The 57,671-nt window shown below is 72.7% G+C and carries 50 protein-coding genes (2 of these 50 cut by a window edge); 23 read left to right on the forward strand and 27 right to left on the reverse strand.

Annotation, left to right across the window (positions count from 1 at the left end; translation table 11 throughout):
* The 7 genes in view from H5V45_RS04000 to H5V45_RS04030 are tightly spaced (at most 6 nt apart) and all read left to right on the forward strand, a layout consistent with a single transcriptional unit that may run on beyond the window.
* Positions 1 to 68, forward strand: the final stretch of a protein-coding gene (locus H5V45_RS04000; RefSeq protein WP_185251750.1) for a hypothetical protein. It extends 769 nt beyond the left edge of the window; the window shows 68 of its 837 coding nt (coding positions 770–837); the start codon falls outside the window, past its left edge; the stop codon is at positions 66 to 68.
* Positions 52 to 1,368 carry a hypothetical protein gene (locus tag H5V45_RS04005; protein WP_221633899.1) on the forward strand — a complete coding sequence of 439 codons (1,317 nt, stop codon included), beginning with the start codon at positions 52 to 54 and terminating at the stop codon, positions 1,366 to 1,368. Before H5V45_RS04000 ends, H5V45_RS04005 begins: the two co-directional genes overlap by 17 nt.
* Before the next feature lie 5 nt (positions 1,369 to 1,373).
* The gene (locus tag H5V45_RS04010) at positions 1,374 to 1,937 is read left to right on the forward strand and encodes a hypothetical protein (RefSeq protein ID WP_185251751.1); all 564 of its coding nucleotides are present in this window, start codon (positions 1,374 to 1,376) and stop codon (positions 1,935 to 1,937) included.
* Complete coding sequence (locus H5V45_RS04015) at positions 1,934 to 4,051, forward strand: hypothetical protein (protein WP_185251752.1); 2,118 nt, start codon at positions 1,934 to 1,936, stop codon at positions 4,049 to 4,051. The genes H5V45_RS04010 and H5V45_RS04015 overlap by 4 nt, the downstream gene beginning before the upstream one ends.
* A gap of 1 nt (position 4,052) precedes the next feature.
* Positions 4,053 to 5,297 carry a hypothetical protein gene (locus H5V45_RS04020; RefSeq protein WP_185251753.1) on the forward strand — a complete coding sequence of 415 codons (1,245 nt, stop codon included), beginning with the start codon at positions 4,053 to 4,055 and terminating at the stop codon, positions 5,295 to 5,297.
* 6 nt (positions 5,298 to 5,303) lie between these two features.
* Positions 5,304 to 6,773: a M20/M25/M40 family metallo-hydrolase gene (locus H5V45_RS04025; RefSeq protein ID WP_185251754.1), complete on the forward strand. Its 1,470-nt coding sequence runs from the start codon at positions 5,304 to 5,306 to the stop codon at positions 6,771 to 6,773.
* A complete protein-coding gene (locus H5V45_RS04030; RefSeq protein ID WP_221633900.1) occupies positions 6,770 to 7,237 on the forward strand; it encodes a helix-turn-helix domain-containing protein in 468 nt (155 codons plus the stop codon). The genes H5V45_RS04025 and H5V45_RS04030 overlap by 4 nt, the downstream gene beginning before the upstream one ends.
* A 13-nt stretch (positions 7,238 to 7,250) precedes the next feature.
* Here the strand turns inward: H5V45_RS04030 and ptsP are convergent, their stop codons facing one another.
* Entirely contained in the window at positions 7,251 to 8,960 is a 1,710-nt protein-coding gene (gene ptsP, locus H5V45_RS04035; RefSeq protein ID WP_185251755.1) for a phosphoenolpyruvate--protein phosphotransferase, read from the reverse strand.
* A gap of 96 nt (positions 8,961 to 9,056) precedes the next feature.
* Between ptsP and H5V45_RS04040 the strand changes: the two genes are divergently transcribed.
* Genes H5V45_RS04040 through H5V45_RS04055 form a run of 4 tightly spaced genes read left to right on the forward strand, consistent with a single transcriptional unit; the run spans position 9,057 to position 13,108 of the window.
* A complete protein-coding gene (locus H5V45_RS04040; RefSeq protein WP_246415853.1) occupies positions 9,057 to 9,830 on the forward strand; it encodes a DeoR/GlpR family DNA-binding transcription regulator in 774 nt (257 codons plus the stop codon).
* Entirely contained in the window at positions 9,827 to 10,786 is a 960-nt protein-coding gene (locus H5V45_RS04045) for a 1-phosphofructokinase family hexose kinase (RefSeq protein ID WP_185251756.1), read from the forward strand. Before H5V45_RS04040 ends, H5V45_RS04045 begins: the two co-directional genes overlap by 4 nt.
* Before the next feature lie 2 nt (positions 10,787 to 10,788).
* Positions 10,789 to 12,816 (forward strand): PTS fructose transporter subunit IIABC, encoded by a 2,028-nt coding sequence (locus H5V45_RS04050; protein WP_185251757.1) that lies wholly within the window; start codon positions 10,789 to 10,791, stop codon positions 12,814 to 12,816.
* A gap of 34 nt (positions 12,817 to 12,850) precedes the next feature.
* Positions 12,851 to 13,108: an HPr family phosphocarrier protein gene (locus tag H5V45_RS04055; RefSeq protein WP_185251758.1), complete on the forward strand. Its 258-nt coding sequence runs from the start codon at positions 12,851 to 12,853 to the stop codon at positions 13,106 to 13,108.
* Positions 13,109 to 13,314: 206 nt separating this feature from the next.
* On the opposite strand, the gene H5V45_RS04060 is transcribed toward H5V45_RS04055, so the two are convergent.
* From H5V45_RS04060 to rimP, 8 genes are all read right to left on the reverse strand, one after another.
* Complete coding sequence (locus H5V45_RS04060) at positions 13,315 to 14,301, reverse strand: hypothetical protein (RefSeq protein WP_185251759.1); 987 nt, start codon at positions 14,299 to 14,301, stop codon at positions 13,315 to 13,317.
* A complete protein-coding gene (locus H5V45_RS04065; protein WP_185251760.1) occupies positions 14,298 to 15,242 on the reverse strand; it encodes a bifunctional riboflavin kinase/FAD synthetase in 945 nt (314 codons plus the stop codon). The genes H5V45_RS04060 and H5V45_RS04065 overlap by 4 nt, the downstream gene beginning before the upstream one ends.
* A gap of 56 nt (positions 15,243 to 15,298) precedes the next feature.
* Positions 15,299 to 16,174 (reverse strand): tRNA pseudouridine(55) synthase TruB, encoded by an 876-nt coding sequence (truB, locus tag H5V45_RS04070; protein WP_185251761.1) that lies wholly within the window; start codon positions 16,172 to 16,174, stop codon positions 15,299 to 15,301.
* Entirely contained in the window at positions 16,171 to 16,662 is a 492-nt protein-coding gene (gene rbfA, locus H5V45_RS04075; RefSeq protein WP_185251762.1) for a 30S ribosome-binding factor RbfA, read from the reverse strand. Before rbfA ends, truB begins: the two co-directional genes overlap by 4 nt.
* A gap of 150 nt (positions 16,663 to 16,812) precedes the next feature.
* Positions 16,813 to 19,677 (reverse strand): translation initiation factor IF-2, encoded by a 2,865-nt coding sequence (infB, locus tag H5V45_RS22235; protein ID WP_185251763.1) that lies wholly within the window; start codon positions 19,675 to 19,677, stop codon positions 16,813 to 16,815.
* 93 nt (positions 19,678 to 19,770) lie between these two features.
* Entirely contained in the window at positions 19,771 to 20,136 is a 366-nt protein-coding gene (locus H5V45_RS04085; protein ID WP_185251764.1) for a DUF448 domain-containing protein, read from the reverse strand.
* 81 nt (positions 20,137 to 20,217) lie between these two features.
* On the reverse strand, positions 20,218 to 21,195 hold the full coding sequence (nusA, locus tag H5V45_RS04090) for a transcription termination factor NusA (RefSeq protein WP_185251765.1): 978 nt from the start codon (positions 21,193 to 21,195) through the stop codon (positions 20,218 to 20,220).
* On the reverse strand, positions 21,195 to 21,755 hold the full coding sequence (gene rimP / locus H5V45_RS04095) for a ribosome maturation factor RimP (RefSeq protein ID WP_343061413.1): 561 nt from the start codon (positions 21,753 to 21,755) through the stop codon (positions 21,195 to 21,197). Before rimP ends, nusA begins: the two co-directional genes overlap by 1 nt.
* A gap of 100 nt (positions 21,756 to 21,855) precedes the next feature.
* Here rimP and H5V45_RS04100 point away from each other — a divergent pair, with 100 nt between their 5' ends.
* Positions 21,856 to 22,368 carry a hypothetical protein gene (locus tag H5V45_RS04100; RefSeq protein WP_185251767.1) on the forward strand — a complete coding sequence of 171 codons (513 nt, stop codon included), beginning with the start codon at positions 21,856 to 21,858 and terminating at the stop codon, positions 22,366 to 22,368.
* On the forward strand, positions 22,365 to 22,781 hold the full coding sequence (locus H5V45_RS04105) for a DUF4439 domain-containing protein (protein WP_185251768.1): 417 nt from the start codon (positions 22,365 to 22,367) through the stop codon (positions 22,779 to 22,781). The genes H5V45_RS04100 and H5V45_RS04105 overlap by 4 nt, the downstream gene beginning before the upstream one ends.
* Positions 22,782 to 23,031: 250 nt before the next feature.
* On the opposite strand, the gene H5V45_RS04110 is transcribed toward H5V45_RS04105, so the two are convergent.
* Positions 23,032 to 23,745, reverse strand: a complete 714-nt coding sequence (locus H5V45_RS04110) for an HAD family hydrolase (RefSeq protein WP_185251769.1) — start codon at positions 23,743 to 23,745, stop codon at positions 23,032 to 23,034.
* Between the two features lie 98 nt (positions 23,746 to 23,843).
* On the opposite strand from H5V45_RS04110, the gene H5V45_RS04115 reads away from it, so the two are divergent.
* Complete coding sequence (locus H5V45_RS04115) at positions 23,844 to 24,527, forward strand: DUF8091 domain-containing protein (RefSeq protein WP_185251770.1); 684 nt, start codon at positions 23,844 to 23,846, stop codon at positions 24,525 to 24,527.
* A gap of 390 nt (positions 24,528 to 24,917) precedes the next feature.
* Here the strand turns inward: H5V45_RS04115 and H5V45_RS04120 are convergent, their stop codons facing one another.
* Positions 24,918 to 26,699, reverse strand: a complete 1,782-nt coding sequence (locus H5V45_RS04120; RefSeq protein WP_185251771.1) for a proline--tRNA ligase — start codon at positions 26,697 to 26,699, stop codon at positions 24,918 to 24,920.
* 127 nt (positions 26,700 to 26,826) lie between these two features.
* On the opposite strand from H5V45_RS04120, the gene H5V45_RS04125 reads away from it, so the two are divergent.
* Positions 26,827 to 27,855 carry a hypothetical protein gene (locus tag H5V45_RS04125; protein ID WP_185251772.1) on the forward strand — a complete coding sequence of 343 codons (1,029 nt, stop codon included), beginning with the start codon at positions 26,827 to 26,829 and terminating at the stop codon, positions 27,853 to 27,855.
* Here H5V45_RS04125 and H5V45_RS04130 read toward each other — a convergent pair.
* The 8 genes from H5V45_RS04130 to dxr all read right to left on the reverse strand — a co-directional run bounded on the left by H5V45_RS04130 (position 27,821) and on the right by dxr (position 36,986).
* Positions 27,821 to 28,186 carry a DoxX family protein gene (locus H5V45_RS04130; protein WP_185251773.1) on the reverse strand — a complete coding sequence of 122 codons (366 nt, stop codon included), beginning with the start codon at positions 28,184 to 28,186 and terminating at the stop codon, positions 27,821 to 27,823. The two genes, H5V45_RS04125 and H5V45_RS04130, sit on opposite strands and share 35 nt — an antisense overlap.
* Before the next feature lie 58 nt (positions 28,187 to 28,244).
* Positions 28,245 to 29,090, reverse strand: a complete 846-nt coding sequence (locus tag H5V45_RS04135) for a GNAT family N-acetyltransferase (protein ID WP_185251774.1) — start codon at positions 29,088 to 29,090, stop codon at positions 28,245 to 28,247.
* A gap of 9 nt (positions 29,091 to 29,099) precedes the next feature.
* A complete protein-coding gene (locus H5V45_RS04140; protein WP_185251775.1) occupies positions 29,100 to 30,359 on the reverse strand; it encodes an MFS transporter in 1,260 nt (419 codons plus the stop codon).
* A gap of 371 nt (positions 30,360 to 30,730) precedes the next feature.
* Positions 30,731 to 31,894 (reverse strand): alkaline phosphatase family protein, encoded by a 1,164-nt coding sequence (locus H5V45_RS04145; RefSeq protein WP_185251776.1) that lies wholly within the window; start codon positions 31,892 to 31,894, stop codon positions 30,731 to 30,733.
* Positions 31,894 to 33,180, reverse strand: coding sequence for an alkaline phosphatase family protein (locus H5V45_RS04150; RefSeq protein WP_343061414.1), 1,287 nt, complete (start codon positions 33,178 to 33,180; stop codon positions 31,894 to 31,896). Before H5V45_RS04150 ends, H5V45_RS04145 begins: the two co-directional genes overlap by 1 nt.
* A 91-nt stretch (positions 33,181 to 33,271) precedes the next feature.
* On the reverse strand, positions 33,272 to 34,423 hold the full coding sequence (gene ispG, locus H5V45_RS04155) for a flavodoxin-dependent (E)-4-hydroxy-3-methylbut-2-enyl-diphosphate synthase (protein ID WP_185251778.1): 1,152 nt from the start codon (positions 34,421 to 34,423) through the stop codon (positions 33,272 to 33,274).
* A 104-nt stretch (positions 34,424 to 34,527) separates the two neighbouring features.
* A complete protein-coding gene (locus H5V45_RS04160; protein WP_185251779.1) occupies positions 34,528 to 35,877 on the reverse strand; it encodes a M50 family metallopeptidase in 1,350 nt (449 codons plus the stop codon).
* Positions 35,874 to 36,986, reverse strand: coding sequence for a 1-deoxy-D-xylulose-5-phosphate reductoisomerase (dxr, locus tag H5V45_RS04165; protein WP_185251780.1), 1,113 nt, complete (start codon positions 36,984 to 36,986; stop codon positions 35,874 to 35,876). The genes H5V45_RS04160 and dxr overlap by 4 nt, the downstream gene beginning before the upstream one ends.
* Before the next feature lie 157 nt (positions 36,987 to 37,143).
* Here dxr and gabT point away from each other — a divergent pair, with 157 nt between their 5' ends.
* A complete protein-coding gene (gabT, locus tag H5V45_RS04170; protein ID WP_185251781.1) occupies positions 37,144 to 38,490 on the forward strand; it encodes a 4-aminobutyrate--2-oxoglutarate transaminase in 1,347 nt (448 codons plus the stop codon).
* Between the two features lie 161 nt (positions 38,491 to 38,651).
* A complete protein-coding gene (locus tag H5V45_RS04175; RefSeq protein WP_185251782.1) occupies positions 38,652 to 40,301 on the forward strand; it encodes a calcium-binding protein in 1,650 nt (549 codons plus the stop codon).
* Between the two features lie 89 nt (positions 40,302 to 40,390).
* Here the strand turns inward: H5V45_RS04175 and H5V45_RS04180 are convergent, their stop codons facing one another.
* Entirely contained in the window at positions 40,391 to 41,623 is a 1,233-nt protein-coding gene (locus H5V45_RS04180) for a saccharopine dehydrogenase family protein (protein WP_185251783.1), read from the reverse strand.
* Between the two features lie 4 nt (positions 41,624 to 41,627).
* Positions 41,628 to 43,061: an aminobutyraldehyde dehydrogenase gene (locus H5V45_RS04185; protein ID WP_185251784.1), complete on the reverse strand. Its 1,434-nt coding sequence runs from the start codon at positions 43,059 to 43,061 to the stop codon at positions 41,628 to 41,630.
* Positions 43,062 to 43,255: 194 nt separating this feature from the next.
* Between H5V45_RS04185 and H5V45_RS04190 the strand changes: the two genes are divergently transcribed.
* Positions 43,256 to 44,779, forward strand: coding sequence for a hypothetical protein (locus H5V45_RS04190; protein ID WP_185251785.1), 1,524 nt, complete (start codon positions 43,256 to 43,258; stop codon positions 44,777 to 44,779).
* Between the two features lie 22 nt (positions 44,780 to 44,801).
* On the opposite strand, the gene H5V45_RS04195 is transcribed toward H5V45_RS04190, so the two are convergent.
* On the reverse strand, positions 44,802 to 46,466 hold the full coding sequence (locus H5V45_RS04195; RefSeq protein WP_185251786.1) for an amidohydrolase: 1,665 nt from the start codon (positions 46,464 to 46,466) through the stop codon (positions 44,802 to 44,804).
* A gap of 133 nt (positions 46,467 to 46,599) precedes the next feature.
* On the opposite strand from H5V45_RS04195, the gene H5V45_RS04200 reads away from it, so the two are divergent.
* Entirely contained in the window at positions 46,600 to 47,988 is a 1,389-nt protein-coding gene (locus tag H5V45_RS04200) for an aspartate aminotransferase family protein (protein ID WP_185251787.1), read from the forward strand.
* 125 nt (positions 47,989 to 48,113) lie between these two features.
* Here the strand turns inward: H5V45_RS04200 and H5V45_RS04205 are convergent, their stop codons facing one another.
* From H5V45_RS04205 to H5V45_RS04220, 4 genes are read right to left on the reverse strand one after another with little or no spacing between them, the layout of a single operon-like run.
* On the reverse strand, positions 48,114 to 48,917 hold the full coding sequence (locus H5V45_RS04205) for an ABC transporter permease (protein WP_185251788.1): 804 nt from the start codon (positions 48,915 to 48,917) through the stop codon (positions 48,114 to 48,116).
* Complete coding sequence (locus H5V45_RS04210) at positions 48,917 to 49,777, reverse strand: ABC transporter permease subunit (RefSeq protein ID WP_185251789.1); 861 nt, start codon at positions 49,775 to 49,777, stop codon at positions 48,917 to 48,919. The genes H5V45_RS04205 and H5V45_RS04210 overlap by 1 nt, the downstream gene beginning before the upstream one ends.
* Positions 49,774 to 50,952: an ABC transporter ATP-binding protein gene (locus H5V45_RS04215; protein ID WP_185251790.1), complete on the reverse strand. Its 1,179-nt coding sequence runs from the start codon at positions 50,950 to 50,952 to the stop codon at positions 49,774 to 49,776. Before H5V45_RS04215 ends, H5V45_RS04210 begins: the two co-directional genes overlap by 4 nt.
* Positions 50,936 to 52,129 (reverse strand): polyamine ABC transporter substrate-binding protein, encoded by a 1,194-nt coding sequence (locus H5V45_RS04220; RefSeq protein WP_185251791.1) that lies wholly within the window; start codon positions 52,127 to 52,129, stop codon positions 50,936 to 50,938. Before H5V45_RS04220 ends, H5V45_RS04215 begins: the two co-directional genes overlap by 17 nt.
* A 164-nt stretch (positions 52,130 to 52,293) precedes the next feature.
* Here H5V45_RS04220 and H5V45_RS04225 point away from each other — a divergent pair, with 164 nt between their 5' ends.
* Genes H5V45_RS04225 through ddaH form a run of 3 tightly spaced genes read left to right on the forward strand, consistent with a single transcriptional unit; the run spans position 52,294 to position 54,948 of the window.
* Positions 52,294 to 52,767 carry an Lrp/AsnC family transcriptional regulator gene (locus H5V45_RS04225; RefSeq protein WP_185251792.1) on the forward strand — a complete coding sequence of 158 codons (474 nt, stop codon included), beginning with the start codon at positions 52,294 to 52,296 and terminating at the stop codon, positions 52,765 to 52,767.
* Between the two features lie 29 nt (positions 52,768 to 52,796).
* Positions 52,797 to 54,146 (forward strand): NAD(P)/FAD-dependent oxidoreductase, encoded by a 1,350-nt coding sequence (locus tag H5V45_RS04230; protein WP_246416061.1) that lies wholly within the window; start codon positions 52,797 to 52,799, stop codon positions 54,144 to 54,146.
* 37 nt (positions 54,147 to 54,183) lie between these two features.
* On the forward strand, positions 54,184 to 54,948 hold the full coding sequence (ddaH, locus tag H5V45_RS04235; protein WP_425491421.1) for a dimethylargininase: 765 nt from the start codon (positions 54,184 to 54,186) through the stop codon (positions 54,946 to 54,948).
* A gap of 339 nt (positions 54,949 to 55,287) precedes the next feature.
* Here ddaH and H5V45_RS04240 read toward each other — a convergent pair whose 3' ends face one another.
* Complete coding sequence (locus H5V45_RS04240; protein WP_185251794.1) at positions 55,288 to 56,742, reverse strand: M1 family aminopeptidase; 1,455 nt, start codon at positions 56,740 to 56,742, stop codon at positions 55,288 to 55,290.
* Positions 56,743 to 56,833: 91 nt separating this feature from the next.
* Here H5V45_RS04240 and H5V45_RS22570 point away from each other — a divergent pair, with 91 nt between their 5' ends.
* On the forward strand, positions 56,834 to 57,671 hold the 5' portion of the coding sequence (locus tag H5V45_RS22570) for a rhodanese-like domain-containing protein (protein ID WP_221633902.1). It continues 521 nt past the right edge of the window; the window shows 838 of its 1,359 coding nt (coding positions 1–838); its start codon is at positions 56,834 to 56,836; its stop codon lies off the right edge, out of view.

A 57,671-nucleotide genomic window follows, 5' to 3' on the forward strand; every position in this document is an offset into this window, starting at 1 on the left:
CGGCGTACCGCCGCCCCGTCGGGCGGCCCGTCAACCGGCGGGTGGCCCGCCGTGTCCGCCGTCGCTGAGCGGGTCGGCCCCGACCCCGCCGTCGTCGACGCGCGGGTGCGGAGGGCCGGCTCCGCACCCAGCTCGGTCCCGGCGTTCGCCGTGGGCCAGGGCGTGAACGTACGCCGTCACCTCGACGCCCTCCGCGACTTCCACCGCAGCGAGTTCGGGACCGGCGTGGCCCGCCCGTCCGAGGGGCACGTCCAGGCGGTCAACGACCTGCTCGAGCGGCTGCGCCGCCCCCTGGAGGCCGCGGTCGTCCAGGTCGAGTCCGCCGGCCGCGCGACCCGGGGCGACGACCTCGGCGAGCTGCTCCGGCTCAAGAGCCGGGCCCACGACTGGGTCCGCGCGACCGAGCGGGTCTGGGACTTCTACTTCGAGCTGTTCGGGCAGCGCCAGGGCGCCTTCGGCGACTGGCTGCACGCCTGCGACAAGATCGCCCTCGACTGCTACCAGCACGTGCACATGCACCTCGGCACCGCGCGGTCGATCCCCAGCCCCGGCCCGTTCGCCTACATGCGGACCGGCTTCTCCCCCGCGACCTACCGCCGCAACATCCCGCTGCGGAAGCTGGGCCGGCAGCTCAACCCCTTCCCGCTGGTGCAGCTGCCGTACCACCGCATGGTGAATCCCTGGACGATGGGCGCGGTGCTGCACGAGGTCTGCCACAACCTCCAGAACGAGCTCGGTCTCGAGGACGAGGTCCCGCGCGCGATCCACCGCGCGTGCCTGGCCGCGGGCCTCCCCCCGTCGGTCGCCCGCACCTGGGCGCGCTGGGACCGCGAGACCTTCGCGGACCTCGTCGGCTGCATGCTCGGCGGGGAGGCGTTCGTCGCCTCGCTCATGGACGTGATCGGCCGGGCGCCCGAGCAGGTGCTGGCGTTCTCGCCGCACGGCGTGCACCCGACGCCGTACCTGCGCACCTTCCTGTCCACGCACCTGCTGCGCCGCATGGGCTTCGGCGACATCGCCCGCGACTACGAGCGGCTCTGGCGCCGGCTCTACCCCTCGACGGCCGGCACCACGATCCCCCAGCCGATGCTGCGGACCCTGCCCGAGGCCGTCCAGGTGGTCGTGGACGCCGTGTGCTGGACGAAGTTCCCCTCGCTCGGCGACCGGTCGCTGCGCCAGGTGATCACCTTCGCCCCGCGCCAGCAGTCGATGATCGAGGAGGCCGCGGGACGGCTCGCCCGGGGCGTGGACCCCGGCGTCGTGCCGGAGCGGTTCCTCATCGGCGCCGTCCGGATCGCCGTCGACCGCAAGCTCGCGGCACCGGACGTGCTGATGCGCAACTTCTACTCCGCGCTGTCGGGGACGTGAGCGCCGTGACGATCTCGCTCGCGCTGCGCGACCTGCGCAGCTCCACCGCCCGCCTGTCGGAGGCCGTCACCGAGCTCGTGATGATCGCGCACGAGGACCGGCCCGACGGCAGCGAGGTCGCCGCCGTCGACCACTTCGCCGAGCAGGTGTCCGAGCTGCAGTCGTCGGTCGTCGCGGCCGGCCAGGAGCTCGTCGCCATCGACGGCCCCGCCCTGCTCTCCCAGCGGATGCCCCTGGTCGACGACGCCCTCGCGGCCGCCACCGTCTGCTACTGGCGGGACCTGCGGTCGTACGCCGCGACCGGCGCGATGCGCCAGGTGGCGCGTCGCGGGGGCGGCGGCTGGCGGGCCTGGCAGGTCAGCATCGAGCAGTCCCAGCAACGCTGCGAGGAGCCGCTCCTCGACACCGTGGCCAGCGCCCGACGGGTGTGGCTGGAGCTGGCCGAGGTCGTGGCGCTCTGGCTGCGGCACCCCCCGCCCGCCGATCCCGGCGGCGCACCCGAGAACACCGATCCCGGAGGCAGGGCAGTCACTGCCCCTCCCTCGCCGAGCACCTGGAGGACATCGTGACCGCCAAGCAAGCCCACCCCCGCCCCCTGCCGGTCGTCGACGTCGACCAGGCCTTCCCCGCGATGACGGCCGGCGCGCCCGCCGCCCCGGTCGGGGTGACCGCGCTCGACCAGGGACCGGCGGTGCGGACCGCCCTGCGCAACGTGCTCGGCGTCCGCAGCCGCGAGGAGGACCCCAAGGCCTTCGTCGACGCGCTGACGGCGGCCTTCCGCCTGGTGCGCGTCGAGGGCCACGTCGAGTCGCAGTTCGTGCCGCGCGGCTACGCGGTGCAGGCCGACCTCGGCGCGGTCAGCGGCGGTCAGGCCTCGCTGTACCGCCGCGCCACGATCGCGCGGGGCGAGATCCTCCGGATCCTCGACGGGCTGACCGCCCTGCGCAGCGACGCGGACGCCGACGACATGGAGTCCTACCGGGTCATCGTCCGCAACGGCGTGCAGTCGCTCGTCGACGAGCTCGGCTCCCCGGGCGGCCCGCGGGTCGCCATGGTCGACAGCTACTTCACCGGCCTGGTCGGGACGGGGCCCGTCGTCGCCGACACGGTCGGCGGCCAGCTCGGCGCGCTGCGCGAGCGCTTCGGGCTCGTGGACGACAACGTCAACACGATCGAGGAGGAGGGCCGGCGTACGTCGTTCTGGACGCTGGTCGACCTCGTCGCCGACCTCCGCGACGCGTGGAACCGGCAGCGGCCGGCCTTCTCCGGTGCCGGCGGCAGCGGCTTCCTCGGCACCGAGCTGATCCTCGTCTCACGGCTGATGGAGGCCGCGTCGGACCAGGTCGAGGAGCTCGAGGCAGTGCTCGACTCGGTGCTGATCAGCGCCTCGGAGCGGCGCACCGTGCTGCTCGACGAGGAGACCAACCTGACCCTCGACGGGCTGCTCGGCTGGCTCGCCGCCTTCCTGGCGGACGAGGGCCGTCGGCTGGCGCAGGACGCCGGTCGCGACGGCATCGTGGCCGCGCTCGCGCCGACCGCGGTCACGCTGGCCGACACGTTCCGACGCTACCTCGCCGACGCGCTGGTGCCGCCGCGGCCGCGGGGTCGCGGGGTGCCCCTGCGCTACCTGCCGACCTCGTGCTGCCAGCGCTGGCCCGCCGGGATGTACGCCGCCCGCGTGCAGATCGCGGTGTCCGGGCTGTGCCGGCTGCTCACCGAGCTGGCCCGGCGCGCGCAGCGCATCGGGCGCTGGGCCGGCGTCGTGCTCATCGACATCACGGTCTCCGAGGTCGCGCTCCACGCCGACGACGAGGACGAGACCCGGGTGGCGAACGTCGAGTTCCGCGGTCTCAACCTGCGCCCGACGTACGTCCCCGCCTTCGTGCCGCGCGGCCAGCAGCTGCGGGCCGGCGGGTGCGACCTCGACAGTGCCGACCCGGACGACCTGGTGCTCCCCCTCGACGGCACGACGACGGCCGACGAGGAGAGCATCTCGGCGCTGTTCCGCTTCGCCGACATCGCGCCGATCCTCGGCGAGGCCGGCATCGAGATCACGCCGCAGGGCGCGATGCTGCCGGCCTCCGACGCCCCCGTCGCCGTGGTGAACAGCGAGACCGGTCGCGTCGTCCACGCGCCGGCACCGGTCACCTGGCCGCGGTTGTACGCCGCCGACGACCCGCGCCGGGTCGACTGGCACCCCGACGAGGTGGACCCGCCGGACAAGGTGACCAAGAAGGACCGCAAGGCCTCCCGCGCCGCCGCCGAGCGGATGCGCGTGCTCAACGCGGTGCTGGCCGACCTCGGCCGCCGGGCCGAGCAGGAGGCCGCCGAGGCCGAGGCGCGACGGGTCACGATGGACGCGCTCCTGGAGCAGCGGCTGGTCACCCGCCTCGAGCTCGACGCGGAGCACACCCGCCTCGAGGCGGCGCACACCAAGGCGCCCAAGGACCGCAAGCGGCCCTACGCCACCAAGATGCGCGAGGTGCGCGAGGAGCGCGACCGGCTCGAGGACGAGGAGCGGCTGCTCACGGTCTCCCGGGACGCCGCGGACCGCGAGAGCCGGGCGGCCGCGCAGTGGGCCGACTCGCTGCGGGCGGCGACCGCCGACACCGACGACCTGGAGCGCTACCTCGCCGACCACCTGGCCTGGGTGACGGCGGCGCACGACGAGGAGGGTTACTGAGATGCTGACCGAGAAGCAGTACCAGGAGCGGATCGACCGCATCCACGCGCTCCGCGAGCAGGTGGCCGACCAGCTGTCCGGCAGCCTGGTGTCGAACCCGGCGCTCGCCGAGGAGCTCAACCAGCAGATCGACGACCTCGAGGCCGCGGCGGTCACCGCCGACGACCTCGCGGGGGCGCCGCCGGACCGGGGGCTCGCCTCGCTGGTCGGCCTCGGGCCCGAGGCCGCCCAGTCGCTGGGCGAGACGCTCACGACGCACGGGGTGACGCCGTACGACGAGACCGTCAGCTCCGAGCGGATCGTCGCCGTCGGCGACCTGTACTACCTTTACCAGCACGAGCAGATCGGCGTGTTCAAGGTGGTGCAGAAGCTCAAGGAGCTCTTCGAGAGCGGCGCCGTCCGGCTGTCCTCGGGGCCGGGCGCCTACCGGCTCTACCAGTTCGACCGGCGCGACGTGCTGCGCTACACCCGCAAGGACCGGCACGACGCCTACCGCCGGGTGCTGGGCTACGGGCGTGGACTCGGCTCCGCGCAGAGCCGGCCGAACACCGACTTCCACCTGCTCTTCGGCCACTTCGTTAACCAGGTCACGCTGTTCTGGCGCGACAAGCGGATCAGCGACGTCATCCGCGAGCGCGCGATCGACCCGAGCTTCGGCTCCATCGCGGTCGTCCGCCGGGCCGGGCTCGACCTGCGCAACAACCTGAAGTTCACCTCGTTCGGTCACCTCAACGTGATGCGCATCGAGGTCATGCAGGTGCTGGAGGAGTGCTTCCGGATCCTCGGGTCCGAGGACGTGAAGGACCTCTTCGGGGCCGACAACGCCTGGGACGTCGTCGACGAGGTCCTGATCCGCTACTTCGACGAGCGGCTGCAGAGCTCGCCGCGGCAGCGGATGGCGGTGACGGGGCGCGAGGTGCTGCGCTGGCTGAGCGGCCCGCACATCCTGGAGACCTCACGCGGCGAGTTCGAGGCGATGCTCATGAACATCGCCGAGCCCGCCGAGGAGTGGCTCACGTCCGCCCAGGCGATGAGCCTGGCCCGCCGCAGCGGGTCCGACCGGGTGCTCCCGTGGGAGACCCTCGGCCAGTCGGGCATCGCGGCGCCGGTGGCCGAGCGCAGCCCGCTGACCGTCCCGCCGACGTACGTCCAGCCGCGGCGGTACCCGCCGCCCGCCTACCCCCGCCGCTCCGGGCGCGGGACCTACCGCGGGAGCCGCGCCGGCACCCGCCGCGGACCGCGGTAGCCCGAGGTGGACGACCGTCTCGGGACGGTCCGCGCGGGTGCGGCGCGCGCCGCACCGCGCGCGCTCGTGCTGCTGGAGGAGTGGCTGCGGATCCCGTCGGTCAGCGGGTCGGCCCGGCACGCGCCGGACGTCGACCGGGCCGCGGCGTGGGTCGCCGCCCTGCTCCGCCGCGCGACGCCGTACGTCGTGGTCCGCAGGACCGCGGCCGGGCCGGTCGTCGTGGCGCGGACTCCCGGGCGCGCGCCGGGAGCCCCGGTGACCGTCGTCTACGGCCACCTGGACGTGAAGCCGCCCGGCCCGGGCTGGGCGACCCCGCCGTTCGAGCCCACCCGGGTCGGCCACCGGCTGGTCGCGCGCGGCGCCAGCGACGACAAGGGCCAGCTGCTGCCCCACCTGGTGGCGCTGCGCGCCTGGGCGGCGGCGGGCGGACCGCCCGGGGACGTCGTCACGCTCGTCGACGGCACCGAGGAGGTCGGGAGCCCGGGGCTCGGCCCGCTGCTGGCGCGGCTGCGCCGGCCGGGTGCGCGCGGCCCGTCCGGCCCCCTCGCCGGCCTGCTCGCCGGTCCCGTCGGTGCCGTGCTCGTCGTCGACACCCGTGGCGCCGGGCCGGGGCGGCCCACGGTCACGCTCTCGCAGCGTGGCAGCGTCGCCCTGCGTGTCCGCGTCGACGTCGGGGGCGCGCCGGTGCACGCCGGTCGGCTCGGCGGGGCCGTCGTCGACCCGTCGCTCGTGCTCGCCGCAGCCCTGGGCCGCGCGGAGCACGCGGCCACCCGCCTCGTCGGGCCGGCGCGGGCCGGCCGGCCGGGAACGACCGCCTTCCCCACCGATGCCGTGGTCCGCGCGCAGGCCGGCGCGCGTGCCGTCCACCCGGACCGGCCGGCCGCGCGCGCGACGGTCCGCGGTGCGCTCACCGTCTCCCGGCTCGACGCGCGGGCTGCTGCGGGCGCGGTCCCGGTCCGCGCGACCGCGCGGGTCGACCTGCGGCTCCCGCCCGGCCTGCCCGCCGCGCGCGGACGGGCCGTGGTCGAGCGGGCGCTGCGGCGCGACCTGCCCCCCGGCGTACACCTCGAGACGGTGGGTGGGCCGGCCACGACCGGCCACCACCTCCGCCCCCCGCCGGCGGCGCTCGACGCCGTGGCGCGCGCGTGCCTCGCGGCCTACGGGCGTACGCCGGCGCGCGCGGCGTCCGGGGGCTCCGTCCCGGCCGTCGGCGTGCTCGCGCGGGTGCTCGGCTGCGACCCCGTGCTGCTCGGGCTCGGCCCCGCCGACGACGGGGCACACGGGCCGGACGAGCACCTCGACCTGCGCGACTGGGCGCGCGCGGTGGACGCCCACGTCGTGCTGCTCGCGACCGTCGGGTCCATCTGTCGAAAGGCTCCCGCGGAACCGGTTCCGTGGCGCGCCGGAACTGCTACCGTCGCATCTGTTGTCGAGCCATGGGGATCGCACAGCGCGACACGCTCGGGAGTCCCATGACGTCACACCTCGGCCCCACGGCCAGCCGGATGGTGGTGCAGGCACCACGTCCCGCCGGACACGCCGCCCCGCCCACGCCGCGTCGCGCGGCCGTCGACCCGGCGCGGCTCGAGCGCCTCTGCCTCGAGCTCGCCACCCTCGTGCGCCTCGGCGACCACCACACCGACGAGCGCGAGGGCGTGCTGCTCGACGTCACGATCGGCGGCGTGCGCTGCCTGTTCATCGAGCAGGAGCCCGCGCTGCGGGTGACCCTCTCGCCGCGCGAGCGCCAGGTGGCGCTGATGGTGGCCCACGGGCGCACCAACCAGGCGATCGCGACCTCGCTCGACATCAGCGTGTGGACGGTCTCGACGCACCTGCGCCGCATCTTCGCGAAGCTCGCCGTGTCGAGCCGCGCGGAGATGGTCGCGCGGCTCGTGGCCGAGCACGACTACTCCCCGCTCGTCGCGCCGGACGAGCCCTAGGGCCCCGCGCCGCTCAGCCCTCGAGCACCGCCAGCACGGCCTCGCGCGCCGCGCGCGGGTCGGACGCGGCGAGCGCGGCCTCGGCGGCGTCCTCGCACAGGTCCATGCCGACGGTCGCGAGCCGCGCGCCGACGGGGCGTACGGCGGCGGCCGCCATCGACAGCGACGTGATGCCCATGCCGACCAGCGCGCAGGCCAGCAGCGGGTCGGCCGCGGCCTCGCCGCAGACGCCGACGGGCTTGCCGGCCCGGCGCCCGGCCTCGGCCGTGATCGCGATGAGCTGCAGCACGGCGGGCTGCCACGGGTCGGTCAGGTGGGCCAGGTCGGTGGCCATCCGGTCGGCGGCCATCGTGTACTGCGTCAGGTCGTTGGTGCCGATCGACAGGAAGTCGACCACCTCGAGCATCCGGTGCGCGAGCAGGGCCGCGCTGGGGACCTCGACCATCACGCCGGCCTTGAGCCCGCGGCCCCGGACCTTGTCGGCGAACTCGGCGGCCTCCGCGACCGTGGCCACCATCGGGGCCATCACCCAGGTCTCGGTGCCGGTGGCCCGGGCCGCCGCGGCGATCCCGTCGAGCTGGCGGTCGAGCAGGGCGGGGTTGCTGAAGGACAGGCGGAGCCCGCGGACCCCGAGGGCGGGGTTCTCCTCGCCGACGTGGGTCGCGAACGCCACCGGCTTGTCCGAGCCGGCGTCGAGCGTGCGGACCACGACGTACCGCTCCTTGCCGCCCTCGGCGGCCGTGAACGCCGCGAGCACCTGGCCGTAGATCTCGGCCTGCTCCTCGACCGAGGGCTCGTCCTTGCGGTTGAGGAAGCAGAGCTCGGTGCGGAACAGCCCGACGCCCTCGACGGGCGCCTCGGAGGCGGAGCGGGCCGACTCGCCGTCGGCGACGTTCGCGAGGATCTTGACCGGGGTGCCGTCGGCCGTGACCCCGGGGCCGGCCCACTCGGCCAGCGCGGCGCGCGCGGTCCGGTCCGTGGCGACCAGCTCGTCGGCGCGCGCGGCGTCCGGCTCGCGCTCGACCGTGCCGGCGGTGCCGTCGACCAGCAGCCGGGTGCCGCCGGGGATCTCCATCGCGCCGGCGGTGCCGACCACGCACGGGATCGCGAGCTGGCGGGCGATGATCGCGGTGTGGCTCGTGGGGCCGCCGCGCTCGGTCACCAGGGCCAGCACGAGCGCGGGGTCGAGGCCGGCGGTGTCGGCCGGCGCGAGGTCCTCGGCGACGAGCACGGAGGGCACCTTCGGCGTCGGGACCCCGGGCTCGGGCTCGCCGACCAGCTGGGCCGTCACCCGGCGCTCGATGTCGTGCAGGTCGGTGACCCGCTCGGCCATCAGGCCGCCCATGTTGGTGAAGATGCCGGCGAACTGGTCGACCGCCGCGTGCACGGAGGCGACCAGGTGGTCGCCGGCGCGCAGCTGCTTGCGCACCGCGCCGCGCAGCCCCTTGTCGCGCGCCAGCCCGGCGCTGGCGGTCAGCACCTGGGCCGCGGCACCGGAGGCACGGGCCGCCTTGGCCTCGAACCCCTCGGCCACCGCGACGATCGCGTCGTCGTACGCCGCGAGGGCGGCGTCCACGTCGGCGAAGCCCCCGTCGCCGAAGCGGGCGACGGCGTCGGGCGACACCTCGCTGCGGGCGACGAGCGCGGGCCCGTGGGCCACACCGGGGACGACGGGGGTGCCGTGCAGGAGGGAGGACGCGGTGGCGTCGGATGCGGTGACCATGCTCACAAGTTAACCCCCGCACCCCCTTGACAGTCAACACGTTCGGGCGTAAAACAACAGATACAAAGATTCGCACGGCAAGGGAGGAGGACCACGATGACCATGTACGCCGAAGAGCGTCAGCAGGCGATGGCCCAGCTCGTGGCCGAGCACGGTCGTCTCTCGGTGAACGTGCTCGCCGAGCAGTACGACGTCACGACCGAGACCGTGCGCCGCGACCTGTCGACGCTGGAGCGCATGGGACTGGTCCGCCGGGTGCACGGGGGCGCGGTGCCGGCCCACAGTCTCGCGGTCATCGAGTCCGGGCTCGTCGAGCGCGACTCGTCCAACACCTCGCAGAAGGAGCGGATCGCCCGCGCGGCCCTCGAGCTGCTGCCCCCCGCCGGGGCGACGGTGCTGCTCGACGCGGGCTCCACGACCAGCCGCCTGGCCAGCCTGCTCCCCCGCGACCACCCGCTGGTCGTCGTGACCCACGCCGTCCCGGTCGCCGCGCGGGTGGCCGGCCAGCCGCAGGTCGACCTTCACCTGCTCCCCGGCCGGGTCCGCACCACCACCCAGGCCGCGGTCGGCGCCGACACGGTCGAGGCGATCTCGCGCCTGCGCGCCGACCTCGTCTTCCTCGGCACCAACGGCCTCACCGTCGACCACGGTCTCTCGACCCCCGACCGCGACGAGGCCGCCACCAAGCGGGCCATGGTCGCCAGCGCCAGCAAGGTGGTCGTGCTCGCCGACGCCAGCAAGATCGGCATCGACACCACCCTCCGCTTCGCCGACCTCGACGAGGTCGACGTGCTGGTCACCGACGACGCGATCACGGACACCGACCACCGCGCGCTGACCCGCGCCGGCCTCGAGGTCGTGGTCGCATGATCGTCACCCTGACCCCCAACCCCAGCCACGACCGCACGGTCACGCTGACCAGCCCGCTGGTCCCGGGCGCCGTGCAGCGCGCCGAGTCGGTCATCTCGCAGGCGGGCGGCAAGGGCGTCAACATCTCGCGTGCCTCCGTCGCCGCGGGGATCCCGTCGATCGCGGTGCTCCCCGCCACCAAGGACGACCCGTTCGTGCTCGAGCTGCTGACCGCCGGCATCGACTGCCGCCCGGTGCACCACGGGGGCGCGCTGCGGGTGAACATCACCATCAGCGACCCCGACGGCACCACCACCAAGCTCAACAGCCCCGGCCCGACCGCGACGCCCGAGATGCTGGCCGGCCTCGTCGAGATGCTGCGCCGCCGGGCCGCGTCCGCGGACTGGATCGTGCTGGCCGGCTCGCTGCCCCCCGGCGCGCCCGTGGAGTGGTACGCCGACCTCGTGGCCGGCCTGCGCGGGTCGAGCGCCCGCATCGCGGTCGACACCAGCGACGCCCCGCTGCGGGCGCTCGTCGAGCGCCTCGACGCGGGTGCGCCGCACCTGATGAAGCCGAACGGCGAGGAGCTCGCGTCCTTCACCGGGGGCGACCCCGACCTGCTCGAGTCCGACCCCGAGGCCGCCGCCACCGCGGCGCTGACCCTGGTCGACCGGGGCGTCGACGCGGTCCTCGCGACGCTCGGCCCGCACGGCGCCGTACTCGTCACCGCCGCAGGCGCGTGGCACGCGACGCCGCCGCCCACCTCCGTCGTCAGCACCGTCGGTGCGGGCGACTCCAGCCTCTTCGGCTACCTCCTCGGGGATATCCGCAACCGGACCCCCGACCAACGACTCGCGCTCGCCGTCGCCTACGGCAGCGCGGCCGCCGGACTTCCCGGCACGACCATTCCCCACCCCTCACAGGTTCGCCCCGAGCTGGTCTCGGTCCGCGACCTCAACCTCACCCTAGGAGGGTGACGATGTCCGACCTGATCACCAGAGACCTGGTGCGCCTCGATGCGTCGCTCGGCTCCGACAAGGAAGCCGTCATCCGTGCGCTCGCCGACGTCGTCGGCGCCGCCGGCCGCGCGTCCAGCGTGGGCCAGCTGATCAACGACGCCCTGGCCCGCGAGGGCACGTCGTCGACGGGCCTGCCCGGCGGGATCGCGATCCCCCACTGCCGCACCGCCGGCGTGGACGAGCCGACCCTCGCCTTCGCGCGGCTCAACCCGCCGGTGGACTTCGGCGCCAAGGACGGCCCGGCCGACATCGTCTTCCTCATCGCCGCCCCGGCCGGTGGCGACAGCACGCACCTGCAGCTGCTCACCAAGCTGGCCCGCGCCCTGGTGAAGCCCGCCTTCACCGACGCCCTGCGCGACGCCGAGTCGAACGACGACGTCGTCGACCTGGTCAGCCGCGAGATCGGCGGCGCCCCCGCGCCGCGTGCCGCGGCCCCCGCCGCAGCCGCCCCGGCCGTAGCCGCCGCGCCGGCGCCGGCCACCGCCGGCCGCAGCCTGGTCGCGGTGACCGCGTGCCCGACCGGCATCGCGCACACCTACATGGCAGCCGAGGCCCTCGAGGCCGCGGCCGCCCGCGCCGGCGTCACCATCGCCGTCGAGACCCAGGGCTCGGCCGGCTCCACGCCGCTCTCCCCCGAGACGATCTCGCAGGCCGCCGCCGTGATCTTCGCGGTCGACGTGGGCGTCCGCGACCGCGGCCGCTTCGCCGGCAAGCCCGTCGTCTCCTCGGGCGTCAAGCGCCCGATCGACGAGGGCGACCAGATGATCGCCGAGGCGCTGCGGTACGCCGACGACCCGAACGCCCCGCGCGTCGAGGGCTCGGTCACCGCCGGCGAGGGCGCCTCCGGCGCCAACGAGAGCTGGGGCGGCCGGATCCGCCGGGTCCTGATGACCGGGGTCTCCTACATGATCCCGTTCGTCGCGGCCGGCGGTCTGCTGATCGCGCTCGGCTTCCTCTTCGGCGGCTACGAGATCGTCAACCACGGCGACATCGCCACGAAGAACACCCTGTTCAACCTGCCCGACGCCAACGCGCTGGGCCTCGAGCACGCGCTGTTCGGCAGCAACCTGATGGCCTACATCGGGGCGCTCCTGTTCGTCCTCGGCGCGGCGGCCTTCGGGTTCCTCGTGCCGGCCCTGGCCGGCTACATCGCCTACGCCATCGCCGACCGGCCCGGCATCGCGCCCGGCTTCGTCATGGGCGCCATCGCCGGCACCCTCGGCACCGGCTTCATCGGCGGCATCATCGGTGGTGTCCTCGCCGGTGTGGTCGCCCACTGGATCGCGATGCGCAAGGTGCCCACCTGGGCCCGCGGCCTGATGCCCGTCCTGGTCATCCCGCTCGGTGCCACCCTCGTCAGCGGCCTCGTCATGGTCGTGCTGCTCGGCAAGCCCCTCGCCAAGCTCACCGGCGCCCTCACCGACGGCCTCAACAGCCTCAGCGGCGGCTCCGCCATCCTGCTCGGCGTGATCCTCGGCCTGATGATGGCCTTCGACATGGGCGGACCGCTCAACAAGACGGCGTACGCCTTCGCCACCACGGGCCTCGGCGCCGCCGCCACCGCGACGGACGCCCCCGAGCTCAAGGTGATGGCCGCCGTCATGCTCGCCGGCATGGTCCCGCCGCTGGCGCTCGCGCTGGCCACGGTCGTCCGGCCCGGCCTGTTCACGATCCCCGAGCGGGAGAACGGCAAGGCCGCCTGGCTGATGGGCGCCTCCTTCATCACCGAGGGTGCCATCCCGTTCGCCGCGGCGGACCCGCTGCGCGTGATCCCCTCGATCATGCTCGGCAGCGCGGTCACCGGTGGCCTCGCGGAGGCCCTCGGCGTCACGCTGCGGGCGCCGCACGGCGGCATCTTCGTGATCTTCGCCGTCGGCAACATCCTCGGCTTCCTGATCGCCCTGGTCGCCGGGGTGCTCGTCGCCGCGGCCGCCGTCGTCGCGCTCAAGTCGACGGCGAAGGCACCCGCCGACGTCGCCACCGTCTGACCCCCACCGACCGACCTCACACCCAAGGAGCACCATGCCCACCAAGTCCGTCGTCGTCGGCTCCGCCGTCGGCCTGCACGCCCGCCCCGCCGCGATCATCTCCGAGGCCGCGTCCGAGCTCGACTCGGAGGTCACCATCGGGCTCCCCGGTGACGAGGCCGTCGACGCCAGCTCGGCGCTGCTGATCATGACCCTGGGCGCCGGCAACGGCGACACCGTCGAGGTCTCCGGCGACAACCAGGCCGACGTGGACGCCATCGCCGCCCTGGTCGAGCAGGACCTGGACGCCTGACCCACCGAGTCGGCGCACCTGCCGGCTCCACGACCGCCGAGTCGGCGCATCTGCAGACGCAGGTGCGCCGACTCGTCGCATGTCGTGTGCAGACGCGCCGACTCGACCCCTCGACTGTCTGCAGATGCGCCGACTCGACCCCTCGACTGTCTGCAGATGCGCCGACTCGACCCCTCGACCGGGTGCAGACGCGCCGGCTCGCCGGGTCAGGCGTCGCGCAGGGAGAGGTACACCGCGCGCATGCCGACGGCCCGCTCCATCTCCTGCATGACGCTGCCGAAGAACTGCTCGCGGTAGGTCTCGTCGGTGACCGTGGAGACCGTGAGGTAGAGCCCGGAGAAGGCGGAGAGGAACGTCGCCACCTGCAGCAGCTCGACGGTGAAGCCGGAGAGCCCCGGGACGCTGGTGGTGTCGTGGCCGAGCCAGGAGTCCATCACGGGGTCGGTCATGATCAGGGCGCCGAAGACCATCAGGAACAGGAACACCGAGAACGTCACGAGCAGCACCTGCACCGCCTGCACGATCATCAGCACGATGACGAGGTTCCACCGCTCGAAGCCGGTGACCTCCGCGTGCGCGGCCGGGTCGGTGTCCGGGTCGGCGACGAAGGCCTCGGCGGTCGCCTCGAGCGGCGTGCCCCGGCAGGCCTTGAGCAGCAGCGCGTCATCGACGTCGTCGTCGGTCCGGTCGACCTCCTCGGGCAGCCGGACGACGAGGAACGCGAAGGCCAGCACGACGAAGAGCAGCACCGTGAGCCAGAGCGCGCCGACGCTGAGGTTGGAGCCGACCTGCCAGACCTCGGTGTTGATGAAGAGGAACGTGATGAAGAGCAGCAGCAGCGGCAGCGCGCGGGTCGTCATCGGCAGCAGCGTCCGCAGGCTGCCGAAGGTCCGCCCGAGCGCCCACAGGACGATCGGGCCGGCGTGCAACTGGACGAGGGAGTACCACACGGCGGCCAGCAGCAGCAGCGAGGCGAGCGTGGCCGGGCCGAGCGTGAGCTGGTCGGCGGCCCACGCCACCAGTCCCCCGGCCCCGCTGCCCACGAGCAGCACGACCACGAGCAGCGGGGCGATACGGCGCACCCGCATCGCCTGGCGCACGTGCGCGCGCCGCTCGGGGACGAAGTAGGTCAGCCCGTGCTGGAGGAACCACTCCTCGGTGGCCTCAAGCCGGTCGGTGGGGACCGGCCTCACGCGGTGCCGCCCACCAGCAGCGCGCGGGCGCGGTCGACGTCGTCCTCCATCTGCACGACCAGCTGCTCGACGGAGTCGAAGGCGACCATGCCCCGCAGGTGCTCCACGAACGACACGACCACCTCGACGCCGTACAGCTCGAGGTCGGTGCGGTCGAGCACGTAGCTCTCGACGCGGCGTGCGCGCTCGCCGTCGAAGGTCGGGTTGGTGCCGACGCTGATGGCGGCCGGGAACTCCTCGCCGGTGTCGAGGCGCCGCAGCCAGCCGGCGTACACCCCGTCGACGGGGGCCGCCGTCGCGTCGCTGGTGGGCACGTTCGCGGTCGGGTAGCCCAGCTCGCGGCCGCGCTGGTCGCCCTGGACGACCACGCCGCGGACGGAGTACGGGCGGCCCAGGGCCTCGGCCGCCCCGGCGACGTCGCCGGTGGCCAGGCAGGTGCGGACGTACGTCGACGACCAGACCTGCGGGCCGCCGTCGAGCGGGATCCCCTCGACCACGAAGCCGTGCCGCTCCCCCTCGCGCCCGAGGGTGGCGACGTCGCCCGCGGCTCGGCTGCCGAAGCGGAAGTTGGCCCCGACGACGACGGCACCCGCGTGCAGGCAGCCGACCAGCACCCGCTCGATGAACTCCTCCGGCGACCACGACGCCACGTCGCGGTCGAAGGGCAGCGCCAGCACGGCGTCGGCGCCCGCGGCACCGAGCAGCTCGGCGCGCACCTCGAGGGTGGTCAGCGTGACCGGGGCGTGCTCGGGCCGCAGCACCGCCATCGGGTGCGGCGCGAAGGTGACGGCGACGAGCGAGAGGCCCCGCTCGTCGGCCAGCTCACGGGCCCGCGCCAGCACGTGCCGGTGACCGAGGTGGACCCCGTCGAAGTTGCCGATGACGACCGCGGTGGGTCCCAGGTCGGCCGGGACCTCGTCGATCGAACGCCAGATGTGCACGGAGGGAAGACTACTGGCGGGCTTCGCGGGCTCTCGCGCCCCCGCCGGGCGGTCCGTCAGACGAACACGGCGACGGCCCGGGCCACGTCGCCGCGCGGCTCGTAGAGCGCCAGGAACTCGCCGTCGGGGGCGAACACCGCGGTCACGCCGTCGAGCCCGATCTCCAGCGCCCGCCCGACCCGGACGTCGTCGGCCAGGGACGCGTCGAGGTCGCGTGCCGGGAAGGCGGCCCGGGCGGCGTCGGCGATCGGCATCAGCGCGAACGACTCGGCGAGCTCGTCGAGCGACCGGGCCCCGGCGAGCGCGTAGGGCCCGACGGCGGTACGCCGCAGCGCGGTCAGGTGCCCCCCGACCCCGAGCCGCGCCCCGACGTCGCGGGCGATGGCGCGGACGTAGGTGCCGCTCGAGCACCGCAGCGTGATGTCGACGTCGAGGTGGTCGCCCACCGGGCGGACGTCGTCGACCGTGAGCTCGTGGACCGTGACGGGGCGGGCCTTCAGGACGACGTCCTCGCCGTCCCGGACCCGCTGGTAGGCCCGCTTGCCGTCGACCTTGATCGCGGAGACGGCGGTGGGGACCTGCTCGATCGCGCCGACCTGCTCGGCGAAGGCCGCCCGGACGGCGGCCTCGTCGAGCCCGGCGGCGGGGACCACCGCGGTGGTCTCGCCCTCGGCGTCGTCGGTGGTGGTCGCCTCACCGAGGCGCACGGTGGCGGCGTACCCCTTCTCCGTGAGCATCAGGTGGCCCAGCAGCCGGGTGGCGCGGTTGACGCCGAGCACCAGCACGCCGGTCGCCATCGGGTCGAGGGTGCCGGCGTGGCCGACCTTGCGAGTGCCGGCGAGCCGGCGGACCCGGGCGACCACGTCGTGCGACGTCATGCCCGCGGCCTTGTCGACCACGACGAGCCCCGACGCGGGGGCCGTCGACGTCACTGCGCGTCGTCCTCCACGTCGTCCTCGTCGTCGTCGACGAGGTCGTCGTCGTCCTCGTCGAGGAGGTCGTCCTCGCGGGGCTTGCGGTAGGGGTCGTCCTCGCCGGCGTACGTCGCGCCCGCGCGCGCGGCGGCGACGGCCTCGTCGGACTGGCGGGCCTTGGCCAGCACGTCGTCGAGGTGGCGGGCGTTCTCGGGCAGCGCGTCCGCGATGAAGGTGAGGCTCGGCGAGTGCCGGATGCCGAGCTGCTTGGCGACCTCGGAGCGGAGCAGGCCCTTCGCGGACTCGAGCGCGGCGGCGGTGCCGACGCGGTCGGCCTCCTCGCCGAGGACCGTGTAGAAGATCGTGGCCTGCTGGGTGTCCCCCGTGACGCGCACGTCGGTGACCGTCACGAAGCCGAGGCGCGGGTCCTTGATCCGGCGCTCGAGCATCTCGGCGACGATGACCTGGATCCGGTCGGCGATCTTGCGTACCCGTGGGCTTGCCATGGTCGTGCTCCTGTGTCGTGGGACAGCCGGTCTCCCGAGTCTAGGAGCGGGCTCCGGGACTGGGTGCGGGAGGGCTGGAGGTGGTGAGGGGCCGTACGTGACGCGGCCGCCCCGGGGACAGGTCCCCGGGGCGGCCGTCGACGTGATCGATCAGCTGCGCGCGATCTCGCGCATCTCGAAGGACTCCACGACATCGCCGATCTCGATGTTCTGGTAGTTCTTCAGCACCAGACCGCACTCGAAGCCCTCGCGGACCTCCGACGCGTCGTCCTTCTCCCGCTTGAGCGAGGCCAGGTCGAGGTTGTCGGCCACGACGTTGCCGTCGCGGAGCAGGCGGGCCTTGGCGTTGCGCCGCAGCAGGCCACTGGTGACCATGCAACCGGCGATGTTGCCGATCTTCGAGGAGCGGAAGATGTTGCGGATCTCGGCCTGGCCGAGCACCGACTCCTCGTAGACGGGCTTGAGCATGCCCTTGAGCGCCGCCTCGATCTCCTCGATCGCCTGGTAGATGACCGAGTAGTAGCGGATCTCGACACCCTCCTTGTCGGCCATCTCGGTCGCCTTGCCCTGGGGGCGGACGTTGAACCCGATGATGATCGCGTCGGAGGCCGCGGCCAGGTCGACGTTGGTCTCGGTGATCGCACCGACACCGCGGTCGATGACGCGCAGGGTGACCTCGTCGCCGACGTCGATCTGCGAGAGGGCGTCCTCGAGCGCCTCGACCGAACCGGACACGTCGCCCTTGAGGATGAGGTTGAGCTCCTGGCTCTCGCCCTTCTCCATGGAGGCCATGAAGTCCTCGAGGGTGCGACGCACGCGGCGCTTGGCCTGCATGGCCGCCCGCTCGCGCGACTCGCGCTTCTCGGCGATCTGACGCGCCATCCGGTCGTCCTCGACCACGATGAACGTCTGACCGGCGCCGGGCACCGCGGTGAGACCGAGCACCATCGCGGGACGCGACGGGTCGGCTTCCTCGATGTTGTCGCCGTGCTCGTCGAGCATGGCGCGCACCCGGCCGTAGCCGGCGCCCGCGACGATCGAGTCGCCGACGCGCAGCGTGCCGCGCTGGACCAGGACCGTGGCCACCGGACCGCGACCGCGGTCGAGGTGGGCCTCGACGACCAGACCCTGGGCGTTCTGGGTCGGGTTCGCCCGGAGGTCGAGCGAGGCGTCGGCGGTGAGGACGACGGCCTCGAGCAGCTTGTCGAGGTTGAGCTCGGACTTCGCGGAGACGTCGACGAACATGCTGTCGCCGCCGTACTCCTCGGGGACCAGGCCGTACTCGGTGAGCTGGCCGCGCACCTTCGTCGGGTCGGAGTCGGGCTTGTCGATCTTGTTGACCGCGACCACGATCGGCACACCGGCGGCCTTGGCGTGGTTCAACGCCTCGACCGTCTGCGGCATCACGCCGTCGTCGGCCGCGACCACGAGGATCACGACGTCGGTGGCCTGCGCACCACGAGCACGCATGGCGGTGAACGCCTCGTGACCCGGGGTGTCGATGAAGGTGATGCGACGCTCCTCGCCCTCGACCTCGGCCGCGACCTGGTAGGCACCGATGTGCTGCGTGATGCCACCGGCCTCCTTGTCGACGACGTTGGCGTTGCGGAGCGCGTCGAGCAGCTTGGTCTTTCCGTGGTCGACGTGACCCATGACGGTGACGACCGGCGGGCGGATGACGAGGTCGCTGTCGTCACCCTCGTCCTCACCGAACTCGAGGTCGAACGACTCGAGCAGCTCGCGGTCCTCGTCCTCGGGCGAGACGACCTGCACGACGTAGTTGAGCTCCTCGCCGAGCAGCTCGAACGTCTCGTCGTTGACCGACTCGGTCGCCGTGACCATCTCGCCGAGCGAGAAGAGCATCTGGACCAGGGCCGACACGTCGACGCCGATGCGCTCGGCGAAGTCGGTCAGCGAGGCGCCGCGGGGCAGCTTGACGGTCTCGCCGTCACCCTTGCGGACGCGCACGCCACCGATCGTCGGGGCCTGCATGGCCTCGAACTCCTGACGACGGGCGCGCTTCGACTTGCGACCTCGACGCGAGGGGCCACCGGGACGACCGAAGGCACCCTGGGTCTGGCCACGCTGGCCGGGACGCTGACCACCGGGACGACCGCCACCGCTGGGGCCGAAGCCGCCGGGACGACCGGCTGCACCGGGAGGACCGCCGGGGCCACCGCGACCGGGTGCGCCACCGGGGCCACCGCGACCGGGTGCGCCACCCGGGCCACCACGGCCCGGAGCGCCGCCGCGGGCACCGGGACCACCGGGGCCGCGGCCGCCGGGGCCCGAGCCGAAGGCGGCCGGGGACTTGGGCATCATCGCGGGGTTCGGACGCGGCATGCCGGGACGCCCGGGGGCGCCGCCGTCACGGCCGGCCGGCGGACGCGGCGGGCGCTGGTCGGCGCCGCCGGTCGCAGGAGCGACGGGGGGACGCTCGCCACCGGGAGCAGGAGCCGGACGACGGCCCATGCCCTGGCTGGGGGCGAACGGGTTGTTGCCGGGGCGCGGGGTGCCGGTCGGCTTGCCCACGGGACGCGGCGACGGAGCCTTCGGCGTGGCCGAGGCCGCGGGGGCCTCCGGCTCGGCCGGGGGCTCGGGGGTCTCGGCGGCCGGAGCCGCGGGGGCCTCCGGGGCCGGGGCCTTCTTCGGGCCGGGCTTGGGCGCCGTCCGGGCCGCGGGGGCCGGGGCAGAAGGCGCCTCGGCCGCGGGGGCCTCGACGGGGGCCGGGGCCGCGGCGGCGGGCGCCTCGGTCTCGACGGGGGCGGGCTCGGCCTTCTTGGCGGGGGCCTTGGGGCCGGGCTTCGCGGGGGCCGGGGCGGCGGGAGCGGCTGCGGCCGGCGCGGCCGTCTTCAGCGCGTCGCCGAACTCCTTGCGGAAGCGCATCTCCGCCGGCAGCTCGATGGTCGAGCTCGCCGACTTGACGAACTCACCCATCTCCTTGAACTTCTCGAGAACGAACTTGCTCTCGACGCCGAACTCTTTCGCGAGTTCGTGAACTCGGGTCTTAGCCACGTTTCTCCTTCTGGCCTCAAGACCCGGTCCGGGCGTTTCTCTTGAGAGCCGTTAGTGGTTGTGCAAACTCATCGGGAAGTACTCATCGAGTGCTCATGAGCTGCTGCTCCAGTCTCTGTCGGTCGTTCTCGGGTCAGGTGCGTGCGAGTGGAGGTGGTCCTCGAGCGGGGTGAGGCTGAGTCCGCTCCCGGATCCGGACGTGCGGAGGGCCCGGGAGAAGGCCCGACGGCGGACCGCCAGCTCGAAACAGTCGGTGGTCGGGTGCAGGTGCGCACCGCGGCCTCCGGCGGTGCCGTCGGGATCGGGCACGACGGCCGCGAGGCCCTCGGTGTCCGAGCCGGCGACGATCCGCAACAACTCGCATTTCGCGGCCCGCTTCCGGCATCCGACGCAGGTCCGGACGGGCCCCGTGGGGGCGGCGGAGTCCGGGCAGGCGGAGGAGACGTGTTGGCGAGCCACTGCCGTCAACCCTACCGTGCGGTGCCATCGGATATCGAACCGAGCCGTTCGGCCCGCACGGTCGGGAAGCCCGACGGGCGCTCAGTCGGGAGCGGGCGCCTCGTCGGAGCGGATGTCGATGCGCCAGCCGGTCAGCCGCGCGGCCAGGCGGGCGTTCTGGCCCTCCTTGCCGATCGCGAGCGACAGCTGGAAGTCCGGGACGACCACGCGGGCCGAGCGGGCCTCCAGGTCGACGATCTCGACCGCCGACACCCGGGCCGGCGACAGGGCGTGGGCGACCAGCTCGGCCGGGTCCTCGGACCAGTCCACGATGTCGATCTTCTCGCCGTGCAGCTCGGACATGATGTTGCGGACCCGCTGGCCCATCGGCCCGATGCAGGCGCCCTTGGCGTTCACGCCCGAGGCCTTGGTCCACACCGCGATCTTGGTGCGGTGGCCGGCCTCGCGGGCGATCCCGGCGATCTCGACGGTGCCGTCGGCGATCTCCGGCACCTCGAGGGCGAAGAGCCTCTTGACGAGGTTCGGGTGCGAGCGCGAGAGCGTGATCTGCGGGCCGCGCATGCCCTTGCGGACCGAGACGACCAGGCACTTGATCCGGGCGCCGTGCTCGTAGCGCTCCCCGGGCACCCGCTCGCCGACGGGCAGCAGGGCCTCGAGCTTGCCGAGGTCCACCATCACGTCGTCGGGGTTGCGACCCTGCTGGATCACGCCCGAGATGATGTCGCCCTCCTTGCCGGCGAACTCGCCGAACCGGATGTCGTCCTCGGCGTCGCGCAGGCGCTGCAGCATGATCTGCTTCGCGGTCGTCGCCGCGATCCGGCCGAACCCGTCGGGGGTGTGGTCGTACTCCCCCACCTTGTTGCCCTCGTCGTCGAGCTCGGTCGCCATGACGGTGACGTGGCCGCTCTTGCGGTCCAGCTCGACGCGCGCGGTCTCCTCCGCGCCGGGCGTCTTGTGGTACGCGGTCAGGAGCGCCTGCTCGATGGCCTCCACGAGCACGTCGAAGGAGATCTCCTTCTCGCGCTCGAGCATGCGCAGGATGCTGAGATCGATGTCCATCAGCTCTCCTCCTCGTTCTCGTGGTCGTCGACCTCGGGGTCGTGGTCGGTGTCGTCGACGTCGGTGACGTCGTCGTGGGCGGGCTTGCGGCCCTTGCGGCTGAACTCGATCTGGACCATGGCCTTCGCGACGTCGGCGTACGCCACCTCGCGGGCCGTGTCGTCGACGTCGAGCGTGACGGTGTCCTCGTCGGAGGAGGTGATGCGTCCGGTGACCTCGCTGCCGTCGGTCAGGGTCACCTTGACCAGGCGGTCGGCGTTGCGGCGCCAGTGGCGCGGCAGGGTCAGCGGGCGGTCGACGCCCCGGCTGGTGACCTCGAGCGTGTAGGGCTGCTCGCCCAGGACGTCGGACTCGTCGAGCACCTCGGAGACCGCGCGGGTGGCGTCCGCGACGTCGTCCAGCGTGACGCCGCCGTCCTTGTCGACGGCGATGCGCACGATGCGACGCTTGCCGGCGGGCGTGATCTCCACGGCCTCGATGTCGAGGCCGAGGGCACGCAGGGGGTCACCGAGCTCCGACTCGACGCGGTCCCTGACGGCATCCTGCTTCGCAGTGCTCACGGGTGGGCGACCTCCTTGTGCTGTTGTGGAGGGTCCACGATAGCGGCTGCCGCCGGGCATCCTCACCTCCCGGGGACCCCCCGGCGATAGGGTCGGCGCCGTGTCCGTCCGCCTGCGTCCCGTCGCCCGTCGTACGGCGCTGGCCGGGGCCGTCCTGGGCCTCGGCGTCGTGACCGGCTGCGACCTGGACCCGCGGGACGGCGGCGGGGCGGGCGGTCCCGCCGACCCCGTCGAGGACCCGGACACGGCCCTGCTCGTCGAGGCGGTCACCGAGATCGGGACGACCCTCGGCCTCCTCGTCGCGGCGGCCGCAGACCTGCCCCGGCTCGCGTCGACGACCGCTCCCTTGCGCCGGCTGCACCGCAGTCACCTCGACGAGCTCGGCGCCGACGCCACGGACGTGGTCGCGCACGACGGCCGGTTGGGCCGCGCCGCGCAGGCGCTCGGGACCGTGCGCACCCGCGAGCGGCAGCTGCAGGGCCGGCTCGCCGACCTGTCCGTCGCCGCCGAGAGCGGCACGCTCGCCCGCCTGCTCGCGAGCATGTCGGCCGCGGTCGCCCAGGCGCTGGCCGAGCTGCCCGCCGCGCCCCCGCCGACGGCGGTGCCCCGGTGACGGCCGAGGCGGTGCTGCAGACCGCGCTCGCGGCCGAGCACGCCGCGGTGTACGTCTACGGCGCCCTCGGCGGCCAGACCTCGCAGGCGGGCTCCCCCACGTTCTACGCCGCGATCGCGGCGGCCTACACCGAGCACCGCGCGCGCCGAGACCTCGTCACCCGCGAGCTGCGGGACCTCGGCGCCACCCCCGTCGCCGCGGAGCCGGCCTACGCGCTGCCGACCGGGATCGACACGCCCGCCGGCGTCACCCGCGCGGCGCTCGCGCTCGAGCGCGGCTGCGCGACGACGTACGCCGCCACGGTGGCCGGCACCGTCGGCCCGCGTCGCCGCTGGGCGATCGGGGCGCTCACCGACGCCGCGGTCCGGGAGCTGGCCTTCGGCGGACGGCCGCAGGACCTGCCGGGCTCGTGAGCGGCCGCGCCCACCGGCCCGAAATGCCAGCGATCCGCGAGCTCGACCTCCGGGGAACTCCCGAGATGCTCCCCGGAAGGGACGAGTACGCGGACCGCTGAGGCCTGGCTAGCAAGGCCACAGGAGGCGTCTCGTCCGATGTGGGGGACCGACGAGGACTGCCTCCTGCACAACCATGCAACATCCCGCAGCCGATCGCATCCAGGACGGATCCTCACAAGTCTGCAATGCACAAACATGCAATCGAGCGTCAGGCCCAGCCCCGCACGACGTCGTGGACCTCGCCGATCCGGTGCACCACGGCGTCCGGCTCGCCCTCGGTGTGGCCGACCTGCCCGGGCGGGATCGTGCTGAGGGGGACGTGCACGGCCCGGAGGCCGGCGTTGTGGGCGCCCCAGATGTCGTCGAAGAGCCGGTCGCCGACGTACACGCACCGCGCGGGGTCCGTGGCGCCGACCGCGTCGAGCGCGGCTCCGAAGGCCCGCGGCGACGGCTTGGTCCACGGGATCTCGCTGGTGTAGACGTCGCCGTCGATCAGGTGGCGGACCCCGTCGCGCTCGAAGATCTTCTCGTGGAAGGCCCGCGGCCAGATCGTGTTGGAGAGCACGCCCACCTTGATGCCGTCGGCGTGCAGGGCCTCGAAGAGCGGGCCGACCTCGGGGTCGGTCAGCGTGTGCGGCTGCCAGAAGTCGTAGTAGGCGCCGAGCAGGTCCGGGTCGTGCTCGAGCCCGGCCTCGGCGAACAGGTCGTCGACCGTCGAGCTCTGCTGGTGGTCCCGCGACCGCCCCCAGATCGTGTCGCCGGCCCGGTGCAGGCGGGCGGTGATCTCGGCGGGGTCGTGGTCGGCGTTCACGACGGCCTGCGCGAGCGCCAGCGACTCGGCGTGGAAGTCGACGTCGTGCCACCGCGTGAGCGTGCCGCCCCAGTCGAAGATGACGGCGTCGATGTGGGGGTGTCCGGACATGCGCCGGAGCCTAGGACACGGCGGGGACGCCGCGTCGCGTGCGCCACCCGGCCCCGGTCCTCGACTAGCGTCTGCGACGACGAGACCGGGAGGTGCGGATGACGGGGATCGGCACCCTCGCCGAGGGCCCGCTGCACGCGGCCGTGAAGCAGTGGCTGTCCGCGCCGGGCGACCGCTTCGAGGTGCCGGTCGGGCGCTGGGTCGTGGACCTCGTGCGCGCCGACGGCGAGCTGGTCGAGATCCAGACCGGCGGCTTCGGCCCGCTCGGCCCCAAGCTCGACGGCCTCCTCGACACGCACCGGATGCGGATCGTGCACCCGGTCCCGGCCGAGCGCCGCATCGTGCGCGTCGACCGCGACAGCGTGGTGCTCTCGGAGCGCCGCTCCCCCAAGCGCGCCGGCGTGCTCGAGGTCTTCGAGAAGCTGGTCGCCTTCCCGTCGCTGGTCGGGCACCCGCACCTCGTGCTCGAGGTCCTGCTCTGCGCGGAGGACCACGTCCGCTCCCCCGCCCCGACGCGCAGCCGGTCCGGCCGGCGCACCCGCGACCCCGGCGTACGCCACCTCACCGACGTCCTCGCACGCCACGAGGTACGCCGGCCCGCGGACGTGCTCGGCCTGCTCGGCGCCCCGCTCCCGGACGGAGCGTTCACGACCGCCGAGCTCGGGGCGCGGCTCGGCGTCCCGGTGCTGCTCGCGCAGCGGGTGGCCTACTGCCTGCGGCTGATGGAGCTGCTCGAGCCCGCCGGCAAGCGGGGGCACGCGCCGCTGCACCGCGCCGTGTAGGGGTCTGGCCGGTGGTTGAGGAGGTTGCGCAGCAACCGTCTCGAGACCCACCCCACCCCGGTGGTTGAGGAGGTTGCGCAGCAACCGTCTCGAAACCACCCGACCGGCCTGCTGGGGTGGTTTCGAGACAGGCGCCAGGGCGCCTTCCTCAACCACCAGACGATCACGAGACGACGAGCCCCAGGACGCATCCGGCACCTGACGCACGGCGTGTCGGGTGCTTCGTGCGTCGCACGACGTACCCACCCCGGTGGTTGAGGAGGTTGCGCAGCAACCGTCTCGAAACCACCCGACCAGTCCGCAGAGGTGGTTTCGAGACAGGCGCCAGGGCGCCTTCCTCAACCACCGCACGAGACAGGCGCCAGGGCTCCCTCCTCGACCACCGAACGATCAGGAGCGGACGAGCCCCACCACGTGGTCGACGACCTGGTCGGCGGGCACGTCGGAGCGCTCGCCGCTGGCGCGGTCCTTGACCTCGACGACGCCGTCGACGAGTCCCTTGCCGACCACGACGATGGTGGGCACGCCGATCAGCTCGGCGTCCTTGAACTTCACGCCGGGGCTGATCTTGCCGCGGCGGTCGTCGTAGAGGACGTCGAGGCCCTGGGTGGACAGCTCGGAGGCGATCCGCTCGGCGGCGGTGAAGAGCGCGTCGTCCTTGCCGGCGGCGACCACGTGCACGTCGACGGGCGAGACGGCCCGCGGCCAGGACAGGCCCACCTCGTCGAGGGTGTCCTCGGCGATCGCGGCGACGGCCCGCGAGGGACCGATGCCGTAGGAGCCCATCGTGACCGTCACGAGCTTGCCGTTCTCGTCGAGCACCTTCAGGTCGAGCGCGTCCGCGAACTTGCGGCCGAGCTGGAAGATGTGGCCCATCTCGATGCCACGGGCGGACTCGAGCACCCCGTCGTCACCGCGGGCGGCGCACTGCGGGCAGGCGTCGCCGTCGCGGACCTCGGCGGCCTCGATGGTGCCGTCGGGGACGAAGTCGCGGCCCGCGACCAGGTCGATCACGTGGCTGCCGTCGACGTTCGCGCCGGTGACCCAGCGGGTGCCCTCCACGACGCGGGGGTCGACGAGATAGCGGATCTCGGACGCGCTCTTCTCACCCAGCGCGCCGGGCCCGATGTAGCCCTTGACCAGCGCGGGGTGCTCGGCGAAGTCCTTCTCCCCGAACGGCTGGAACTCCGCGGGGTGCACGGCCGCCTCGAGGCGCTTCTGGTCGACCTCGCGGTCGCCGGGCACGCCGATGGCGAGGGGCTCGCGTGTGCCGTCGGGGTGGGCCAGCATCATCAGGACGTTCTTGAGCGTGTCCGCGGCCGCCCAGGGCCGGTCCGCGCGGGGGAACTCCGCGTTGAGGTGGTCGACAAGGGTCTGGATCGTGGGGGTGCCGGGCGTCTGCTCGGCGTGGGCGGCCGGCGCGTCGTCGTACGCCACCACCGCGGGCGCGGGCACCTGGACGGCCTCGACGTTGGCCGCGAAGTCGCAGGTCGTGCAGCGGACGTAGGTGTCCTCGCCGATCTCGGAGCGCGCCAGGAACTCCTCCGACTTCGAGCCACCCATGGCGCCCGAGTGCGCGGACACGATGACGTAGGAGAAGCCGAGCCGGTCGAAGATCCGGATGTAGGCGTCGCGGTGCTTGAGATAGCTCGCGTCCAGCCCGGCGTCGTCGACGTCGAAGGAGTAGGAGTCCTTCATGACGAACTCGCGCCCGCGCAGGAGACCGGCGCGGGGGCGCGACTCGTCGCGGTACTTCGTCTGGATCTGGTAGATCGAGAGCGGCAGGTCCTTGTACGACGAGTAGAGGTCCTTCACCACGAGGGTGAACATCTCCTCGTGCGTGGGGCCGAGCAGGTAGTCGTCGCCCTTGCGGTCCTTGAGCCGGAAGATGCCGTCGCCGTACTCCGTCCAGCGGTTGGTCGCCTCGTAGGGCTTGCGGGGCAGCAGCGCGGGGAACAGCAGCTCTTGGGCGCCGATGGAGTCCATCTCGTCCCGGATGATCTGCTCGATCTTGCGGAGCACCCGCAGGCCGAGGGGCAGCCAGGTGTAGATGCCCGGGGCGGCCCGGCGGATGTAGCCCGCGCGCACGAGGAAGCGGTGGCTCTGCACCTCGGCGTCCGCGGGGTCGTCACGCAGGGTCCGCACGAACAGGCTCGACATCCTCAGGATCATGGGACGCAGGCTATCTGTGGCACCGTGGGCCCCGCGAACCAGTTGTCCCCGGACAGCAACCATCCGCCGTTCGCCGGCGTCATCCGTGTGACACCGGGAACGGCCCGGTCACCACTCGGGAGAGACCTTGAAGCGCACCACGAACATCCACCGGTTGACCCGCGGCCTCGTCGGGCTCGCCGTCGCCGCCACCCTCGTGGGCCTCGCCGCCCCGGCGGGCGCGGCCGTGCCCGAGACCCGGGTCCGCCCCGCCCAGCTCGACCGGGGCGCCGACCAGGTCGGTGCCCACCTCGAGGGCAAGACCGTCGTCGACGGTGACGTCCGGGTGCCCGTCAGGGCCGGCATCGTCACCCTGCTGGGCACGTCCGGCGACGAGTACGTCGTCGCCACCAGCAACGCGAACGGCAGCGGCCGCTTCCACACGTTCCGCCTCTCGGCCGACGGGGACCGGACCCCGCTGCTCGACGGGGTGCCGATCTTCGACCAGGTGCTGTCCCGCGACGGCAGCCAGGTGGCCCGCTCGGTCGACCGGACCGGCGAGTCGACCGTGGTGCGCGTCTGGAGCGCCGTCGACGGCGAGCGCGTCGTGAGCCGCCGCTTCCCCGGCTCCGCCACGGTGCTGGACTTCGACCAGCAGCGGATGGTGCTGGGCTCGTGGGGGCCGAACCGCACGGTCTCGTGGGACGTCGCGGCCGGCACGACCCGTCGGGTCGTGAACAAGGTCGGGTACGCCGCCGACCTGCGCGCCGACCGGCTCGCCGTGCTGACCGGCGACCCCTACAACGGCGGCTGCAGCCTGACCTCGCGGCTGTCCACGCCGGCGAGGACGCTCTGGAAGTCCTGCACCGAGGTCGTGCGGGCCTTCGCCCCGAGCGGCGGTCGCACCGCCACCGTCCACATCCTCTCGGACGGCCTCGGCCCGCGCGAGGTGCGCCTGCACGCGACCGGTGGCAGGCTGCTGGCGCGCTACACGGCCGGCTACTACTTCGGCCGGATCGCCTTCGAGACGCCCCGCGACCTGCTGCTGGAGACCTACAGCCGGAACCAGGGCTCGACGGTCCGCTGCGCGCTGACCGACTGCGAGCGGGCGGAGCGGCTGACGCCGACCCCGGACTACCGCGTCACCCCTCGCGAGCAGCGCGCACTGCGGCCCTGATCATCGGCGCCTGCAGCGGGAGCCGGGCGAAGGCCGCGACCTTCAGCCCGGTCTTCCGCGAGCGGGTGGAGTCCTGCGCCATCTTCACGTTGCCGGGGAACACCCCGACCAGCAGCGCGGCGCTCGCCCACCCGGCCAGGCTGCGCGTGCGCGGGTGCAGGAGGCCCGCGGCGCAGGCCAGCTCGGCGACGCCGCTGCCGAGGATGACCTCGCGGTGGGCGGGCACCCAGCTCGGCATCAGCGGCTCGTAGACCTCCGGCCTCGCGAGGTGGACGGTGCCGCTCACGGCGAAGATGGCGGCCAGGCCTGCGGTGCTGCGCGAGATGCTCACGGGGTCACGGTAGTGGCCGGCGTACGCCGTGCCGAGGGGTCGTCCGGGAACGGTCCCCTCAGAACATCACGGTCGCGAAGCGGGCGGTCTCGCGGAAGCCTACCTTCGCGTAGGTGCCGCGGGCCGGCTCGTTCCACTCGTTGACGTAGAGCGACACGACCGGGGCCACCTCGGCCCGGACCAGCTCGACCACGGCGGCCATGCCGGCGGCGGCCAGCCCCTCGCCGCGGCGGTCCCGGGGCACCCAGACGCCCTGGATCTGCGCGGCGTGCGGCGTGGCGCAGGCGACCTCGGCCTTGAACACCAGGCGGCCGTCGTCGAAGCGGGCGAACGACCAGCCGCGGTTCATCAGCTGGGTGACGCGGGCGCGGTAGAGGTCCGCCCCGCCGCCGGCCTCCGGGGAGAGCCCGACCTCCTCGGTGTACATCGCCACGCAGGCCGGGTAGAGCTCGGCCATGTCGTTCCGCGTGGTCCGGCGGACCAACGGGTCCGGTGTGACGGCCGGGGCCGTGTCGATCTCGAGGTGGGGCTGGTTCCACCGGGTCTCGCGCGGCTTGCCCCAGCCGGCGGCGACGCCGTTCCAGAACACCTCGACGGCCTCCTGGGTCCCCACGATGGTGGAGACGGTGCGGCCGCGGGTCAGGGCACGCTCCGCGAAGGCCGCCGCGTCCTCGGCGGTCGCCTGCACGGGCACCAGGTTGGCGCCGACGTGGCAGGCCGAGCGGAGCTCGCCGCCCTCGAAGCGCCCCCACATCTCGCCCCCGAGCCACCGCGGCTCCAGGTGGGTGGTGCGCGCCCGGTAGTCGGCGAACACGTTGACGACCGGGTCCTGGCCCGCGAGCGCCAGGAACGCCTCGAGGTCCCCTGTCGCGAGGGGCCGGACGCCGTGGCGGGTCGTGAGCACGTGGGGAGCCTACGCGGAGACGCTGACGGCCGGGGTGTCCTGCACCGGCGTCCGGCGGAGCGGGGACGTCCAGGCGACGAGCACGCCCACGAGGTTGACGACCGTGAAGGCCAGCATCGTCGGGCGCAGCCCCAGGGGCCCCACCACCAGACCGGCGAGGAGGGCGCCGCCGGTCCAGCCGATCCCCCAGCTCAGCATCCGGCCCGCGGTGTTGACGCGCCCGAGCAGGTGCTCGGGGGTCACCTGCTGCCGGTAGGTGATCGAGTTGATGGTCACCAGGGTGGCCGCGGCCGCCCACACCATCATCAGCGGCGCGGCCAGCCACCAGGTCTGCAGCCGCGACACGGCGATCCCGATCCCGGCGGCGACCGGCAGGGCGAGCAGCGTGATCCGCGCCGGCGTCACGAACCGCACCAGCGCGGGCAGCGACAGCGAGGCCGCGAGGCCACCGAGCGCCCACGCGGCGTACGTGACGCCGAAGCGCCAGCCGTCGGTGCCGAGCCCCAGCACACGGTCGATCCACACCACGCTGAGCGCCATGTAGCCGCCGAGCGAGACGCACTGGACGAAGCCGATGACCGTCATCGTGCGCACCCCGGGGTGGTGCACGAGGTAGTCGAGCCCCTCCCCGATGTCGCGGAAGACCTGCCGCACCGTGAGCGCGCTGCGGGCGCGGGTCGCGTCGTGCATCGGGCGGTGGATGCCCGCGATGAGCGCCGCCGACGCGGCGAAGGTGAGCGCGTCGAAGCCGAGCAGCCACGCGGGGTCGAGGACGGCCATCAGGGCCCCGACCACCGACGGCACGACGATCTCGATGACGCTCTGCACCGACCAGGTCAGGGAGTTCGCGCTCGCGATCCGGTCCCGTCCGACCAGCGTGGGGACCGCGCCGAAGACCGCCCCGTCGAAGAACACCCCGATGCTCGGGCCGACGAACGCGACGGCCAGGACGTGCGGCACGGTCACGGTGCCGAGCCAGGCGGCCAGCGGGATCGTGGCGAGGACCAAGGTGCTGAGGACGTCGGCAACGATCATCACGCGACGCCGGTCCCAGCGGTCGGTGAGCGCGCCGGAGAAGAGCCCGAGGAGGAGGTACGGCGCCGCCTCGCACCCGGCGACCAGCGCGGTCAGCCCGGCGTCGTCGCTGGTGCGGTAGACGAGGACGGGCAGCGCGATCAGCGTGGCGACGTTGCCGGCGACGCTGAGGCAGCGGGAGACGAGGTAGCGCAGGAACTGGCCGTCCCGGAGCAGGCTGTCATCGCGCGGCACTGCTCCCCCTCCCGTCGGTCCTCCCGGTCACGTGCGTCGTGCGTCCCGGTGCGGCCATCATCGCAAGGGCGGGGTGGGTGCCCCGCAGCAACCTCGATCACGCCCCCGCCGGAGGGGTGGTCCCCGGTGGTTGAGGAGGTTGCGCAGCAACCGTCTCGAAACCACCCGACCGGTCCGCATGGGGTGGTTTCGAGACAGGCGCCAGGGCGCCTTCCTCAACCACCGGGGGAAGGTGCTTCGTGCGTCGCAGCGCCGGCGGTGGTTGAGGAGGTTGCGCAGCAACCGTCTCGAAACCACCTGCCCGGTCCGTGGAGGTGGTGTCGAGACAGGCGCCGGAGCGCCGGCCTCGACCACCGCGTCGGGTGGTACGGCTACTCGTTCCAGCCGCTGTTGTAGACGTCGAGGCCGAAGGGCTGCACGTCGGCGGACCGGGCGTAGCCGAGCTTCCTCAGGTGGAAGATCTCCTCGATCGAGGCGAGCAGGCCGTAGTGGTTGTACGGCGTGGTGCTCCAGGTGTTCGGCTTGACGTACCGCGAGATCACCAGCGCGCCGATCCGGCCGCCGCCCGGGCCGAAGATGCCGGGCTGCGGGGAGTTCGGGGTGGCTCCCCCGCCGCAGCACGCGGTGGCGTCGGTCTGCGGGCCGTCGGACTCGTCGGCGGTGATGACCAGGACGCCGTTCTTCCTGAACGCCGGCGACTGCAGGATCCGCGGCACCCAGCGCTTCATGAAGGCGTTCACGGACTTCAGGCCGCCGGGGCGGCCGTCGCCGCAGGCTGTGTCGTGGCCGTCGTCGCACAGGTCCGGGGTGATGTAGACGAGGTGCGGCGTGCGCTTGGTGGAGCGCAGGTCGCGCGGGAGGGCCTTCAGCTTCACCACGTGCTGCTTGCAGTACGTCGGGTGGTCGATGATCGAGCTGAAGTAGACGAACGGGTTGTGGCGGGCGGCGTAGTAGTCGGTGTCGGTCGCCTGCTGCGTGTCGTCCTGGGTGTCGCGGACCGGGTGCTGGCAGTTGGTCCGCATGTCCTGCATGTAGCCCTTCCACCGCAGGTGCTTCCGCGTCATCTGCCGCGGCAGGCTGCGCACGTTCTTCGGGAAGACGCAGCCACGGCCCACCGCCTGCTGCGGCGCCTGGGTGCCGGTCTGCGTGAAGGTCGGGAAGTTCTGGCAGTCGGCCTGCATGTCGGGGTTCACGCCCTGGCCGGAGATCTGCGCGATGTAGTTGCCCTGCGAGTTGTGCGCGGTGCCGAAGTACTGGTTGAGCAGCACGCCCTTGCGGCGCAGCTGCTTCGCGAGGTACGGCGCCTCGGAGCCGGGGCCCCAGGTCTTGTCGTAGCCCTTGTTCTCGATGTTGATGACGAAGACGTGCTTGATCTTCGGGACGTACGCCGCGGTGCCGCGCGCCGGCGAGGCCGGAGCGGACGCGGCGACGGCGGCGGTCACCGGAGCGGCCTGGCGGGGCGCGGCGTCGGCCGGCGGCAGCGCCAGCGCGAGGGCCAGGCCCACGAGGACGAGGAGTCGGGTGTGGCGGTTCATCAGCTGGGGAGCTCCCATCCGTGGGCGAGGGCGAGCTCGCGGAGCGCACCCCACTCGGCGTACTCGGAGCCGCCCTCCTCGGCCTCCTGCGTGGGGCAGGAGGTCGGGACGACAGGGGCGACGGTGTAGGTGGGTGAGGCGGTGTTCGGTGCCGTCGAGAAGTTCAGGACCTCGGCGATGTTGCGGGCCTTGCGGTCCCGCGGCGTCAGGGGCTTGAGCCCCCAGCGCCACTCGATCATCCGGAGCACCGAGGTGTGGTCGTAGACGTGGTGGGAGACGTGGCCGCGGCGGGCCAGCGGGGAGATCATCAGGGTGGGCACCCGGAAGCCGCGCAGCGAGGTCTTCTTCGAGACGTCCGGGGCGTGGCCGGGCGCGACGTGGTCGAAGAAGCCGCCCCACTCGTCGTAGGTGATGACGAGGACGGTCTTCTCCCAGCCCGGCCCGTTGCGGACGGCGTCGTACACCTGGTTGAGGAAGCCCTGGCCGGCGCGGATGTCGGCGTGCGGGTGATCGTCGTTCGAGGTGCCGGACTCCTCGTCGGTGAACTTCGGGTCGACGAACGAGACCGCGGGCAGGGTGCCGGCGGCGGCGTCGGTGAGGAACTGCTCGAAGTGCTTCGAGATGTCGAGGTGCTTGGTGTACCAGAGCGCGGTGAAGGGGACGTCGCTGTAGTAGTAGGTGTGCGAGACGCCCTTGTCGGCGCAGCGGTCCCAGATCGTCGGCATCGTCGCCTGGTCGGTGTTGTTGTGCAGCCGGTCGGTCTGCGCCGCGTGCATGTAGAAGCGGTTGGGGTAGGTCTCGGCCATCACCGCGGAGAAGTAGCGGTCGAACGTCGTCCAGTCCTGGGCGGCGTGACCGGTGAACTCCAGGTCCGCCTTCTCGTAGTACCCGATCGCCTGCAGGTCGTTGCGTCCCGAGCGGAGGAACCCGTCGCACTTCCCGCCGTTGAGCTGGATCCGGCCGCCCTCGTAGGAGTGGTCGGGGTCGAAGAACCCGCAGCTGTCGAAGTCGGTCAGGTGGTGGGTGGCGTGCTTGACGCCGTAGCGGTCGCGGTAGGTCAGGCCGGCCTGCCGGCCGTCGGCGCCGGGCAGCCAGCCGAGGTAGTGGTCGAAGGAGCGGTTCTCCATCATCACCACGACCACGTGTTCGATGCCGGACTGGCCGGGGGCCGGGAGGACGGTGGCGGCGGAGGCCGCCTCTTCGGGCCACCAGCGGGTGGCACCGGCGGCGGCGGCCAGGCCGGTGGCCCCCGCTGCGCCGAGGAGCTGTCTGCGGGAGATCGTCACGTCAGCACTCAACACCCGGGACCGCCGGGAGTCACGCGTTCCCGCCGAAATCCACCTGCTGTTTGCCTGACCGCGGCATCCCGGCGGTGGATCAGGAGACGGAGACCTCGGCGGAGGCGCCGTCCACGGCCTCCATGCCCTCGGCGATCCGCATGGCCTCCTCGATCAGGGTCTCGACGATCTGCGACTCGGGGACGGTCTTGATGACCTCGCCGCGGACGAAGATCTGGCCCTTGCCGTTGCCGGACGCGACGCCCAGGTCGGCCTCGCGGGCCTCGCCCGGACCGTTGACGACGCAGCCCATGACGGCCACGCGCAGCGGCACCTCGAGCCCGTCGAGCCCGGCGGTGACCTCCTCGGCCAGCTTGTAGACGTCGACCTGCGCGCGCCCGCAGGACGGGCAGGAGACGATCTCGAGCTTGCGCGGGCGCAGGTTGAGCGACTGCAGGATCTGGATGCCGACCTTGACCTCCTCGACCGGGGGCGCCGAGAGCGAGACGCGGATCGTGTCGCCGATGCCCTGGCTGAGCAGCGCGCCGAAGGCGGTCGCGGACTTGATCGTGCCCTGGAACGCCGGGCCGGCCTCGGTCACGCCGAGGTGCAGCGGCCAGTCGCCGGCCTCGGCGAGCAGCTCGTAGGCGCGCACCATCACGACCGGGTCGTTGTGCTTGACCGAGATCTTGAAGTCGTGGAAGTCGTGCTCCTCGAAGAGCCCCGCCTCCCAGACGGCCGACTCGACGAGCGCCTCGGGCGTGGCCTTGCCGTACTTGTCCATGATCCGCTTGTCGAGGCTGCCGGCGTTGACGCCGATCCGGATCGAGGTGCCGCGGTCCTTGGCCGCCCGGGCGATCTCCTTGACCTGGTCGTCGAACTTGCGGATGTTGCCGGGGTTGACGCGTACGGCGGCGCAGCCGGCGTCGATCGCGGCGTAGACGTACTTCGGCTGGAAGTGGATGTCCGCGATGACCGGGATCTGCGAGTGCTGGGCGATCTCGGCAAGCGCGTCGGCGTCGTCCTGGCTGGGGCACGCCACGCGGACGATGTCGCAACCGGTCGCGGTCAGCTCGGCGATCTGCTGCAGGGTCGCGTTCACGTCGGAGGTCAGCGTCGTCGTCATCGACTGCACCGAGACCGGCGACTCGCTGCCGACCCCGACCTTGCCGACCTTGATCTGGCGGGTGGGGCGGCGCGGGGCGAGGACGGGCGGCGGGGCCGACGGCATCCCCAGGTTGATCTCGGTCATGCTCGCAAGGCTACTGCCGGTCTCGATACGGTCGCTGCGCGACCTACTCGACCAACGAGCCGACGGTCGCTGCGCGACCTACTCGACCACCGAGCGGCGCCCGGTCACGAGTCGATGTGGAGAGGGACGACCAGGTCCCCGACGATCAGCACGAGCCCCATCACCAGCAGCAGGGACGCGACGCCGTACGCGATGGGGAGCAGCCGGGCCACGTCGACGTACCCGGGGTCGGGGCGGCCTCGGAGGCGGGCGAAGCCGCGGCGGATCGCCTCCCAGAGCGCCCCGGCGATGTGGCCGCCGTCGAGCGGCAGCAGCGGGATGAAGTTGAACATCCCGATGAAGAAGTTGAAGCCGCCGATGAGCATCAGCAGGAAGACGGCCTTGTCGGCGAGCGGGAAGGCCTTCTCCGACACGGTCTCGCCGGCCAGGCGACCGCCGCCGACGATGCTGACGGGACTGTCCTTGGCCCGCTCCTTGACCCCGACGATCGCCTCGGCGACGCCCCAGACCTTCACGGGCAGCGAGCCGAGCGCGACGACGGTGTCCTTGGTCATCACGCCCATCTGGTCGAGCGTGTAGATCGGTCCGCCGTGCGCGATCTCGGCCGTCGGCGTCATGCCCAGGAAGCCGACCTGGACGAGGGTGTCGTCGGTGGCCGAGGTCGGGCGGAGCGAGACGGTGGTGTTCGTGGTGAGGGTCGTCTCCTGGCCATCGCGCAGGATGGTGAGGACCGCGCGGCCGTCGTCGTTGCCGCGGATCAGCTTCTGCAGCTGGGTCCAGTCCTCGATCCGGGTGCCGTTGAAGGCCACGATCTCGTCGCCGGCCCGCAGGCCCGCCTGCTTGGCCGGGGTGACCGGGTCGTCCTTGGTGCACACCCGACCGTCCTCGCTGGCCGGGACGACGCAGGCCTCGACGCTGTCGACGACCGGGGAGATCCGCACGTCGCTGGGGTTGCCGTAGGTGCTGAACACGATGAGGAAGAGGACGAACGCGATCAGGATGTTGACCGTCGGCCCGCCCGCCATCACGATCACCTTCTTCCACCACGGCATCTTGTAGAAGAGCCGGTCGGAGTCGGCGGGCGTGATCGTCTCCCACTCGGCCGCGCGGGCGTCCGAGATGAGCTGGGTGAACATGCCGGTGTTGGACTTGCGGACCTTGACGACCCGCTCGCCGTTCGCGTCGACGGTGACCTCCTCGGCGAGGTCCTCCGCGCCGGGCGGCAGCATGCCGACGATCTTGACGTAGCCGCCGAGCGGGATCGCCTTGACGCCGTACTCCGTCTCGCCGACCTGCTTGCTCCACACGGTGGGGCCGAAGCCGATGAAGTACTGCGTGACCTTCCCGCCGAACTTCTTCGCCGGGATCATGTGGCCGAGCTCGTGCAGGCCGATCGACACCAGGATGGAGCCGAAGAAGAGGACGACGCCCAGGGCGTAGTAGACGGCGGTCATCGAGCGTCCTCTCCGGTCGGGCCCGCGATCAGGGCCCTGGCAGCATCACGCGCCCAGGCGTCGGCGGCGAGGACGTCGTCGACACGCAGGTGCTCCGTCGAGGGTACGTCGTGGGCCCCGAGGACCGCGGCCACCGTGTCGACGATGCCGGTGAACGGGAGCCGGCCGGTGCGGAACGCCTCCACGCAGACCTCGTTCGCCGCGTTGTAGACGGCCGGGGCGGTCCCACCGGCCTCGCCCGCCCGGCGGGCCAGCGCGACCGCCGGGAAGGCCTCGCCGTCGAGCGGGAAGAACTCCCACGTCTCTGCTCGGGTCCAGTCGACCGGGGGTGCCGCGTCGGGCACCCGGTCGGGCCACGCGAGGCCGAGCGCGATCGGGATCATCATCGTGGGCGGGCTCGCCTGGACGAGCGTCGAGCCGTCGACGAACTCCACCATCGAGTGCACGACGCTCGTCGGGTGCACGACGACCTCGATCCGGTCGAAGGGGATCCCGAAGAGCAGGTGCGCCTCGATCACCTCGAGGCCCTTGTTGACCAGCGTCGCCGAGTTGATCGTGATGACCGGGCCCATGTCCCACGTCGGGTGGTTCAGCGCCTGCTCGGGCGTGACCTGCGTCAGCTCGTCGCGCGTGCGGCCGCGGAACGGTCCGCCACTCGCGGTGAGCACGAGGCGTCGTACCTCCTGCGGCGTGCCGCCGCGCAGGCACTGTGCGATCGCCGAGTGCTCGGAGTCGACCGGGACGATCTGGCCGGGCTTCGCCCGCTCCAGCACCAGCGGACCGCCCATGATCAGCGACTCCTTGTTGGCGAGCGCGAGCGTGGTGCCGGCGTCGAGCGCGGCCAGGGTCGGCCGCAGGCCCACCGCGCCGGTGATGCCGTTGAGGACGACGTCGGCGGGGCGGCCCGCGGCCTCGACCGAGGCGTCCTCGCCGAGGCCGGAGTACGCCGGGGCGAACTCCTCCACCTGGCGCTCGAAGAGCTCCGGGTTGGACCCGCCGGCCGTGAGGCCGACGACGCGGAACCGGTCGGGGTTGGCGCGGACGAGGTCCAGCGCCTGGGTGCCGATGGAGCCGGTCGAGCCGAGGACGACGAGGTCACGGGGAGTCACGGAGCCATCCTCCCGCAGCCCGCCACCGGGGCGCGTCCGCCTCCCGTGCGGACGATCCGGAATCCACGGACGGGAACCCACGCGATCCGTCGTCACAGGCGTCCTCGACGATGGATTCCGTCGCGACAGGTGGGCCCTCGTGGCCTATTCTGGCGCCATGACCTCCCTCGAGCACACCGGCGGCCCGTCCCTCCCCCAGGAGCGTCGCCTCGTCACCGCGATCCCCGGGCCCGGCTCGCTCGAGCGGCTCGACCGCAAGAAGGCCTTCGTCGCCGACGGGGTCGGCACGACGCTGCCGGTCTTCGTCGTCGCGGCCGGCGGCGGCGTGATCGTCGACGTCGACGGCAATTCGCTCATCGACCTGGGGTCCGGCATCGCCGTGGTCTCGGTCGGCAACGCCGCGGACAGCGTCGTACGCCGGGTGCAGGAGCAGGTCGCCGCGTTCACGCACACCTGCTTCATGGTCACGCCGTACGACGGCTACGTCGACGTGTGCGAGCAGCTCGCCGAGCTGACGCCGGGCGAGCACGCCAAGAAGACCGCGCTCTTCAACTCGGGTGCCGAGGCGGTCGAGAACGCCGTCAAGATCGCCCGCGTGGCGACCGGCCGGGACGCAGTGGCGGTCTTCGACCACGCCTACCACGGCCGCACCAACCTCACGATGGCGATGACGGCCAAGAACATGCCGTACAAGAACGGCTTCGGGCCGTTCGCCGGCGAGGTCTACCGCGCCCCGATGTCCTACCCCTTCCGCGACGGGCTGTCGGGCGCCGACGCCGCGGCCCGCGCGATCGACGTGCTCGAGAAGCAGGTCGGGTCCGACAACCTCGCCTGCGTGGTGATCGAGCCGATCCAGGGCGAGGGCGGCTTCGTGGTCCCCGCGCCCGGCTTCCTGCCGGCGCTCGCCGCCTGGTGCACCGCGAACGGCGTGATCTTCATCGCCGACGAGATCCAGTCCGGTTTCTGCCGCACCGGCGACTGGTTCGCCTCCGACGACGAGGGCGTCGTGCCCGACCTGGTCACGACCGCCAAGGGCATCGCCGGCGGCCTCCCCCTCGCCGGCGTCACCGGCCGCGCCGACCTCATGGACGCCGTGCACGTGGGCGGCCTCGGCGGGACGTACGGCGGCAACCCGATCGCCTGCGCCGCCGCGCTCGGTGCGATCGAGGAGATGCGCGGCCACGACCTGCCGGCCCGGGCCCGCGAGATCGGCGCGGTGATGCACTCGCGGCTGACCGCCCTGCAGGAGGAGTACGCCGTGATCGGCGACCTCCGCGGACGCGGCGCCATGATGGCGATCGAGCTGTGCGAGCCGGGCACCACGACGCCGGACGCCGCGCGGGCGGCCGCCGTGGCGGCGTACTGCCACAGCCAGGGCGTCGTCGTCCTCACCTGCGGCACCTGGGGCAACGTCTTCCGCTTCCTGCCGCCGCTGTCGATCTCCGACGCGCTGCTGCACGAGGCGTTCGACGTCGTCGCGGAGGCGTTCGCCTCGACCAGCTGAGCCACCGGGCACGCGCTGTCGTCGGCGCGACCCGGGACGTCATGCGATCCGGTTGTCAGGGCAACCACATCGCAGGACGTCCCGAGGTGACCTACCGTGGGCGAACCACGGGGGCCTCGCGAGCATCGGATCCGACGTCACCACGACTCGGGAGAGACTCCATGCGCCTCGCCACCTCGCTCACCACCGCCCTCGCCACGGCCGTCCTCGGCACCCCCGTGGCGGTCGGGCTGTCCTCACCCGCGGCGGCCGTCGGCGACAACGTGTGCGCGCTGACCGCCCCGCACCACCTGCAGGTCACGCTCCCCCGCCGCGTCGACGTCACGATCGACCGGGACCACGGACGTGTGCGGGTCTCCGACCACACCTGCAGCGCGGACGGGCACCCGGTGCGTGTCGCCGACCTCGCCGCGCTCGCCGTACGCGTCGTCCGGTCTCCGGAGGTCACCGGGGAGACGGTGCGGCTCCCCGACGTGGTCGCGTGGCGGAGCGACCAGGCGGCGGCCACGTCGGGCCGGGTGCGGGTCCGGGTCGACCTCGGCCGCACCGACTACCGCCACGACGACAGGACCACGCACAAGTTCGACCGCGTCGTCGTCGGCGGTACGCCGCGTGCCGACGCCTGGCACGTCGTGCAGGACGACCGGGGCTCGTCGGTGTCCTTCGACGAGAGCGCCGACCGCGAGGTCGCGGTCGGCGGGGCGATCCTGCGCCTGGCCACCGGCGACGGGGACGACACCGTCGACCTGGACGCCGGCGACGGCGGCTACCCCACCGACAACCAGCCGGCCGAGGTCAGCACGGGTCGCGGCGCCGACGTCGTGCACACGGCCAGCGTCGAGCTCCACCGTGCGGACCTCGGCGCCGGACCGGACGTCGTGGAGATCACCGAGCGCGACGGCAAGGGAGCGGGCGACGCCTTCGTCCGCCCCGGCTACGGCGACGACGCCGTCACCGTGACGTCCCCCGCCCGTGTCGGGATCGACGCCGAGCGGACCTCCGACGGACGCGACACGCTCACCCTGCCGCCGCTGCCGGACGGCTACGACCCGACCACGACCACGGACCCGGTGCAGGTCTCGTGGAGCTATCGCCGCCGCACGACGCCGGTGTCGGTCACGACGGACGGCGTGGCCGACGACGGGGCACCCGGCGAGGGTGACGACGTCCCGACCCGCACGATCTCGGTCTCGGGAGGGCATGCGGACGACACGATCGACACGCGCCGGTCGACGGCCGCCGGACCGCAGAGCTACCACTCGATCTTCGGCAACGGAGGGGCGGACGACATCACGACCAGCCCGTGGCTGGACGCCGTGCAAGCCGGAGCCGGCGACGACCACGTCACCGTGGTCGGAACGGCCGCCCAGACGTCGTTGGACGGCGCGGACACGGTCTACGCCGACGCCGGCGCCGACGTGGTGGTCGGCAGCGCCGCTGCCGAGTCCGTCGACGGCGGGCCCGGAGACGATCTCGTCCAGGGCCACGGCGGCGACGACAGCCTCACCGGCGGTCGCGGCGACGACGTCCTCCACGGTGGTGACGGCGACGACCAGCTCGGCGACTCCACGTCGTACAACCCGCCCGGCAGCACGCGCGGCGACCTCGACGTCGCCTTCGGTGGTGCCGGCGACGACTACTTCGGCTACCCGACGACCGACCACGACCGGCTCACGGTCGTCGGCGGCGCGGGCGACGACCTGTTCAGCGTCCGGAACGGACTGCGGGACCGGGTGCGGGGTGGTGCCGGTGACGACGAGGCGTACGCCGACGCCCAGGACGTGCTGAGGAGCATCGAGACCCGGCACTGACGGCGCCGCGGGCCGGCCCGCAGGACGTCATACGGACGGAGCAAGCCCCTCCACCGACCGTATGGCGTCCCGAGGCGCCGATGCTGCGCTCAGGCCTCGAGCTCCTGGATCCCCCACGGGCTGCCGTACTCCGTCAGCAGGTCGAGGAACGGCACGGCGTCGAACGCCTCCGGGCCGAGCACGCCGGCGCCCGACCAGGTGCCGTTCGCGATCAGCTCCAGCGCGACGACCGGGTTGACCGCGGTCTGCCAGACGACGCACTGGTGGCCGTACTCGCGCATCGACCACTCGTTGTCGACGACGTGGTGGAGGTACGTCGAGCGCGGCTGCCCGTCCTTGCCGGTGCCGGTGACCCAGAGGCCGGCGCAGGTCTTGCCGGTCATCTTCGGGCCGATGGTGGCGGGGTCGGGCAGGCAGGCGGCAACCACGTCGCGCGGCGACACCTCGACGCCCTTGACCCGGACCTTCTCGGTGCTGTCGAGCCCGAGGGTGTGCAGCACCTTGAGGATGGTGATGAACTCGTCGCCGAGGCCGTACTTGAACGTCGCGCGCTTGCAGTCGACCCAGCGCGGCATCAGGAGCACCTCCTCGTGCTCGACGTTCACGCACTCGACCGGCCCGATCCCCTCGGGGAAGTCGAAGACCTCGGGCTCGGAGAACGGCGCGGTGGTGAACCAGCCGCCGTCGACGTCCTCGCGCGCCTTCTCGTAGACCACCGGCGGGTTGAGGCACTCCTCGATCGTGGTCCACATCGAGAACGACGGCGCGAACATCTCGTTGCCGTCGTCATCGGTGACCACGAGGTTGGCCCCGTCGCGGGTGCCGAGCTCCTCGATCTCGCTGAAGAGGTGGTCGGCGGCGTACCGCGCGAAGACGTCGGACAGCCCGGGCTCCACACCGATGCCGACCAGCGCGAGCCGACCGCTCGCCTCCCAGTCCGCGGCCTTGGCGAACTGCTCGTCGCCGAGCTTCACGCCGACCTTCTCGTACGGCGACTCCGGGTGCGGGCGCGACAGCGACATCGCCATGTCCACGTAGTCGGCGCCCGCGGCGTACGCGCCGTCGAAGAGCGCCATGTTGAAGACCGGATCGACGGCGTTCATCACGTGGCTGATCCGGTGCTCGCGGCAGACCGCCTCGACGGCGGCCGCGTCGGAGGCGTCGATGCGCACCCCGACGTACCGCTCGTCGACGGCGGCGGCCGCCTGCGCCTTGGCCTCGTCGTAGTCGGCGACCACGACCTGCTCGAAGAAGTCGCGGCGGGCGGCGATGGCGGCGAACGCGCCGCCGACGCCGCCGGCACCGACCAGAAGGATCCTCATCGCTTCACTCACCCGTGTAGCTCATGACGTGCTTGATCCGGGTGTAGTCCTCGAAGCCGTACATGGAGAGGTCCTTGCCGTAGCCGGAGTGCTTGAAGCCGCCGTGGGGCATCTCGGAGACGAACGGGATGTGGGTGTTGATCCAGACGGCGCCGAAGTCGAGCTTGCGCGACATCCGCATGGCGCGGGCGTGGTCCTTGGTCCAGACGCTGGAGGACAGGCCGAACGGCACGTCGTTGGCCCAGGTGAGCGCCTCGGCCTCGTCGCTGAACTTCTGGACGGTCATCACCGGGCCGAAGATCTCGGTCTGGATCTGCTCGTCGGCCTGCCGCAGCCCGGAGAGCACGGTGGGCTCGTAGAAGTAGCCCTTCTCCCCCTTGCGGGCGCCGCCGGTCTGGATGCTGGCGTGGTCGGGCAGCCGGTCGACCAGGCCGCTGACGTGAGCGAGCTGGTTGGCGTTGTTCAGCGGGCCGTAGTACGTCGCCTCGTCGTCCGGCATCCCGGTCGGCATGCCCTTCGCGGCCTCCGCGAGGGCGGCGACGAACTCGTCGTGGACGCCGGCCTGCACGAGGACCCGGGTGGCGGCGGTGCAGTCCTGGCCGGCGTTGAACAACCCGGCGCCGGCGATGCCCTCGGCCGCGGCCGCGATGTCGGCGTCGTCGAAGACCACGCACGGGGCCTTGCCGCCCAGCTCGAGGTGCACGCGCTTGAGGTCGTGCGAGGCGGCCTCGGCGACCTGCATGCCGGCGCGCACCGAGCCGGTGATGGCGACCATCTGCGGGGTCTTGTGCGACACCAGCGCCCGGCCGGTGTCGCGGTCGCCGCAGACGACGTTGAGCACGCCCGGCGGCAGGAACTCCTGGGCCAGCTCGGCGAGCAGCGTCGAGCTCGCCGGCGTGGTGTCGCTGGGCTTGAGGACGACGGTGTTGCCGGCCGCGAGCGCGGGCGCGATCTTCCAGATCATCATCAGCAGCGGGTAGTTCCACGGCGTCACCTGCCCGACGACGCCGATCGGCTCGCGGCGGACGAAGGAGGTGTGGTCGGCCATGTACTCGCCCGCCGCCTTGCCCTCGAGCAGGCGGGCGGCGCCGGCGAAGAACTTGAAGTGGTCCGAGGCGTACGGCATCTCCTCGGACATGGTCAGCCCGATCGGCTTGCCGGTGTCGCGGCACTCGACCGCGTTGATCTCGTCGACGCGGTCCTCGATGGCGCGGGCGATGTTCAGCAGGGCGTTGGACCGGTCCTGCGGCGTGGCGTAGCCCCAGCCCTCGAACGCCGCGTCGGCCGCGGCGTACGCCCGGTCGACGTCCTCGTCGCCGGACTTCGGTGCCTGCGCGTAGACCTCGCCCGTGGTCGGGTCGATGACGTCGTACGTCTCCCCCGATGCCGCCGGGACGAGCTCGCCGTTGATGACGTTCTGGAACGTCGTGTCTGCCATGGGTCCGGACCTCCGGGTGTCGTCTGCGGTGCGCCGAGCCTAACCACCGCGCAACGGAATCTGTAGGCCCGCGGGCGGTGAATTCGCGAATTCCGTGGTGTGGCCTGCCCGGCACCGCCGAAATCGGGGCGAACTTCTCCGTCGGTCCGGTCATCTGACACGGTGACCGACTCCTCGGACCGGAAGTGCCCCCCATGCTGCTCCGCCCCCTCGCCCTCACCGTCGCGGCCCTCGCGACCACCCTCGCGACGTTCGCCGCCCCTCCGGCCCCGGCCCACGCCCGGGCGGACATCGAGCCGCCCCTCAACGACTGCTGGGCGACGTACTACGCACGTGCTGCGGAGCCACGACCCGACGTCACGAGCGTGTCCTTCTCGCCCCGGACCGTCGACGTGTCCGCCGGCCCGGCAACCGTGGAGGTCGTCGTCGAGGTGGGGCCTCCCGAGGCGAAGGTGGTCAGCGCGTCCGCCTCGTTCACGACCGAGGTGACGTCCCGCGGTCGCACCAAGCCCGGCTTCGGGTTCGCCTCTCTCTCGCCCGATCCTGCGGACAGCCACCGGCTGACCGGCACCCTCACGGTGCCGCAGGGGGCGAGCGACTACCACCTGGACGTTGTCTCCGCCGTCGACGACCAGGGGCGCCCCGGTCAGGAGATGACGTTCACGGACGACGACCCGGCCGCACTCGTGACGGTGACGTCCCCGCCGGACACCGCGAAGCCCGTGATCGACTCGTTCACCGTCTCGCCGGCCTCGGTCGACACCACGCGGCACAGCCAGGTGGTGACCTTCACCGCCCACGTGCACGACGAGGGGTCGGGCGTCGCCGAGGTCACCACCGAGGCCCTCGGTCGCGAGCCCGTCAGCCTCGCGCCCACCGACGACCCGGCGGTCTGGGCCGGCACCACGACGATCCCGCGGTTCCTGGGCCGTCAGACCTGGCGCTGGGGGCTGGTGGCGACGGACAGAGCGAAGAACCTCGGCGGGACGCCTGCCTCGGACGACCTCCAGCACCGGACGGTGTCGATCTCCAGCGGGCCACGGGACCGGACGGCGCCGCGACTCAGCGGGCTGAGCACGTCCCCGCGACCGCTCGACGTCCGCGAGAAGGACGGCGAGCTCGTCATCCGCGCGCACGTCACCGACGCTGACTCCGGCGTGCGCCAGGTCTCGGCGAGCGTCGGCGGGACGGGGAGCCCGCGCTACGCGCCCCTGGAGCTGGTCTCGGGAACCCTGCACGACGGCGTCTGGAGGGCGCGGGTCGCCATCACCACCTGCGTGGGCGGGACCGACACCCTCCGCGTGCTGGTGACGGCCGAGGACGGCCTCTACAACCGACGCGTGGCCGACGTGCCGTTCCGGGTGCTCGCCCACGACCGCCTGGCACCCGAGTTCCGGTCCGTCACCCGCCCCCGGACCCCCCGCCAGGACATCGTGGTCACGTTCACCGAGCCCGTCATGAACGTCGCCGGCCCGGATGTCGCGCTCATCCGGGCGACGAGCCGGGCCCAGCGCGTGGACGGGGCCTGGCGCTGCTTCAACGGGCACCGGCGCGTCGGGTGCGTCACCGGCAGGGTGCTGCGCGCGGTCTTCGACCCCAGCGACCGTCTCCGACCCGGGTACTACTACCTGGTGACGGACTCGAAGGGCCGGCACCCGGTCCGCGACCGTGCCGGCAACCCGATCACTGCGTCGCGAGGCATCCAGGTGGACCCGTGAGAGGCGCAACGGATCGGGACGGCTAGTCCGGACCCGGCCCCGGGAAGACGCGGACTCCCTCGACCCAGGTGGACACCACCCGCGTCGCCCCGATCTCCTCGGGCGGGCCGGCGAAGGGGTCGCGGTCGAGCACGACGAGGTCCGCGACGGCCCCCGGCGCGAGGACGCCGGCGTCGTCGCGGTGGTTGATCCACGCCGAGCCGGAGGTGTACGCCGCGAACGCGGTGGTCAGGTCGACGGCCTGCTCGGGGAGGAAGGCCTCGGTGCCGGCCCGGCCGGGGTCGCCGTGGGTGGTGCGGGTGACCGCGGTGTGGATCGCGGCCAGCGGGTCGGGGGTGCTGACCGGCCAGTCCGAGCCCATGACCAGCCGCGCGCCGGCTCGGTGCAGCGCGCCGAAGGGGTACTGCCAGGCGCTCCGCTCCGGCCCCAGGAACGGCAGCGTCAGCTCGGTCATCTGCTCGTCGAGGCAGGCCCACAGCGCCTGGGCGTTCGCGGCGACGCCGAGCTCCGCGAAGCGTGCGACGTCGTCGGGGTGGACCAGCTGCAGGTGGGCCACGTGGTGGCGCAGGTCGCCGCCGGGGCGGGCTCCCGCGCCGGCGGCCGCCAGCGCGTCGAGCGCCTCCCGCGCGCCGCGGTCCCCGATGGCGTGCACGTGGATCTGGAAGCCGGCGTCGACCAGCGCGGCGGCGTACTCCCGCAGCGCGAGCGGGTCGACGAACGAGTGCCCGGTGTTCGTGGTCGCGTGGCCGCAGCGGTCGAGGTAGGGCGCGGTCAGGGCCGCGGTGCCGTTCTCCGCGACGCCGTCCTGCATCACCTTGACGCTGGTCGCGTGGAAGCGGCCGCGCGAGTAGGCAGCGCGACGCGCCACCAGGTCGGGCACCTGCTCGAGGCCGCGGTCGCGGTCCCACCACAGCGCGCCGACGACGTACGCCGTGAGGTCGCCGCGGTCGTCCGCCCGGCGGTAGACCGGGCCGGGGTCGTCCATGCCGGCGTACGCCCCGACGATCGCGTCCTGCCAGCCCGTCACCCCGAGGGAGTGCAGGTAGGACTGCCCGGCGAGGAGGGCCGCGTCGTACTCCCCGTCGCTGGTCGGCGGGACGTGCCGCGCCACGACCGCCATCGCGCCCTCGTGCAGCGTCCCGGTCGGGACGCCGTCGGGACCGCGCTCGAAGCGACCGTGCGGCGGGTCCGGGGTGTCGGCGCCGACGCCGGCGAGCTCGAGGGCACGCGAGTTGACCCAGGCGCCGTGGTGGTCGCGGTTGGGCAGGAAGACCGGGCGGTCGCGCACGACCGTGTCGAGGTCGGCCGCCGTGGGCGCACCGCCCGGGAAGGCCGACATCGCCCATCCCCCGCCGAGGATCCACGGCAGGTGCGGGTGGGCGGCGGCGTACGCCGCGATCGTGGCGAGGTACTCCTCACGGGTCTCGCCCCCGGACAGGTCGCACCGGATCCGCTCGAGCCCGCCCTGGACGGCGTGGACGTGCGCGTCCACGAAGCCCGGCGCCAGCAGCCCGCCGGCGAGGTCGACCACCTCGACGTCGCCGTCCGGGGAGGTTGCCCTGGCAACCGTCTCGAAACCACCCCGCACGACCTCCACGATCCGCCCGTCCCGGACGACGACGGCCCCGGGACCGAGGTGGCGCCGCCCGTCGAAGAGGGTGCCGTTGCGGAGGACCACCGTGCTCATGCGCGCCAGTCAAGCAGCGCGGGGGCGTGAGGTCACGCACAAATCCGCCTCCGAACGACGGAATCCGCGAAATTCACCCATTCCCGCCACGGATTCACTTGCCCAGACGTCCTCCAGCACTCAGGATGGTGCCATGCAACCGGACTACGACCACCTGCAGAAGGCCGCCAAGGACCACCTGTGGATGCACTTCACGCGCCACTCGACGTACGACAGCGCGGACGTGCCGATCATCGTCCGCGGTGAGGGCGCCTACATCTACGACGCCCAGGGCAAGCGCTACCTCGACGCGCTCGCCGGGCTCTTCGTCTCGCAGCTGGGCCACGGGCGCACCGAGCTCGCCGACGCCGCCGCCGCCCAGGCGCGCGAGCTGGCGTTCATGCCGCTGTGGTCCTACGCCCACCCGAACGCCATCATGCTGGCCGAGCGGGTCGCCAACTACGCCCCCGGCGACCTCAACCGCGTCTTCTTCACCAGCGGCGGCGGCGAGGCCGTCGAGTCCGCGTGGAAGCTCGCGAAGAACTACTTCAAGCTCACCGGCAAGCCGATGAAGCACAAGGTGATCAGCCGCGCGATCGCCTACCACGGCACCACCCAGGGCGCGCTGTCGATCACCGGGCTGCCGGGCCTCAAGCAGCAGTTCGAGCCGCTCGTGCCCTCGACGTTCCGGGTGCCGAACACGAACTCCTACCGTGCCTCGGAGATCACCCAGGGCTACCTCGACGGCAGCGACCCGGAGGCCTTCGGCCGCTGGGCCGCCGACCAGATCGCCGTCGCGATCGAGAACGAGGGTCCCGAGTCCGTCGCGGCCGTGTTCCTCGAGCCCGTGCAGAACGCCGGCGGCTGCTTCCCGCCCCCGCCCGGCTACTTCCAGCGGGTGCGCGAGATCTGCGACGAGTACGACGTGCTGCTGGTCTCCGACGAGGTCATCTGCGCGTTCGGCCGGCTCGGCCACATGTTCGGCGCGGAGCGGTACGGCTACCAGCCCGACATCATCACCTGCGCCAAGGGCATCACGTCCGGCTACGCCCCGCTCGGCGCGATGATCGCCTCGGACCGCCTGATGGAGCCGTTCCTCAAGGGCCACGAGTCCTTCGCCCACGGCTACACCTTCGGCGGCCACCCGGTCTCGACCGCGGTCGCCATGGCGAACCTCGACATCTTCGAGAACGAGAACATCCTCGAGCACGTCCGCGACCACGAGGGCGCCTTCCGCTCCACGCTCGAGCGCCTCAAGGACCTCCCGATCGTCGGCGACGTCCGCGGCGACGGGTACTTCTACGGCATCGAGCTGGTCAAGGACAAGGACACCAAGGAGACCTTCAACGACGAGGAGGCCGAGAAGCTGCTGCGCGGCTTCCTCTCCAAGGCGTTGTACGACGAGGGCCTCTACTGCCGGGCGGACGACCGCGGCGACCCGGTCATCCAGCTCTCGCCGCCGCTGATCTGCGACCAGGAGCACTTCGACGAGATGGAGCACATCCTGCGCACCGTCCTCGACAAGGCCGCCACGCTCCTCTGAGGCCGCTCCCCCGGTTGCCGCGGGACGTCATGCGTCCCGAGCAACCCCCTGCACCATCCGTATGACGTCCCGGGCCGGTCGGCCCGGGACGTCCTGCGTTGCGGGCGCGCCTCGTGCAGGACCGGTCAGGCGGCGGCGAGCGCCTTCTGCCGGCGCCGGTTGTTCAGCTCGCCACCGACGACGATCACGATCGAGACGACGAACATCACGGTCCCGATCACGTTGACCTGCATGGGGACGCCCTTGCCCTCGACGCCGTAGACGTACATCGGGAAGGTCGTGGTGTTGCCGGCGTTGAGGTTGGTGATGATGAAGTCGTCGAAGGACAGCGAGAAGCTCAGCAGCGCCGCGCCGAGGATGCCCGGGAAGACCAGCGGGAAGGTCACCCGCCAGAACGTCTGCGCCGGCGTGGCGTACAGGTCCATCGCGGCCTGCTCGAGGGTGTCGTCCATGCCGGCCAGCCGGGCGCGGACGGTGACGACGACGAACGACAGGCAGAACATGATGTGCGCGATCAGGATCGTCCAGAAGCCGAGCTGACCGGCGAACCCGGCCGCGACGAAGAGCGCGAGCAGCGAGGAGCCCATCACGATCTCGGGCGCCGCCATCGGCAGGAAGATCAGCAGGTTCGTCGACGAGCGGCCGACGAAGTCGTAGCGGACCAGGGCGAACGCCGCGAGCGTGCCGAGCACGGTCGCGCCGAGCGTCGCGAGCAGCCCGATCTCGACGCTGCGGCCCAGGGCCGAGCACATGCTCGGGTCCAGGCAGGGGTTCGCCCAGTTGTCGAGGGTGAACCGGTCGAAGGCGTAGACGTTCCGGCTCGGCGGGACGTTGAAGCTCATCCCGACCACCACGGCGATCGGCACGAACGTGTAGACGAGGACGAGCAGCCCCAGGATCAGGACGATGCGCTCACGCAGCCAGGCCATCAGAGCAGGTCCTCCGTCCCGGCGCGGCGGACGTAGACCAGCACCATCCCCACGATCAGCACCATCAGGATCACCGACAGCGCGGCCGCCGTCGGGTAGTCGTTGGCGTCGGTGAACAGGCTCTGGATCTTGGTGCCGACCATGGCCTGGTTCGGGCTGCCCAGCAGCTGCACGTTGATGAAGTCGCCGGCGGCCGGGATGAAGGTCAGCAGGGTGCCGGACACGACGCCGGGCAGCGACAGCGGCCAGGTGACCTTCCAGAAGCCGACGAACGGGTTGGCGTAGAGGTCGCGCGACGCCTCGATCAGCCGGCCGTCGATCTTGTCGAGGCTGGCGAACAGCGGCAGCACCATGAACGGCAGGAAGTTGTAGGTCAGGCCGGCGATCACGGCCACGGGGGTCGCGAGCAGCCGACCGTCCGCGCCAAGGAGGTGCACGGCCTGCAGCGTGTTGACGATGAAGCCGTCGTCGGCGAGCAGCAACTTCCACGACAGCGTGCGGATCAGGAAGCTCGTGAAGAACGGCGCGATGACCAGCACGAGAAGGAGGTTCTTCCAGCGGCCGGACTTGAAGGCGATGGCGTAGGCCAGCACGTAGCCGAGCAGCAGGCACAGCAGCGTCGCGATCCCTCCGTACACCAGCGAGCGCAGCAGCGGCGGCCAGTACGTCGAGAACGCGTCGCGGTAGTTCCCGAACGCCCAGTCCATCGTGTAGCCGCGGAAGTCCGAGCCGGCCGGGTCGAAGAGGCTGGTCGCGACCAGGGAGTAGAGCGGGACGACGAAGAACAGCCCGAGCCACAGCAGCGCCGGGATCAGCAGGAGGTAGCCGGTGCCGCCGCGGCGGCGGATCGTCTCGCTCACGCGTCGACGCCCCGCTGCGAGCCGGCCGTGGCGTCCTGGTTGTGGTCCAGGAGGAAGGAGTACTCCGGGCGCCAGGACAGCTCCACCTTGTCGCCCTGCCGGAAGATCCGGCGGCGACCGGTGTTCTGCTCGAAGACCTGCAGCTCCTGGCCCCACGGCATCCGGACGAGGTACTGCGTCGAGACGCCGAAGAAGCTGACGTCGGTCACGACGCCGCCCGGGATCGTGTTGCCCGGGGCGTCGAGCGCCTCGCCCTCCTCGCCGATGAGGACCTTCTCGGGGCGGATGCCCACCCAGCCGCGGTCGCCGTCGGTGTGCGAGCGCCCGGCCGGCACCGAGACGCCGATGCCGTGCATGTCCACGGTGACGACGTCGGCGGCACGGCCCCGGACGGTCCCGTCGATCAGGTTGGACTGCCCGAGGAAGTTCGCGACGAACGTCGAGGCGGGGTTCTCGTAGAGCTCGGCCGGCGCCCCCATCTGCTCGATGACGCCCTTGTTCATCACCGCGACGGTGTCGGCCATCGTCATGGCCTCCTCCTGGTCGTGGGTGACGTGGATGAAGGTGAGGCCGACGTCGGTCTGGATCCGCTTGAGCTCGATCTGCATCGACCGGCGCAGCTTGAGGTCGAGCGCGCCGAGCGGCTCGTCGAGCAGCAGCACCTCGGGCTTGTTGATCAGCGCCCGGGCCAGCGCGACGCGCTGCTGCTGGCCGCCGGAGAGCTGGGCCGGCTTCTTGCGCGCCTGGCTGCCGAGCTCCACGAGCTCGAGCATCTCGTCGACCTGCTTCTCGACGTCCGCCTTCTTGCGCCGGCGCAGCCCGAAGGCGACGTTCTCGTATATGTCGAGGTGCGGGAAGAGTGCGTAGTTCTGGAAGACGGTGTTCACCGGGCGGCGGTAGGGCCGCGCGTGGGTGATGTCCTGGCCGGCCAGGGTGATCGTGCCGGACGTCGGCGTCTCGAGCCCGGCGACCATCCGCAGCGTCGTCGTCTTGCCGCACCCGGACGGCCCGAGCAGGGCGAAGAACGAGCCCTTGGGTACGTCGAGGTCGAGGTCGTCCACGGCGGTGAACGACGCGAACGACTTGGTGACGTCGCGCAGGCGCAGCCCGTCGAACGAGCCCGCACCCGCGTCCGCGGCGACCGCGGACTGCTCGTTCTCAGCCACCTGAGACATCGGACCACTCTCCTTCGTACTGGATCTGCTGGCGGTCGTCGAGGGGCATGAAGTCGAAGGTCACCGACAGGGTCTCCTCGTCGGGGAAGATCAGCTTGTTGTCGACCAGGGACGGGTCGACCTTCTCCATCGCCTGCTGGGCCCCGGCGACGGGACAGATGTAGTTGACCCAGGCCGCGAGCTTCGCCGCGACCTCGGGGTCGTAGTAGTAGTCGATCCACTTCTCGGCGTTCGCGGTGTGCTGCGCGCCGTTCGGGACGAGCATGTTGTCGCTCCAGAGGGCCAGGCCCTCCTCCGGCGCGATGAACTTGATGTCCGGGTTGTCGAACTGGAGCTGGATCACGTCACCGGACCAGGCCTCGCAGGCCAGGATGTTCCCGGCGGCGAGGTCCTGCGTGTAGTTGTTGCCGGTGAACGAGCGGATCTGCCCCGACGACACCGCCTTGCGGAGCCGGTCGATCGCGTTGGCCCACTGGTCCTCGGTGAAGTCGGACGGGTCCGCCCCGACGACCTTGAGCATGAACGCCATCGTGTCGCGCATCTCCGAGAGCAGCGTGACGCGGCCCTTGAGGTCCGGGTTCTCGAGCAGCTCGGTGAAGCTCTTGATCTCGCCGGTCTTCGAGGCGTTGTAGGCGATGCCGGTGAGGCCGCTCTGCCACGGCGCGTGGAACTGCAGCTTCGGGTCCCACTGCTTGCCCTGGAGCGGCTTGATGAGGTTCGCCTGCAGGTTGGGCACCGCGCTCCGGTCGAGCGGCTGGACCCAGCCCAGGCTGATCATCCGGGCGGCCATCCAGTCGGTCAGCACCATGATGTCGCGACCGACCGGCTCGCAGGTGCCGAGCTGGTTCTTGACCTTGGCGTAGAACTCCGAGTTGTCGTTGACGTCGTCGGTGTAGTCGACGCTGATGCCGGTGTCGTCCTGGAAGACCGCGAACGTCGAGGTCGGCTTCTTCTTCGGGTCGATGTAGCCGGGCCAGTTCGAGATGACCAGCCGCTTGTCGCGCGCCGAGATGTCGGTGGCCTTGCACTTCGCGGGGTCCTGCTGGGCACCCGGCACGTCGAAGAACGGGAGGTCCAGGGCCGCGATGCTGCCGAGGCCGAACGCCGTCGCCCCGGCGCCCTTGAGCAACCCTCGCCGGGACAGGGACGCCCGGTCGGGTCGTCGTCCTCGCACCATGACACTCCTCCGGGCAATCGGTCTCGTCGCCTCGGATCGTGCCATGCATGACCCCCCTGAACAAGCGATCCGGTTGATCGGAAACCTCCTCGCAACGAAATCCTTTGAATCGTGAGACGGCGGAAATCTTTGACCGACGGCGGCGCCCCTGCGAGCATGCCCGCATGCCTCGCAAGTCCGACAAGCCCGCCGTCCACCTCGACGACGTCTCCAAGGCGATCATCGAGCAGCTCCAGCAGGACGGTCGTCGCTCGTACGCCGCCATCGGCAAGGTGGTCGGCCTGTCCGAGGCGGCGGTGCGCCAGCGCGTCCAGCGGCTCATCGACGGCGGCGTCATGCAGGTCGTCGCGGTGACCGACCCGCTCGAGCTCGGCTTCGCCCGCCAGGCGATGGTCGGCATCCGGGTCACCGGGCCGCTGGAGCCGGTCGCCGACGCGATCGCGGCCCTCGAGGAGGTCGACTACGTGGTCGTCACCGCGGGCTCCTACGACCTGCTCGTCGAGGTGGTCTGCGAGAGCGACGAGCACCTGCTCGAGCTGATCTCGGACCGCATCCGGGTGATCGACGGCGTCTTCGCGACCGAGACGTTCATGTACCTCCAGCTGCGCAAGCAGACCTACTCCTGGGGCGTCCGCTGAGCCCCGAGCCGCACCCCGAGCGCCTCTCGCTGTGGCACGACACCGCCGACGACGACTGGACGCCCCGGCCCGCCCTCGACGGTGACGTCGTCGCCGACGTCGCGATCGTCGGCGCGGGCTACACCGGCCTCTGGACGGCGTACTACCTCGCCGAGGCCCGTCCCGACCTGCGGATCGTCGTGCTCGAGGCCGAGGTGGCGGGGTACGGCGCCTCCGGCCGCAACGGCGGCTGGTGCTCGGCGCTGTTCCCGGCGTCCTCCGGCACCCTGGCCGTCCTGTCCGACCGGCCGGCGGCCCTGGCGCAGCACGCGGCGATGCGCGCCACGGTCGACGAGGTCGCCCGCGTCGCGCAGGCCGAGGGCATCGATGCGCAGCTCGCGAAGGGCGGCACGATCACGCTGGCCCGCAGCCGGGCCCAGTGGAAGCGTGCCCGCGCCGAGGTCGACGACGCCCGGAGCTGGGGCCGCGGCGAGGACGACCTGCGCCTGCTCGACCGGTCCGAGGCGACCGCGGTGCTCCGCGGCAGCCGCACCGTCGGGGCGACGTACACCCCCGACTGCGCGGCGCTGCACCCTGCCCGCCTGGTCCGCGGCCTCGCCCGCGCGGTCGAGCGTCGCGGCGTGCGGATCCACGAGCACACCCGGGTCACCGCGATCGAGCCGGGCCGCGCCGTCACCAGTCGCGGGACGGTCCGGGCGGGCACCGTGGTCCGGGCGACCGAGGGCTACACCGCACGGCTGCCCGGCCAGCGGCGGGCACTGGTCCCGGTCTACTCCCTGGTGATCGCGACCGAGCCGCTGTCCGCCGCGACCTGGGACGAGATCGGGCTGGCCCGGCGCGAGACCTTCACCGACCACCGCCACCTCATCGTCTACGGCCAGCGCACCGCCGACGACCGGCTGGTCTTCGGCGGCCGCGGCGCGCCGTACCACCTCGGCTCGCGGATCCGTCCGGAGTACGACCGCGACCCCCACGTCTTCCCGCGCCTCTACGCGACGCTCGTCGACCTCCTCCCCGTGCTGGCCGGCACCCGCGTCACCCACGCCTGGGGCGGCGCGCTCGGCATCCCGCGGGACTGGACGGCCTCGGTCGGGCTGGACCGGAGCACGGGGCTCGCGTGGGCGGGCGGGTACGTCGGGGACGGCGTCAGCACCACCAACCTCGCCGGCCGGACCCTGCGCGACCTCGTCCTCGGCCACGACACCGACCTCACCCGGCTCCCCTGGGTCGGCCACCGCTCCCCCGACTGGGAGCGCGAGCCGCTGCGCTGGCTGGGCATCAACGCCGGGCTGCGGGCGATGACGCTCGCCGACGCCGAGGAGTCGGTGACCCGCTGCCGCAGCGTGGTCGCTCGCGCGGTCGCCCCGCTGCTGGGCTGACCGCGCGCGGTCGCGCCCGGGTGGCACGATGAGCCGGGTGAACCGTCGCACGCTCGTCCGCCGCCCCAGCCCCCGCCTCGCCGAGGGCCTCGTCACCCACATCACCCGCTCGCCGGTCGACCCGGTGCTGGCGCTCGCGCAGTGGGAGGGGTACGTCGCCGCGCTGGAGGCCGAGGGCTGGGAGACCGTCGAGGTCGCGCCGCAGGACGACTGCCCGGACGTGGCGTTCGTCGAGGACACCGTGGTCGTCTACGGCGACCTCGCGGTGATCGCGCGGCCCGGTGCCGACGAGCGCAAGCCCGAGACCGCCGGGACCGAGGCCGCGCTGGTCGAGCTCGGCTACCGGATCGCCCGCATCGAGGCGCCCGGCACCCTCGACGGGGGCGACGTCCTCAAGCACGACGGCACCGTCTGGGTCGGCCTCGGCGGCCGCACCAACCCGGCCGGCGTGGAGCAGCTGGCCACGCTGCTCGCGCCGCTCGGCGCCACCGTGCTCGGGGTGCCGCTCACCCGGGTGCTGCACCTGAAGTCGGCCGTAACCGCGCTGCCCGACGGCACGGTCATCGGCCACGAGCCGCTCGTCGACGACCCGACCGTGTGGGAGAGCTTCCTGCCCGTCCCCGAGGAGCCCGGCGCCCACGTCGTCCTGCTCGACGCCGAGACCGTGCTGATGTCGACCAACGCCCCGCGGTCGCGGGCGCTGTTCGAGGAGCGCGGGCTGCGCGTCGTCGCCGTCGACATCGGCGAGTTCGAGAAGCTCGAGGGCTGCGTCACCTGCCTGTCGGTGCGGCTGCGCGGCTGACGCTGACGGTGGTTGGGGAAGGCGCCCTGGCGCCTGTCTTGAAACCACCTCGCCGCCAGTCAGGTGGTTTCGAGACGGTTGCTGCGCAACCTCCTCAACCACCGGGACGGCTGCGCGGCTGACGCTCCGGTGGTTGAGGAAGGCGCCCTGGCGCCTGTCTCGAAACCACCTCGCTGCCAGTCAGGTGGTTTCGAGACGGTTGCTGCGCAACCTCCTCAACCACCGGGGGACGGCTGCGCGGCTGACGCTGACGGTGGTTGAGGAAGGCGCCCTGGCGCCTGTCTTGAAACCACCTCGCCGCCAGTCAGGTGGTTTCGAGACGGTTGCTGCGCAACCTCCTCAACCACCGGAGAGGCCGTTGGCGGCGGTCCGGGCGGGGCGCGAGGTGGCGTGCAGCCAGGCCCGGAAGAAGCCGTCGAGGTCGAGGCCGGTGACCTGCTCGGCGAGCGCCTCGAAGTCGGCCGTCGAGCCGTTGCCGCCCCGGTGGTCGGCCAGCCAGGTGCGGAGCAGCAGCCAGAAGGTCGGCTCGTCGTCGATGCGACGGCGCAGCGCCTCGAGGGCCATGCCGCCACGGACGTAGACCGGCCAGGCGAAGAGCCGCCCCGGGCCGGGGTCCGCCACCCGGATCCGCCAGAAGTCGTCGTGGGCGTCGATGCCGTCGTAGGTCTGCTCCAGCCACTGCTCGGCGGAGCGGCCGCCGTGCGTCTCGTCCCACCTCGCCTCCATGAACGTCGCGGCACCCTCGTTCAGCCACACGTCGCGCCAGTCCCGGACGGACACGGAGTCGCCGAACCACTGGTGGGCGAGCTCGTGCACGACCGTCCCGACCGAGCCGGCGGCGAGCACGGGGTACGTCGGCCGGGTCTGGTTCTCCAGCGCGAAGCCGGGCGCCAGGCTGGTGGTGAGCCCGCCGGTCACGGCGAAGGGGTAGTCCCCCAGCTCGCCCTCGAGCCAGGCGACGACACCGGGGGTGCGCAGCATCAGGCGCATCGAGCGCTGGCGCGTCGGGCTCGGCACCGCCTTCGACACCGCCACCGTCCAGGGCAGCCCCCCGTCCGAGCCGTGGCGGACGGCGAACCGGCCGGCGGCGAAGAACGCGAGGTACGGCGCCATCGGCTCGACCGACCGCCAGTGGGTCGTGGCGCGGGGGCCGTGCACCCGCCGACTGACGCGGACGCCGTTGGCGACGACCTGCAGGTCGCGCGGCACGGTGACCGAGACGTCGAAGGACGCCTTGTCGCGCGGGTGGTCGTTCGCCGGGAACCACCACGCGGCCATGTGCGGCTCGCCCATCGTCACGACCTCGTGGTCGTCGGCGAGCCAGGGCGCGTCACCGCGCCACCGGATCGTGCCCGGCCACCCGTCGTACGCCACCCGCACCCGGACGGTCTCCCCCGCCGCCAGCGGATCGCGCGGGGTGATCCGCAGCTCGTGGCGGTTGGGCCGGTCGTACGCCGCCCGCCGGCCGTCGACGCGCACCGAGGTGACCGGGAGCAGGAGGTCGAGGTGGAGGCTCGCGAGGTCCTCGGTGGCGCGGAGGGTCAACACGGTGTGGCCGCGCAGGCGGCGCTCGTCGAGGTCGTAGGCGTCGTGGACGGCGTAGTGCAGGACGTCGATGCCGCCGTTGCCGTCCTGCGGGAAGTACGGGTCGCCGATGCCCGCGGTGCCCGGCTCCCCGGGGGTGCCGGCCGCGGCCACCGGGGCCGCGGCCGCCCCGGCCAGCAGCAGTCCCGCGAGCAGCAGGGCCGTCCCGGCGCGCACGCCCGGTCGCGGGCGCGAGCGGGGCGGGAGCACGGGCCGAACCTAGCGCCCCCGGGGAGCGGCGACTCGGCCCGACCACGTCACGGTGCTATAACACTACTGAATCAATACACTTAATGAAGGAGTGGTCGAGGACATGCAGGTCATCACGCTGGAGGTGCCGGAGCTCGGCAACCGGAGCCACCTGGTCCACGACGGCACCGTCGCCCTGGTCGTCGACCCGCCGCGCGACCCGGCCGCCGTCGAGGCGGCCGCCGAGCAGGCCGGTGTGGAGATCGCGGCGGTCGCGGACACCCACGTCCACAACGACTACGTGTCGGGGGCCCTGGGCCTGGCCCGCCGGCACGGCGCCGACTACCTGCTCGCGGCCGACGAGCGCGTGGACTTCGAGCGCGTGGGCGTCCGGGGCGGGGAGCAGGTCCGCGTCGGCGCGCTCGACGTGCTGGTCGTCGACACCCCCGGCCACACCCGGCACCACCAGTCCTTCGTCGCCTCGCAGGACGGCGGCCGCGCGGCGGCGTTCAGCGGCGGCAGCCTGCTGCTCGGCACCGTCGGGCGCACCGACCTCGTCGACGAGCACCTGACCGAGGCGCTGGCGCGCGCCCAGTGGGCCAGCGCCCGCACGCTCGGCGCCCTGCCGGACGACACCCACCTGCACCCGACCCACGGCTTCGGCAGCTTCTGCGCCGGCAGCACCTCCGCCGCGGGCACCTGCTCGGGCGCCGCCACCATCGGCGACGAGCGGGAGGCCAACCCCGCCCTGGTGCTCGAGCGCGACGCGTTCGTCCGCGAGCTCCTCGCCGGCTTCGGACCGATCCCGTCCTACTACCAGCACATGGCCCCGCTGAACCGCGCCGGCGCAGGCCGGGGCGCGGCGCGGCCGGCGCACCCGCTCTCCGCCGACGAGCTCGACGCCGCCGTACGACGGGGGGCGTGGGTCGTCGACCTGCGGGCCCGGCGCG

It is taken from the genome of Nocardioides luti (assembly GCF_014212315.1).
In the GTDB taxonomy this organism is placed as follows: Bacteria; Actinomycetota; Actinomycetes; order Propionibacteriales; family Nocardioidaceae; genus Nocardioides; species Nocardioides luti.

Excerpts from the sequence above, each read along its gene's own strand:
- H5V45_RS04020 (WP_185251753.1), top strand. The coding sequence starts at position 4,053 with ATGCTGACCGAGAAGCAGTACCAGGAGCGGATCGACCGCATCCACGCG.
- H5V45_RS04030 (WP_221633900.1), top strand. The coding sequence starts at position 6,770 with ATGACGTCACACCTCGGCCCCACGGCCAGCCGGATGGTGGTGCAGGCA.
- ptsP (WP_185251755.1), bottom strand. The coding sequence starts at position 8,960 with ATGGTCACCGCATCCGACGCCACCGCGTCCTCCCTCCTGCACGGCACC.
- H5V45_RS04040 (WP_246415853.1), top strand. The coding sequence starts at position 9,057 with ATGACCATGTACGCCGAAGAGCGTCAGCAGGCGATGGCCCAGCTCGTG.
- H5V45_RS04045 (WP_185251756.1), top strand. The coding sequence starts at position 9,827 with ATGATCGTCACCCTGACCCCCAACCCCAGCCACGACCGCACGGTCACG.
- H5V45_RS04050 (WP_185251757.1), top strand. The coding sequence starts at position 10,789 with ATGTCCGACCTGATCACCAGAGACCTGGTGCGCCTCGATGCGTCGCTC.
- H5V45_RS04055 (WP_185251758.1), top strand. The coding sequence starts at position 12,851 with ATGCCCACCAAGTCCGTCGTCGTCGGCTCCGCCGTCGGCCTGCACGCC.
- rbfA (WP_185251762.1), bottom strand. The coding sequence starts at position 16,662 with ATGGCAAGCCCACGGGTACGCAAGATCGCCGACCGGATCCAGGTCATC.
- nusA (WP_185251765.1), bottom strand. The coding sequence starts at position 21,195 with ATGGACATCGATCTCAGCATCCTGCGCATGCTCGAGCGCGAGAAGGAG.
- H5V45_RS04110 (WP_185251769.1), bottom strand. The coding sequence starts at position 23,745 with ATGTCCGGACACCCCCACATCGACGCCGTCATCTTCGACTGGGGCGGC.
- H5V45_RS04115 (WP_185251770.1), top strand. The coding sequence starts at position 23,844 with ATGACGGGGATCGGCACCCTCGCCGAGGGCCCGCTGCACGCGGCCGTG.
- H5V45_RS04120 (WP_185251771.1), bottom strand. The coding sequence starts at position 26,699 with ATGATCCTGAGGATGTCGAGCCTGTTCGTGCGGACCCTGCGTGACGAC.
- H5V45_RS04145 (WP_185251776.1), bottom strand. The coding sequence starts at position 31,894 with ATGAACCGCCACACCCGACTCCTCGTCCTCGTGGGCCTGGCCCTCGCG.
- ispG (WP_185251778.1), bottom strand. The coding sequence starts at position 34,423 with ATGACCGAGATCAACCTGGGGATGCCGTCGGCCCCGCCGCCCGTCCTC.
- H5V45_RS04160 (WP_185251779.1), bottom strand. The coding sequence starts at position 35,877 with ATGACCGCCGTCTACTACGCCCTGGGCGTCGTCCTCTTCTTCGGCTCC.
- gabT (WP_185251781.1), top strand. The coding sequence starts at position 37,144 with ATGACCTCCCTCGAGCACACCGGCGGCCCGTCCCTCCCCCAGGAGCGT.
- H5V45_RS04175 (WP_185251782.1), top strand. The coding sequence starts at position 38,652 with ATGCGCCTCGCCACCTCGCTCACCACCGCCCTCGCCACGGCCGTCCTC.
- H5V45_RS04180 (WP_185251783.1), bottom strand. The coding sequence starts at position 41,623 with ATGAGGATCCTTCTGGTCGGTGCCGGCGGCGTCGGCGGCGCGTTCGCC.
- H5V45_RS04185 (WP_185251784.1), bottom strand. The coding sequence starts at position 43,061 with ATGGCAGACACGACGTTCCAGAACGTCATCAACGGCGAGCTCGTCCCG.
- H5V45_RS04190 (WP_185251785.1), top strand. The coding sequence starts at position 43,256 with ATGCTGCTCCGCCCCCTCGCCCTCACCGTCGCGGCCCTCGCGACCACC.
- H5V45_RS04195 (WP_185251786.1), bottom strand. The coding sequence starts at position 46,466 with ATGAGCACGGTGGTCCTCCGCAACGGCACCCTCTTCGACGGGCGGCGC.
- H5V45_RS04200 (WP_185251787.1), top strand. The coding sequence starts at position 46,600 with ATGCAACCGGACTACGACCACCTGCAGAAGGCCGCCAAGGACCACCTG.
- H5V45_RS04205 (WP_185251788.1), bottom strand. The coding sequence starts at position 48,917 with ATGGCCTGGCTGCGTGAGCGCATCGTCCTGATCCTGGGGCTGCTCGTC.
- H5V45_RS04215 (WP_185251790.1), bottom strand. The coding sequence starts at position 50,952 with ATGTCTCAGGTGGCTGAGAACGAGCAGTCCGCGGTCGCCGCGGACGCG.
- H5V45_RS04220 (WP_185251791.1), bottom strand. The coding sequence starts at position 52,129 with ATGGTGCGAGGACGACGACCCGACCGGGCGTCCCTGTCCCGGCGAGGG.
- H5V45_RS04225 (WP_185251792.1), top strand. The coding sequence starts at position 52,294 with ATGCCTCGCAAGTCCGACAAGCCCGCCGTCCACCTCGACGACGTCTCC.